We start from the raw sequence: 54,759 nt of genomic DNA on the forward strand, positions 1-54,759 counted from the left end.
GACGCCCCGCCGCCGCCCGCCGCCCCCGCGGCCCCCGCGGCCCCCGCGGCCCCGGCGCCGCCTCCGCCGCCTCCGGTCAAGCCCGGCCCGCCGCCGGAGCCGATGACCGAGGAGCTGCCCCGGGTCCCGACCTACCCGTCGATGGACCCGGTCGGCCCGCGCCACCCCGGCCAGGACAGCCGCACCCGGATCACCCCGCCCGTGCCGCCGCACGACCAGTTCCCGTCCGGCCCGCAGCCCCGGGTCGACCGCGACTTCGACCCGGACTTCGACCCCGACTTCGAGCGCGACGGCGACTACCGCGACACCGGGTACGACAACTTCGGCGGTGGCGGCGACTACCGGGACAACAACTTCGGCGGCGACTTCGACCGGGGTGACCTGGACCGGAACCTGGACCGTGACTACCCCCCCGGCCCCGACACCGGCTTCGAACGCGGCCTCGACCTCGACGACCGCGACCCGCGCCGCGAGCCACACCGGGACCCGCGCCGGGACCTCGACGGCGACCTCGACGAGGAACTCGCCCGGGAGCTCGACGACCTCGACGGCGACCGCGAGCCCCGGTCGGCCGCCCGCGAATGGCTGGTCATGGCCGGCCAGCTCGCCGTCGGCGTGCTCGGCGGCGCGGCCGTGTGGCTGGGCTTCAACTGGCTGTGGGGCGCGCTCCCGCAGGCCGCGCTGGTCCTGGCGCTCGCGGTGATCGCCGGCATGGTGTTCATCGTGCGCAAGATCCGCAAGGCCGAGGACCTGCAGACCACGGTCTACGCGGTGCTCGTCGGCCTGCTCGCCACGGTCTCCCCGGCGGCCCTGCTGCTGCTCAACCGCTGATCACGCCGTGCCAGGGCGGATCATGGTCGGCCTGTCGACCGCGTCGGTGTGGCCGCAGACCGCCACCTCCGCCTTCCACCTGGCCGCCGACCTCGGCTACGACGGCGTCGAGGTGATGGTCTGGGCCGACGCCATCAGCCAGGACCCGGTCGCGCTGCGCCGCCGCTCCCGGCAGGCCGGCGTGCCGGTGCTCGCCGTGCACGCGCCCTGCCTGCTGATCACCCAGCGGGTCTGGTCGCCCAAACCGGAGGAACGGCTGCGCCGCTCGGTCGGCGCCGCCCAGGACCTCGGCGCGCGGACGGTCGTCGTGCACCCGCCGTTCCGCTGGCAGAAGCGCTACGCCGACGGCTTCGCCGAGCTCGTCGCCACCCTGGAGGAGACCAGCGGGGTGGCCATCGCCGTGGAGAACATGTTCCCCGTGCGGCGCTTCGGCGGCGCCGTGTCCGCCTTCCAGCCCTCCATCGACCCCACCGACGTCGGCCACCGCAACTACACCCTCGACCTGTCGCACACCGCCGCCGCCGGCACCGACGCGCTCGCCCTCGCCGCCAGGATGGGCCGCCACCTCAGCCACCTGCACCTCGCCGACGGCACCGGCGCGCCACGTGACGAACACCTCGTTCCCGGCCGGGGGAGCCAACCGTGCGCGGAGGTCTGCGAGCTGGTCGCGCGCACCGGCACCGCCCAGGTCGTGGTGGAGATCAACACCAGGCGGGCGCGTGGCCGGGCCGAACGGGTCAAGGACCTGGCTGAGGCGCTGCTGTTCGCCAGGCTGCGTCTCGGTCAACAGCCGGACCACCAGCCGGACCAATAGCCGGCGAGGGCGGACGACCGCGCCCGGCGCAACGTAGAGTCACGCGACAAGGCACCCGTCGGATGGGGCGGGTGGCCCCCGTGTGCGTGGAATGGGAGCTTCCGTGAACCCGCTGCGTAGCTTGATCCTTGCCGCGGCCGGCAACGACGTGATCCGTCGTGCCGTCGCGGCCGCACCCGTTAGCCGTGACGTGGTCCGCCGGTTCGTCGCCGGTGAGAGCACGGCAGAGGCGATCGGAGTCACCCGAAGGCTGGTCGACAGCGGCCTGACGGTGACGCTCGACTATCTGGGCGAGGACACCACCGACGAGGACCTCGCCGATCAGACCGTGTTGGCCTACCTGGAGCTGCTTGAGGCGCTGCGCGCCGAGGGCCTCGCCGGACGGGCCGAGGTCAGCGTGAAGCTGACCGCGGTCGGCCAACTGCTCGACGAGCGGCTGGCGCTGACCAACGTGTCGCGGATCTGCGCCGCGGCACAGGAGAGCGGCACCACGGTGACGCTCGACATGGAGGACCACACCACCACCGACTCGACCCTGCGGGTGCTGGCCGAACTGCGCGGCACCTGGCCCACGGTGGGCGCGGTGGTGCAGGCCTACCTGCGCCGCACGGTCGAGGACTGTGCCCGGCTGGCCGGGGAGGGCTCGCGGGTGCGCCTGTGCAAGGGCGCGTACGCCGAGCCCGGTGAGGTGGCCTACCAGGACAAGCACGAGGTCAACCTGAGCTACGTGCGGTGCCTGAACGTGCTGCTCGCCGGCGACGGTTATCCGATGTTCGCCACCCACGACCCGCGCCTGGTGCCGATCGTGGACGCCAGGGCGGCCCACCACGGCCGCAAGCCGGGCAGCTTCGAGTTCCAGATGCTGTACGGCATCCGGCCCGACGAGCAACGGCGGCTGGCCGAACTGGGACACACGGTGCGGGTGTACGTGCCCTACGGGGTGCGGTGGTACGGCTACCTCATGCGACGGTTGGCCGAACGCCCGGCGAACACGGCGTTCTTCTTGCGCGCCTTGGCATCCCGCTCCTGACGGGTACGCCCCAACGCGATCTGATCAAGCTCAACCTCACGTGGCAGGCTAATAATCATGAGCAGTCTTGCGGGCGATGCCCGCGGCGGGCCAGGTTCGACCGTCGGCCCGTTCACCGCGTCCACGAGGGTCCGCTCGCTCGGAGACGGAACCTTCACCGCGGACCTCGGAAGCGCGTGGACAGTCGGCGGCAAGCCGCACGGCGGGTACCTGCTCGCGCTGCTGGCCAGAGCGGCGGTCGGGACGGCGGGCGCCGGCGTCCCGGGCACCGACCCGCTGTCGGTCAGCGCCCAGTACCTGCGTGCCCCCGAGGTCGGACCGGTGCTGCTGCGTACCGACGTGCGCAAGTCCGGCCGGCAGGCGACCGTCGTGTCCGTGTACCTGGAGCAACGCGGCCAGTCGTGCGTCGAGGGGGTGGTGACCACCGGCCGGCTGCCCCGGGAGCGGGCGGCGTGGTCGGACCTGCCCAACCAGCCGGCCGAGCCGCCGGGCAACGCGGTCGACCTGGCCACGCTGCCGATGGCGTCGGTGTTCAAGCTGACCGCCGGCTGTGACGTGCGGCTGGACCCCAACGGGGCCGGCTTCCTGCACGGCCACGTCGGCGACCCGCCCCGGCTGCGGCTGTGGGTGCGTCCGCGCGGGGACCAGGTGGACACCATGTTCGCGTTGCTGGCCGGGGACATCTCGATGCCGGTGACGTTCAACCTCGGCCGCTTCGGCTGGTCGCCGACGGTGCAGCTGACCGCGTTGCTGCGCTCGCGGCCGGCACCGGGGTGGCTGCGGGTGCAGATGGACTGCCGGGCGGTGCACGGGGCGTGGTTCGACTCCGACGCCACCGTCGTGGACTCCACCGGCCGGCTGATCTGCCAGGCCCGCCAGCTGGCGTTGTCCGCGAAGGCCTGAGCCGGCCTGAGCCGGGCCCGCCGGGGGGCCTCATGGAAGGCTGGGCGGCATGACTGACGCCACCACCGCCGACCGGCCGGCCATCGCCGTACTGGGTGCCGGCAAGATCGGCGAGGCGCTGCTGTCCGGCCTGCTCACCGGCGGACGGCGCGCGGACGAGCTCATGTTCACCGAGCGGCACCGGGAGCGCTCCGGTGAGCTGACGACCCGTTACGGCATCCGCGGTGTGGACGTCGCCACCGCCGCCAAGGAGGCGGGGGTGCTGATCGTCGCGGTCAAGCCGCAGGACATCGACCCGGTGCTGGACGAGCTGGCCCCCGCGGTCGGCCGGGACACCCTCGTGGTGTCGCTGTGCGCCGGGCTGCCGACCTCGCTCTACGAGCGTCGGCTGCCCGAGGGCGTCCCGGTCGTGCGGGTCATGCCGAACACGCCGATGGTCGTCGGTGAGGCGATGAGCGCGATCTCCCCTGGCCGGCACGCCTCGGCCGCGCACCTGGAGACCGTGGAGCAGGTGCTGGGGACCGTCGGGCTGGTGGTGCGGGTGCCGGAGTCGCAGCAGGACGCGGTGACCGCGCTGTCCGGCTCCGGGCCCGCGTACTTCTTCTACCTGGTCGAGGCCATGATCGACGCCGGGATCCTGCTGGGTCTGCCGCGCGCTGTGGCCGAGAAGCTGATCATCCAGTCGGCGGTCGGCGCGGCGGCGATGCTGGCGCGTACCGGTGAGCACCCGGTGACCCTGCGCGAGGCGGTGACCTCGCCGGCCGGCACGACGATCATGGCGATCCGCGAGCTGGAGAACCACGGCGTGCGGGCGGCGTTGCTGGCGGCGATCGAGGCGGCGCGCGACCGGTCAGAGGAACTGGGCAACGCACACAAAACCGGCTAGCCGGGAAAAAACCGCACGCGGCGTCGCATCTGTCACACCAGTCCCGCTACCCTCGGGTGAAGCACGTGCGTGTCGATACCGCCGGTGGGGAAGCCGAGCGGCGCGACGCGTGTCGAAGGGCTGGTGATCATGCCGGCGAACAATGCGAACGACCCCGAACATCCCGGGCTCGCGCAGGTGAAGTTCCTGACCGTCGCCGAGGTGGCGACGGTCATGCGGGTGTCGAAGATGACCGTGTACCGCTTGGTGCACAACGGAGAGCTGCCCGCGGTGCGGGTCGGCAAGTCCTTCCGGGTTCCCGAGAAGGCCGTCGACTCGTACCTGCGCAGCGCGTACTTCGACGCTGGGTAGACGCCCAGCGGAGAGCCGGTCGCCAGGTGCCCGCACCCGCCGGGTAATCTTGGCGACCGTTGTGCCTGGTTTCCTGAGCACGTCCGTGACCTGATGGTCGAGTGGTCGTTGCCGCCCCAGGCAAGATCGATCACCGACTACAGCGAAGGATCCGCATGGGCTCGGTCATCAAGAAGCGCCGCAAGCGCATGTCGAAGAAGAAGCACCGCAAGCTGCTTCGCAAGACGCGGGTGCAGCGTAGGAAGCTCAAGAAGTAACTCACGGCACGTTCGCGGATGCCGCCGTTCGAGTGACATCCGCGAGCGGGCCTGTGAGCTGCGTTAACTACTCGTTGCCAGCGACGATTCGATCACGATCGGCCGGTAGAGTCGCGGGTGGTCCGCCACCGTGGTAGCCGGACCTCCCTCTTCCTGATCGATTCAACGGAGTCGCATGGCGCCCGAAGTCGTTCTCGTGACCGGCGTCGCCGGTCAACTCGGTGGCCGCCTGGCCGCCACCCTCACCGCCGAACCCGGCATCACCCGGATCATCGGCGTGGACACCCGCCGGCCCCGCGCCGCCCTGCCCGACCGGGTGGAGCTGGTCACCGGCGGGACCGACCTCCACGACCTGCTGCGCACCGAGGACGTCGACACCGTCGTGCACGCCGCGCCCCGGCCGGCCGGGCACGGTGACCGTGACCGCGACCTGGTCGCCACGATGCGGCTGCTCGCCGCCTGCCAGCGCGCCGAGAACGTGCGCAAGCTGGTGTTCCGCTCCACCGCCGAGGTCTACGGCGCGTCCCCCACCTCCCCGGCGGTGTTCACCGAGACCGACCGGTCCGCTCGCGGCCGGGCCGTCGAGCTGGAGGGCTACGTCGACGGCCTCGCCCGCCGCCGCCCCGACCTCACGGTCACCACCGTGCGGCTGGCCGAACTGCTCGGCGCCGGCGTGCACACCGCCTTCGCCAACTACCTGCGCCTGCCGGTCGTGCCCACCGCGCTGGGCTTCGACGCCCGCGTCCAGGTGCTGCACCCGGCCGACGCGGTCGCCGTGCTGCGCCGGGCCACCACCCACGACCTGCCCGGCGTGTTCAACGCGGGCGGCGACGGGGTACTGCTGCTCTCGCAGGCGATCCGCCGGGCGGGTCGGGTGGCGCTGCCGGTGCCGAGGGCCGCGGTGCCGGCCGCCGCGCGGCTGGCCCGTGCCGAGCTGTCGCCGGGGCTGAGCCGCCTGCTCAGCTACGGCCGGGTGATCGACACGACCCGGCTCAAGACCGCGTTCGGCTACACCCCCGGGTGGTCGACCGCCGCCGCCTTCGACGACTACCTGCATGAGAGGACGGGGATCACGAGTGGCTGAGGCCCAGGTCATCCCGCTGCCGCGACGGGAGACCGCGACGCGCAGGGTCAGCCCCACCGGCCCGTCCCGCCCGCCGACCCCGCTGCGCCCGCGCCGCCGCCCGCCGGGCCTGCGCACGTTTCTGCGCCACCGGCTCACCGGCGACTACCCGGTCGACGAGTTCGGCTTCGACCCCGAGCTGACCGACACCCTGCTGCTGCCGCCGCTGCGCGCGGTCTACGAGAACTGGTTCCGGGTCACCGTGACCGGCACGCTGCCCGCCGGCACCGGTGCCCTGGTCGTCGCCAACCACTCCGGCACCCTGCCGTGGGACGCGCTGATGACCGCGATCGCCGTGCACGACCACCACCCCGAGGGCCGGCACCTGCGGATGCTCGGTGCCGACCTGGTGTTCCGCCTCCCGGTCGTGGGCAACCTGGCCCGCAAGTCCGGCCAGACCCTGGCCTGCGGCGCGGACGCGGTGCGGCTGCTGCGCGCCGGCGAGACCGTCGGCGTGTGGCCGGAGGGCTTCAAGGGCATCGGCAAGTCCTTCCACGACCGCTACCGGTTGCAGCGCTTCGGCCGGGGCGGCTTCGCGACCACCGCGCTGCGCGCCGGGGTGCCGATCGTGCCGTGCTCGATCGTCGGCGCCGAGGAGATCTACCCCAAGATCGGCGACCTCAAGCCGCTGGCCACACTGCTCGGCCTGCCCTACTTCCCGGTGACGCCGCTGTTCCCGCTGCTCGGCCCGCTGGGCGCGATCCCGCTGCCGACCAAGTGGCACATCCACTTCGGCGAGCCGGTGCGCACCGACCTTGCCCCGCCGGACGCCGCCGACGACCAGGCACTGGTGATGGACGTCGCGGGTGGGGTGCGGGACACGATCCAGGAGACCCTCGACCACCTGGTGGCCGGCCGGACCTCGATCTTCCGATAGTGATCTTCCGATAGAGCCGGGAGCTCAGGCGAGGCGGTCGCGGCGCCGGTAGGCCAGGCCCGCGGCCACCGCCCCGGCCACCGCGCCCGCGCCCAGCACCGACGGGACGCCGATCTTGGCGGCCTTGCGCCCGGTGCGGAAGTCGCGGATCTCCCAGCCGCGCTTGCGGGCGGTCTCGCGCAGCGTGCCGTCCGGGTTGATCGCCACGGCCGTGCCGACGACCGAGAGCATCGGCACGTCGTTGGCCGAGTCCGAGTACGCGGTGCAGCGGCGCAGGTTCAGGCCCTCGCGGGCGGCCAGGGCCCGCACGGCGTGCGCCTTGGCCGGGCCGTGCAGCATCTCGCCGACCAGCCGGCCGGTGTACACGCCGTTCTCGCTCTCCAGCACGGTGCCCAGCGCGCCGGTCAGCCCTAGGCGGCGGGCGATGATCGTCGCCAGGTCGACCGGGGTGGCGGTGACCAGCCAGACCCGCTGGCCGGCGTCGAGGTGCATCTGGGCGAGGCCGCGGGTGCCGGGCCAGATCTTGTCGGCCATCAGCTCGTCGTAGATCTCCTCGCCCAGCGCGGTCAGCTCGGTGACCGAGTGGCCGGCGATGAACGAGAGCCCCGACTCGCGCGCGTTGCGGATGCCGTCGCTGGTCTCCCGCCCGCCGACCCGGAACATCACCTGCTGGAGCGCGAAGCGGGCCAGGTCGGAGCTGGTGAAGAACTTGCGCGCGGCCATTCCCCTGGCGAAGTGGAAGATCGACGCGCCCATCATCATCGTGTTGTCCACGTCGAAGAACGCGGCCGCGGTCAGGTCGACCGGGGGACGGCCATCGGCCGCCTCGGGCGTCGCGCGTTCGATCGCGACCGCGGCCTCGGCCGAGGCCTCACCGGCAAGCGTCGCGAGCTGCTCGAGCTCCGGCTGCTTGTCACGGCCACGCCACAGGGACACGCGCCCGCCCTCCTGGTGGATCTGGGGTGTTTCGACCACTTGTACTCACCGACAGCCTAACGATGTCGCATGAACGCGTCGTGTTCGTGGTCTTTCCCGCGATTCACCTCCGAGCGGCACGCCGTTCAGCGACCGATGACGATCCCCGGCAGTCCCGGCAGCAGCGGCGGCAGCTCGATCCCGGGCAGCGGCAGCGGCAACTCGATGTCCGGCGACCCGCCACCGTCGGCCGGCGGCTGCTCGGAGCGGCCGGTGCCGGGCAGCACACTGCCCACCCCGGGCAGCGGCAGCAGCGGCGGGTCCTCGTCCTCGGGCAGGTCAGTGGCCGGTGGCGTCGTCGGCGTGGTGGATCGCGCGGCCGGCGGGGCCGGCTGGTCATCGTGGCGCGGCCCGCCCTCCTGCTCGTTCGACGAGGCCGGCACGTCGCGCGGCGGTCCACCGGCGGCCACCTTTTCGCAGCGCCCCGACGCCGGCAGCGCGCCCACCTCGTCGAACGAGCCGGAGGTGATCTGGTAGCAGTCCATCCGCGCGAGCAGCGCGTCCGCCCGCCCGGCGATCGTGCCGAGCAGCGCCACCGAGGCCGCCTCGCTGGCGCGGACCGACGCCGGCAGCTCGATCCCGTTCAGCCGGTCGCGGTGCTGGCGGGCCCACGCGCCGAGCAGCTCCAGCTGGCTGCCGTCGGCGCGGGTGGCCAGGGCGATCAGCTGGCGGGAGCCGGCGGCGGCGTCGGTGTCGAAGTCGGTGAGCGCGGTCAGGTAGGAGCCGGTCGGCGCGGTGGCCGGCTCCGGGTAGCGGTGGGCGAGGGTCTCGATCTCGCTGACCCTGGCGCTGGCGAAGTCCAGGTGCTTGAGCGCCTTGGACTCGTCGCCGAAGGTGAGGCCGAGCGACGCGGCCTCCGCGGTTCGCTTGAACCCGTAGAGCGCGTCGCCCGGCAGCGCGTCCCGCGCCAGCAACAGGCTCATGCCCGTCAGCGACCCGACGAGCGCGAGCACCGCGACGGCGGCGATGGCGAAGCGGGCCCGCGCACCGGACACCGGTCTGGCCGGGCGGTCGTCCCGTCCTCCACCGCGCGTCGCGTCGCGACGGCCGCGCGGCCCCCGACGTGCCCGCGCGACTCGTCCGGCCACGGCCCGGTGACGCCTGGGCCGGACCCGGTCGGTGGAGGTGGTGACGTCGTCGGCCACCACCGTGGTGCCGGCCGCCGACGCGGCCGGTTCGGTGTCCTCCGCCACGGCGACCTGGTGCGTGGTCCCCGGCTCGGCGGTGTCGGTCAGGCCGGCGAGGACGCGTTCGCGGATGCGGTCGCGTTCGCCGGCCGTCGGTCCGGTCAGTGGGGCCAGTGCCGCGAGTACCGACATGACCTCGCGGTCCTGCCCGGTGTGCTCGCCGCCCGTGTCCACATCGTGCTCCGGTCCTGCTCCTGGAACCGAATCCAGGATCTCGTGTTGTGAACGAGCCGGGCGGACCCTGGTTACGGCTCTACGTCTGGATTTCCGGGTCACCGCAACTCCGTTGGCAACAGTTGGGCCAGGCGGCGCACGGCCCGGTGCTGCAGTGCCTTCACCGCGCCCTCGTTGCGGGCCATGATCCGCGCCGTCTCGGCCACCGACAGTCCTTGCAGGAAACGCAACACGATGCACTCACGCTGGTCGTCGCCGAGCTTGCTGACGCATTCCAGCAGCGTCGCGCGGGTGAGCGTGGAGAGCACCTGCTGCTCGGGCCCGACCTCGACCCGCTGGGAGTCGTCGACCTCGGCGGTGGCGACCTCCAGCCGGAACCGGCTCGACTTCACGTGGTCGAGCACCAGGTTACGGGCGATCGTGACGAACCAGGCGCCGACGTCGCGGCCCTGGTAGCTGATGGAGGTGATCCGCCGCAGCGCGCGCAGGAACGTCTCGCTGGTGACGTCCTCGGCCAGCTCCCGGTCGCCGACCCGGAACAGCACGTACCGGAACACGACGTCGACGTAGCGGTCGTAGAGCGCGGCGAACGCGGACTTGTCGCCGCCCTGGGCGGCGTGCACCAGGTCCCAGGAACCACCGGGCTCCTGGCGTGGAATGTCCGGTTTCTGGTCGGGGACCGCCCCGGCCGCGTCCCGTGGAACTGGGCGCACGGACGGCATGGATGTCTCCCTCGTCGGTTCCCGGTCAGCCGCACCGCCGACCGGAGCCTTGAGCAGCATACGTGCGGCTACTTAGTAGTAGGTACGGTTCGTGGTCGAGACTTGTCAGGTGGTCAACCATGACGCGGGTGAGTCGTGCCACACTGCGGGGAAGTTACGGGATGGGGTCAGTCGAGGGTGGAGGGGTCCCATGGTCGACTCACGGACCGGCAGCGTCGCCGATCTGGTCACGCGGGCCGCGACCAGGGTTCCTGACGAACCCGCCCTCGTCGACCTGGCGTCCGGGCGCACGCTCACCTGGCAGCGGGTCGACGAGGCCGCCTCGGCCTTCGCGGCCATTCTCTGGCAGCGGGGCATCGTGCCCGGCGACCGGGTCGCCATCGCGCTGCCCACCAGCGCGGAGTTCGCGGTGGCGCTGTTCGGGGTGCTGCGGGCCGGCGGGATCGCCGTGCCGGTCAGCGCCCAGTCACCGGAGCCCGAGCTGGCCAGGGTCCTGGCCGACAGCGGCGCCGCCTACCTGACCGGCCTGGAGTCCACCGGTGGCGTCGCCGCGCTGCCCCGGCCCGACCTGGACGCCCCCGCGCCCGAGGTCGACCTGGACCGGGACGGCCGGCGCGGCGGCGAGGACATCGCGCTGCTCTGCTACACCTCCGGTACCGCCGGGCTGCCGCGCGGCGTGATGCTGTCCCACCGCGCGCTGCTGGCCAACGTCGAGCAGTGCGCGTCGCTGGACCCGTCGCCGGTGACCGCGTCGGACCGGGTGCTGCTGGCGGTCCCGCTGTTCCACGCCTACGGCCTTGGCCCTGGGTTGTTGCAGGTCGCGGCGGCCGGGGCGAGCGCGGTGCTGCTGGAGTCCTTCGGTGTCGAGCGCGCGCTGGCCGCCTGCGCCGAGCACCGGGTCACCGCGCTGGTCGGCGTGCCGGCGATGTACCAGGCGCTGGCCACCGCCCCCGCCGCGCGGCTGGCGCAGGCCATGGCCTCGGTGCGCCTGCTGACCTCGGGCGCCGCGCCGCTGCCGCCGCCGGTGCTCGCCGCGATCACGGACGCGACCGGTCTGCCGGTCTACGAGGGCTACGGCCTGACCGAGACCGGCCCGGTGCTGACCTCCACGCTGGTCGGCGGGGTCGCCAAGCCCGGCTCGGTGGGCCGCCCGCTGCCCGGCGTGGAGCTGGCGCTGGTCGACTCCGACGGCCGGCCGGTCGGCGAGGTCCCGGACGCCGACGAGCAGATCTGGTTCGACGACCACGAGCCGGAGACCGGGCGGGTGGCGGCCAGGGGCCCGAACCTGTTCAGCGGCTACTGGCCCGACGGCGCGCACGGCCCCGACGAGGACGGCTGGTTCCGCACCGGCGACGTCGGCTACCTCGACGCCGACGGCGACCTGCGGCTGGTCGACCGGGCCAACGACCTGATCATCGTCAACGGCTTCAACGTCTACCCCAACGAGGTCGAGCGGGTGATCGCGGAGCTGGCCGGGGTGGCCGAGTGCGCGGCCGTCGGCATGGCCGACGACCGGACCGGCGAGCGGGTGCGGGCGGTGATCGTGCCGGCCGAGGGCGCCGAGCTGACCGAGGACGCGGTCCGCGAGCACTGCGCGCGGCGGCTGGCCCGGTTCAAGGTCCCGCGCACGGTCGAGTTCGTCGACGCGCTGCCCCACGGCGTGACCGGCAAGGTCCGGCGGGCGAGCCTGCGGGGTAACGTCGCGTAGATGGTGACCGTGGTGTCGCGGCAGGGCTGCCACCTGTGCGAGGTGGCCGAGGCCGACGTGGCGCGCATCTGCGCCGACCTGGGTGTCGAGTGGACCACCGTCGACGTCGACGCCGACCCGGACCTGCGTGCCGAGTACGGCGACTTCGTCCCGGTGATCCTGGTCGACGGCACCGAGCACGGCTACTGGCGCGTCGAGGAGGACCGCCTGCGGGCGGCCCTCACCTAAGAACTCCGTAACCTCGTTGGGGTTGCCGGTCCGGTCGCGGTGGCGGGACTGTGGTCGGCGTGGATTCCGAACCCGAGTTGAGTCGTGGGCGGTCGGTCGCCGTGGCGGTGATCGCGGTGGGGGCGGCGCTCGCGGCCGGGCACCTGGTCGCCGGGTTCGTCGGGCCGCCGGCCTCGCCGTTCCTGGCGGTCGGGAACTGGGTGCGCGACCTGAGCCCGCACCCGGTCACCGAGTGGGCCAAGCAGACCTTCGGCACGGCCGACAAACTCGTGCTGTTCCTCGGCGTGACGCTGGTGCTGCTGGCGGTCGTGGTCGCCGGCGCGCTGGCCTCCCGGCGCCGCGCCTGGCCGGGTCTGCTGGTCGCCGTCGGGCTCGGGATCGTCGGGTTCGTGGCCGTGACCAGCCGGCCCGACCTCGGCCAGCTCGGCTTCCTGGCCCCCATCGCCAGCCTGCTGGCCGGCGTGTTCACCTTCCGCCTGCTGCACACCAGGGCACTGACGACCACCACCAGCGGCGACCGGCGCGCGTTCCTGCGGCTGTCCGGCGGGGTCGCGCTCGGCGCCGGGCTGCTCGGCGGCCTGGGCGCGGTGCTCTCCTCCCGGGTGGACGTCGAGGCGTCCCGGCGCGAGGTCGGCCGGCTGCGCGTGGCCGACCCGGCGCCGCCGGTCCCGGCGGGGGCGGACTTCCCGGGCACCGCCTCGTTCATCACCGCCAACCGCGACTTCTACCGGATCGACACGGCGCTGACCGTCCCCCAGGTCAGCGCCCAGGACTGGCGGCTGCGGGTGCACGGCCTGGTCGAGCGCGAACTCGACCTGGACTTCGCCGCCCTGAGCGGGCGCCGGCTGGTGGAGCGGCCGGTCACCCTGGCCTGTGTGTCCAACGAGGTCGGCGGCTCGCTGGTGTCCACGGCCGAGTTCATCGGCGTCCCGCTGCGTGAGCTGCTCGACGAGGCCGGGGTGCGCCCCGACGCCGACCAGCTGCTGTCCACCAGCGTCGACGGGTTCACCGCCGGCAGCCCGGTCGACGCCGTGCTCGACCCCGCCCGGGGCGCGCTGCTGGCGATCGGCATGAACGGCGAGCCGCTGCCGGTCGAGCACGGTTTCCCCGCGCGGCTGGTCGTGCCCGGCCTCTACGGCTACGTCTCGGCCACCAAGTGGGTCACCGACCTGGAGCTGACCACCTTCGCCGCCAAGCAGGGGTACTGGATCCCGCGCGGCTGGTCGGCTCGCGGACCGGTGAAGACCCAGTCGAGGATCGACACCCCGCACGACGGCTCGGCCACCGGCGGCGAGCTGACCGTCGCGGGGGTCGCGTGGGCCCCGGCCGTCGGGATCGACCGGGTCGAGGTCGGTGTCGACGGCCGGTGGCGCGACGCCGAGCTGGCGACCGAGGTGAGCGTCAACACGTGGCGGATGTGGCGGGTCCGGCTGGACCTGGCGCCCGGGGACCACCGGATCGCCGTGCGGGCCACCGACCGCACCGGCGCGACCCAGACCGACCGCCTGGCCCCACCCGCACCCGACGGGGCCACGGGGTGGCACACGGTCACCGTGACGGTCTCCTGACCACCAGCGGACACCGTCGCGAAAGGCCGCGAAAACGGCCCTGGCCGGCGACTTTGTGCCCGCGTTCACAAGCAGCTACCGTAAGCACATCCCAGGGGCCGGTATTCGAGGAGTAGCAGCGTGGCGCAGCGTGGCCAGTCCGACGCAGCCGGTAGATCCCGCCGCGCGCCCGCCGAGAACGCGGCCGAGATCACCACACCGATGCCCGCCATCGGCGGCAACGGCCTGCGTGACCGGGCCAGGGCGATCCCCGAGGCCGCCGTCGCCCGCCTGGCCGTGTACCTGCGGGTGCTGTCCGGGATGCGCGAGCAGGGCGTCGGTTCGGTGTCCAGCGAGGAACTGTCGGTGGCGGCCGGCGTCAACTCGGCGAAGCTGCGCAAGGACCTGTCCTACATCGGCTCGTACGGCACCCGGGGCGTTGGCTACGAGGTCGAGGTGCTCGTCGACCAGATCGAACGTGTGCTCGGCCTCACGCGCGAGCAAAGCGTCGCTGTAGTCGGCATCGGTAACCTCGGACACGCACTCGCCAACTACGGCGGATTTCCAGGCAGAGGCTTCCCGGTGACCGCACTGTTCGACGTCGACCCCGACCTGATGGGTGTGCCCGTCGGGGGTATTCCGGTCGCCCACATCGACGACATCCCGTCCGTGTGTGCCGCCCGCGAGGTCACCATCGGCGTGATCGCCACCCCGCCGCCGGCCGCCCAGGCCGTGTGCGACCGGCTGGTCGAGGCCGGTGTCGAGTGCATCCTGAACTTCGCGCCCGTCGTGCTCCAGGTCCCGGAGACGGTCGAGGTGCGCAAGGTCGACCTCGCGGTCGAGTTGCAGATCCTGTCCTTCCACGTCGCCCGCCGGGCCGACCACGCCCCGGCCGAGGACGCGACGCCGGCCCAGCGGGTCAACGGGGTGGCCAACCCCAACGGCGTGGCGGTGCGTCGGTGATCGAGGGGGCGTCGTGAGCGAGCGTGCGAGCGAACCAATGTCACAGGGCGACCGCGAGCGGCGCGACCGAGCCTGCGAGGGGGCGTCGTGAGTCTTCTGGCGGTTGGGCTGTCTCATCGGTCCGCTGACCTGCGGGTGCTGGAGCGTGCGACGGTGCCGGCCGGTGAGGTCGGCAAGGTCCTCGACGAGCTGCTGCGCTGCGAGAACGTCGTCGAGGCGACGATGGTGACCACCTGCAACCGGGTCGAGGTCTACGCGGTCGTCCAGGCCTTCCACGGTGGGCTCGCCGACATCGTCGGGGTCCTGGGCCGGCACTCCGGGCTCGACGCCGCCGAACTCTACGAGCACCTCTACGTCCACTACGCGGCCGCCGCCGTCGAGCACCTGTTCACCGTCGTCGCCGGGCTGGACTCGATGGTCGTCGGCGAGTCGCAGATCCTCGGCCAGGTCCGCAACGCCTACGGCACGGCCCGCGAGGCCGGCACCGTCGGCCGCACGCTGCACGAGCTGGTGCAGCGGGCGCTGCGGGTCGGCAAGCGGGTGCACTCCGAGACCGGTCTGGACCGGGCCGGCGGCTCGGTGGTGTCCGAGGCGCTGGCCGACGCCGACCGGCTGCTCGACGGGCTCGCGGGGCGCCGCGCGCTGATCGTCGGCGCCGGGTCGATGGGCGGGCTGGCCGCCGCGGCGCTGCGCCGCGAGGGCATCGGCGAGATCGTCGTCGCCAACCGGACCGAGAGCGCCGGGGCGCGGCTGGCCGAGTTGCAACGCGAGCACGGCGTGCCGGCCACGGCCGTCGGTCTCGGTGATCTGGCCGCCCAGCTGGCCGCCGCCGACGTCGTGGTCTCCTGCACCGGCGCGTCCGGCTCGGTGATCGACGCCGGCACCGCCGAGGTGGCGCTCGCCGGCCGTGACCGCGCGCTGGTGATCTGCGACCTGGGTCTGCCCCGCGACGTGGACGCCCAGATCGCCGATCTCGACCACGTCACCATCGTCGACCTGGAGAGCCTGCAGCGCCGGCTGGCCACCGCGCCCAGCGGCCTGGACACCCAGCGGGCCAGCGCGATCGTCGCCGAGGAGGTGCGCGGCTACTTCGCCACCCAGCGCTCGGCCGAGGTCACTCCCACGGTCACCGCGTTGCGCCGCCGCGCCGCCGAGGTGGTGGACGCCGAGCTGCTGCGGTTGGACTCGCGGCTGCCCGAGCTGGACGCGGGGGTGCGCGGCGAGGTCGCGCAGACCGTGCGCCGGGTCGTGGACAAGCTGCTGCACACGCCGACCGTGCGGGTCAAGGAGCTGGCCTCGGCTCCCGGCGGCGCCGAGTACGCCGAGGCGCTGCGCGAGCTGTTCGGGCTCGACCCGACCGCACCGGTGGCGATCGCCAAGGGTGCCGTGAAGACGGATGGTGAACGCCGGTGACCCGCACGATCCGGATCGGTACCCGGGGCAGCGCGTTGGCGCTCGCCCAGACCGGGACCGTGGCCGACCAGCTGTCCAGCGCCGGTGCCAAGGTCGAGATCGTGACCGTGGTGACCCCCGGCGACCGCTCGTCGGCGCCGATCGCCGAGATCGGTGTCGGCGTGTTCACCTCGGCGTTGCGCGACGCGCTCGCCGACGGCACGGTCGACGTCGCCGTGCACTCCTACAAGGATCTGCCGACCAAGCCCGATCCGAGGCTTTCGTTGGCCGCCGTTCCGCCACGGGCCGACCCCCGGGACGCGCTGGTGGCCAGGGACGGGTTGACGCTCGGCGAGCTGCCGCCCGGCTCGCGCGTCGGTACCGGTTCCCCGCGCCGGGCGGCCCAGTTGGCCGCGCTCGGTCTCGGGCTGACCATCGTGGCGATCCGCGGCAACGTGGACACCCGTATTCGCAAGGTCTCCGACGGCGAGCTGGATGCCGTCGTGTTGGCCAGGGCCGGGCTCGCCCGGCTCGGCCGGCTGGGCGAGGTCACCGAGGTGCTCGACCCGATCCAGGTGCTGCCGGCTCCCGCGCAGGGGGCGCTCGCGGTGGAGTGCCGGGTGAGCGACGTCGACACCGAACACCTCCTTCAGTCCATTGTGGACGACCAGTCGACGAGGGTGGCGGTGGCCGCGGAACGCGCCATGCTGGCCACCCTCGAGGCAGGTTGCAGCGCGCCGGTCGGTGCGTTGGCCGACGTCGTCGAGGACCTCGACGCCGACGACCAGGTGGTTCACCGCCTGTCGCTGCGCGGGGTCGCGGCGGTCAACTGGACCATCGACAGTGGGCTGGAGGGAACCGCCGTCGAGTTGCTGCGCGCCTCGGCCACCGGTGACCTGACCGCAGGGGAGCAGTTGGGGCGCGCGTTGGCCGCCGAACTGCTCGAACTCGGAGCCGGCGTGCTGTCCGGCCCCGAGTCGTAGTTGACGACCACAGACTGTGCTGATGAAAGAAAGTGGCCGAGAAATGACCACCCGTACCCGAAAGAGCTCGGGTCGCATCGCGTTCGTCGGTTCCGGCCCGGGCGACCCCGGGCTCCTCACCGTCCGCGCCAAGGAGCTCCTCGCCAGGGCCGAGCTCGTCGTGACCGACCCCGACGTGCCGGCCGGCGTGCTGGCCATCGCCGGCAGTGAACTCTCCGGCGACCCCGCCGGCGACCCCGCCGGTGCGGAGGAGGCCGGCGAGCAGGCCAGGGCCGAGGTCCGCCCGGCCGTCGGCGACCCGACCGACGTCGCGAAGGACCTGGTGACCGAGGCCAAGGCCGGTCGGCTGGTGATCCGCCTGGTCTCCGGCGACCCGCTGACCAACTCCGCCCTCGTCGCCGAGGCGCAGGCCGTGGCCCGCACCAGCGCCGCGTTCGACGTGGTGCCCGGCGTGCCGCCCGGCACCGCGGTCCCGGCCTACGCCGGCATCGCCCTGGGCGCCGCGCACACCGAGGTCGACGTGCGCGGTGAGGTCGACTGGGCTGGCCTGGCGGCCACGCCCGGCCCGATCGTGCTGCTCGCCAGCTCCAGCCACCTCGCCGAGGCGGCCGGCGCGCTCGCCGAGCACGGCCTCGCGCCGCAGACCCCGGTCGCGGTGACCGCCGACGGCACCGGCTCCGGCCAGCGCACCCTGGACACCACGCTGGCCTCGCTGGCCGCCGACGCCGGCGAGATCGCCGGCAACCTGGTGGTCACCGTCGGCCAGGCGGTCGCCGGGCGCACCAAGCTGTCCTGGTGGGAGTCCCGCGCGCTCTACGGCTGGCGCGTGCTGGTCCCCCGGACCAAGGACCAGGCGGGGGAGATGAGCGAGCGGCTGCGGCTGCACGGCGCCATCCCCTCGGAGGTCCCGACGATCTCGGTCGAGCCACCGCGCAGCCCCGCGCAGATGGAGCGCTCGGTCAAGGGCCTGGTCGACGGCCGCTACCAGTGGCTGGTGTTCACCTCCACCAACGCGGTGCGCGCGGTGTGGGAGAAGTTCGCCGAGTTCGGCCTGGACGCCCGCGCGTTCTCCGGCGTGAAGATCGCCTGTGTCGGCGAGGCCACGGCCGAGCGGGTGCGTAGCTTCGGCATCATCCCCGAGCTGGTCCCCTCCGGTGAGCAGTCCTCGGAGGGCCTGTTGGAGGAGTTCCCGCCCTACGACGACATCCTCGACCCGGTGGACCGGGTGCTGCTGCCCCGCGCCGACATCGCGACCGAGACTCTCGCCGCCGGCCTGCGCGACCGTGGCTGGGAGATCGACGACGTGACCGCGTACCGCACGGTGCGGGCCGCGCCGCCGCCCGCCGAGACCCGCGAGATGATCAAGACCGGTGGGTTCGACGCGGTGTGCTTCACCTCGTCCTCGACCGTGCGCAACCTCGTCGGTATCGCCGGCAAGCCGCACACCCGCACGCTGGTCGCCTGCATCGGCCCGAAGACCGCCGAGACGGCCCGGGAGTTCGGCCTGCGCGTGGACGTGCAGCCCGAGCACGCCCAGGTGCCCTCGCTGGTGGACGCGCTGGCCGAGCACGCCGCCCGCCTGCGCGCCGAAGGCGCGTTGCCCCCGCCCCGCAAGACCAAGCGAGCCCGCCGCTAGGGAGTGGCCATGTTCCCGAGTCACCGGCCCCGCCGGCTGCGTGGCACCGCCGCGCTGCGGCGGCTGGTCGCCGAGACGACCGTGCGGCCCAACCAGTTGGTGCTGCCCATGTTCGTCCGCGAGGGGGCGACCGAGCCGCAGCCGATCGCGACCATGCCCGGCGTCGTCCAGCACACGCGGGACTCGCTGCGCAAGGCCGCGGTCGAGGCGGTGGCCGCCGGCGTCGGCGGGCTGATGCTGTTCGGCGTGCCGCAGCGGCGCGACGCGACCGGCTCCGGCGGGCTGGACCCCGACGGCGTGCTCAACGTCGCCCTGCGCGACCTGCGCGCCGAACTCGGCGACGACACGGTGCTGATGTCGGACCTGTGTCTCGACGAGTTCACCGACCACGGCCACTGCGGGGTGCTCGACGCCGACGGCAACGTCGACAACGACGCCACGCTGCGGATCTACGGGGACATGGCCCTGGCCCAGGCCGAGGCCGGCGCGCACCTGCTGGGGCCAAGCGGGATGATGGACGGCCAGGTCGGCGCGATCCGCGAGGCGCTGGACCGCGCCGGGCGAGGCGACGTCGGCGTGCTGGCCTACTCGGCGAAGTACAACTCGGCGTTCTACGGCCCGTTCCGCGACGCCGTCGAGTCGCAGCTGGTCGGGGACCGCAAGACCTACCAGCAGGACCCCGGCAACGTCCGGGAGGCGCTGCGCGAGGTGCGGCTGGACCTCGACGAGGGCGCCGACCTGGTGATGGTCAAGCCCGGCATGCTCTACCTGGACGTGCTGCGCGCGGTGTCGGAGATCAGCGACGTGCCGGTCGCGGCCTACCAGATCTCCGGCGAGTACGGCATGGTCGAGGCCGCCGTGGCCGCCGGCTGGCTGGACCGGCGGGCGGCCGTGCTGGAGACGCTGACGGCGTTCCGCCGGGCCGGCGCGGACGTCGTGCTGACCTACTGGGCGGTCGAAGCCGCGGGCTGGCTCCGCTGAGACCCACGGTCGCGGGTAACCTCCCGGCCGTGACCAAGCCAGACAACTCGGACGCGGACGACGCGGCCGACCGGGACACCACGGCCGAACCGGCGAAGAAGCCGGCCGCGCGGTCGGCGCAGCAGCCGGCGAAGCCGCCCGTGAGGAACAAGCCGCGTCCGGTCATGCCGACCGCGCGGGAGGCGGCCGCGGCCGCCGGCGACAAGCCGCCACCGGCGGTGGTCAACTGGGGCTTCTACGTGATCGCGCTGGCCGTCGTGGTCGGTGTCGTCGGGGCGATCTACCTGATGCTCAACAAGGACACGCTGGTGAACAACCAGCTCACCCTGGAGGGCGCGGAGAAGATCACCCGCGAGGAGGCCGAGCGGGTGGTGTCCAACGCGCTGTGGACGCTGATCGTCATCAACGTGGTGTTCGGCGCGTTCCAGGGCCTGTTCGCCTACAAGGCCCGCGAGGGCCAGCGCAAGGCGCGGATGCTGGTCACCATCGCGACGGTGATCGTCGTGGTCTTCCACTACCTGGCGGTGCCGACGCTGTTCGGCCAGCTCGCCGGCCTGCTCGCGGCCATCGGCTGCGCGCTGCTGTACCTGCCGGGGGCCAGGGACTTCTACCCGCCACGGCAGCCGGTGAAGTGACCCAGCCGGCGTCCGACGAACCGGTGCTGTTCGCCGAGGACGGCTCGACCTGGTGGCCGGCGCTGTGGGGGCCGCTGTTCGCGGTGATCGGCGCGGTGGTCGAACTGGTGACCGGTGGCCCGGTGCACTGGTCGCAGTGGCTGGTGGTGGCCGTCGCGCTGGGCGGCGGCGCGCTGGTGTGGGTGCAGGCCAGGCGCAAGGTCTACCTGGTGCGGCTGACCACCGCCACCCTCACCCAGGGTCGCGAAGTGATCCCGGTGGACACGATCGCCCAGGTCAGCGAGGTGGGCGTGCCGGTGGGGGCGAAGGTCCTGGGCGGCGGCTGGACCGTGCCGCGCAAGACCAACGCCGTGCCGCTGCGGCTGTCCGGCGGCTCGGTCGTGCTGGCCTGGGCCCGCGACGACGACACCCTGCGGGAGGCGCTGCGCCGGCTGGTCGAACCCGACCCGAACTGAGCGTGGCGGCGTCATGTTCAATGGAGGGGTGTCGACCCCCCACGACGATGGCCGGAACTGGGAGCCGATGCCGCCCGTCCAGGACGGCGGCAGCGGCGAGATCCCCCGGCCCAAGGCCGTGGACACCGCGTTCCAGGCGAGCCTGGCCGGGGCGGTGGTCGGCGCGCTGGCCACCGTGGTGACCGTGCTGCTCGACCGTGAGCAGATGCTCACCCTGGCCCGCGAGGCGCTCGCCGGCGCCGGCCTGCCCGACGGTGACGCGGAGGTCACCCAGGCACTGAGTACCTTCCGGGTCGCCATGGGCTTCGGCATCGCGCTGTTCCTGGGGCTGTGGCTGCTGTTCGCGACGAAGATGCGCGCCGGCCGCAACTGGGCCCGGATGCTGATCACGATCTTCGCGGTGGTCGGCTCGATGAGCTTCCTGTCCGCGATGGCCAGCACCGGCGCCGAGCTGGGGCTGATGTGGAACCTGGCCGAGGTCGCGTTCATGATCACGGCGGTGATCTACATGTTCCGGCCGGAGTCGACCCGGTACTTCGCCGAGCACCGCCAGCGCCGCCTCGCCCGGCGCGGCGGCCATCCACGATGAGTACATGAGAGGGTTGCCGTCGTGACCGCTCCGCAGGCAGCCGCCCCGCTGGTGGCGCCCCCGCCGACCGAACCGGCGGCGCTGCACCGGCCGTGGCGCGCGCTCGTCGCGGTCGTCGAACTGGCGTTGGCCGGCGGCCTGGTGTTCGCCGCGTTCTGGGCGTGGCCCCGGGGTTTCTCCACGATCCTCACGGTGACCTCCGAGGGGCGTGAGGTGGTCGCCGACCGGATCCACGGCAACTGGCTCGCCACGGCGATCGGGTTCGGCGCGCTGGGCGCGCTGCTGGTGGTGGACGCGGTGCGTCAGGCGGCGCTGGCCGTGCGGACCCGGCCAAGGCAGGCCAAACGATCGACGAAGGTGGCACGTGAGGACTGAGGTGGGTACCGCGCGGCGTTCGGCGGAGCTGTTCGAGCGGGCGCGGGCGGTCACGCCCGGCGGGGTGAACTCCCCGGTACGCGCGTTCCAGGCGGTCGGCGGCACGCCCAGGTTCATGGTCCGGGGCCAGGGCCCGTACCTGTGGGACGCCGACGGCACCCGCTACGTCGACCTGGTGGCCTCCTGGGGCCCGATGATCCACGGCCACGCCCACGAGCCGGTGGTCGAGGCCGTGCGCGCGGCGGCGACCTCCGGCCTGTCGTTCGGCACCCCGACCGAGGGCGAGATCGACCTGGCGGCGGAGATCATCGGCCGGGTCGGCCCGGTCGAGCAGGTCCGCCTGGTCAACTCGGGCACCGAGGCCACGATGAGCGCGATCCGCCTGGCCAGGGGTTTCACCGGCCGGCGGGTGATCGTCAAGTTCGCCGGCTGCTACCACGGCCACGTGGACGCGCTGCTCGCCGAGGCCGGTTCCGGCGTGGCCACCCTCGGCCTGCCGACCACCCCGGGCGTGACCGGCGCGTCGGCCGCCGACACGGTCGTGCTGCCCTACAACGACCTCGACGCGGTGCGGGCGGCGTTCGCCGAGCGCGGCGCCGAGATCGCGGCGGTGATCACCGAGGCGGCGGCCGGCAACATGGGTGCGATCGCCCCGGACCCCGGCTTCAACGAGGGCCTGCGTGACCTGTGCACCGAGCACGGCGCGCTGCTGGTGATGGACGAGGTGATGACCGGCTTCCGGGTGTCGGCCGCCGGCTGGTTCGGCATCGACTCGGTCGCCGGCGACCTGTACACCTTCGGCAAGGTCATGTCCGGCGGCCTGCCGGCGGCGGCGTTCGGCGGCCGCGCCGACGTGATGGCCGCGCTGGCCCCGGCCGGCCCGGTGTACCAGGCGGGCACGCTGTCCGGGAACCCGGTGGCCGTGGCCGCCGGCCTGGCGTCGCTGCGCGCGGCGACCCCCGAGGTCTACACGACGCTGAACACCAACGCGACCCGCCTGGGCACCCTGCTGGACACCGCGCTGACCGAGGCCGGTGTCGAGCACACCGTCCAGTTCGCCGGCAACCTGCTGTCGGTGTTCTTCACCGGCGAACCGGTCCGCGACTACGCCGGCGCGAAGGCCACCGCGACCGGCCGCTACCCCGCGTTATTCCACGCGCTGCTGGCCAGGGGCGTGTACGCGCCGCCCAGCGCGTTCGAGGCGTGGTTCGTCAACGCCGCGATGGACGAGGAGGCGTTCGGGATCATCGCCTCGGCGCTGCCCGAGGCGGCGAGAGCGGCGGCGGCATGAGCACCAGGACGACCGTGCACCTGCTGCGCCACGGCGAGGTGCACAACCCCACCGGGATCCTCTACGGCCGCCTGCCCGGCTTCAACCTCTCGGAGTTGGGCCGCCGCCAGGCGCTGATCGTCGCCGAACACCTGGCGGGCAACGACATCACCCACGTGGTGGCCTCGCCGCTGGACCGGGCCCAGCAGACCGCCGCCCCGATCGCCGACTCCCACCAGCTGACCCTGGCCACGGACGGGAACCTCATCGAGGCCGACAACGTGTTCGAGGGCAAGCGCGTGTCGGTCGGTGACGGCGCGCTGCGCCAGCCGAGGAACTGGCCCAAGCTGTACAACCCGTTCCTGCCGTCGTGGGGCGAGCCGTACCTGGTGATCGCCCGCCGGATGCTGGCCGCGGTGTACCGGGCGCGCCGGCAGGCCGAGGGTCACGAGGCGGTGTGCGTGTCCCACCAGCTGCCGATCTGGACGCTGCGGCGCTTCCTGGACGGCAAGCGCCTCTGGCACGACCCCCGCCGCCGCGAATGCTCCCTGGCGTCGCTGACCAGCCTGGTCTTCGACGACGAACGGCTGGTCCGGATCGCCTACGGGGAGCCGGTCGGCGCTTCGAGCCCGAAGGTCACCGGCGCATGAGAACACTGGTTCTGCTGCTGGCCGCGGCCCTGACCGCCACCGCCTGCACCACCGGCACCGACGCCGTGGTCCGGGGCGCGGAGTTCCGGTTCGTCTCCCCGGGCGGCCAGACCACGATCCTCTACGACGTCGAGGACCGCCAGGAGGTCCCGGAGATCTCCGGCGACGACCTGATGAACGAGGGCGAGGAGATCGCCGTCTCGGACTTCGTTGGCGACGTCGTCGTGATCAACATCTGGGGCCAGTGGTGCGGCCCGTGCCGCGCCGAGGCCCCCGAGTTGGAGGAGATCTACGAGTCCCGCAAGGACGAGGGCCTCACCGTGCTGGGCATCGACGTGCGTGACCCCAACCGCACCACCGCCCAGGACTTCGTGCGCGACACCGGCCTGACCTACCCGTCGATCTACGACCCGCCCGGCCGTTGTCTGCTGGGCCTCAAGGGCTACCCGCGCTCGATCGTCCCGTCCACGATCGTCCTGGACAACAAGCACCGGGTGGCCGCGGTCTTCCTCCGCGCCGTGATGGCGCAGGACCTCACACCCACCCTGGACGCCCTGCTCGACGAACGCTGAGCACGAAGGCCGGAGAACCAGGACACAGCAACAAGACCCTGGACAACTCACAGGAATCCCACTGCTTACCCTGACCCCGTGGACCCCACAGCAATAGCGTTCGACGGCCCGCTACTGCTGGCCGCCGCCGTCTCCCTGCTGGCCGGCCTGATCTCCTTCGCCTCCCCCTGCGTGGTCCCGCTGGTCCCCGGTTACCTGGCCTACCTCGCCGCCCTCGTCGGCGCCGACGCCCCCCCGGTCAAGGTGGGCGCCGGTGCCCCCGCGCCGGAGGAGGAACGGCCGAGGAAGCAGGCGCGCGTCCTCACCGCGGTGGGCCTGTTCGTCCTTGGCTTCACGGTCGTGTTCACCGTGGCGGTCGGCAGCCTCGTCTGGCTGGCCGACGCCCTGCTGCTCAACGAGGACCTGCTCCAGCGCATCGGCGGCGTGATCACCATCGCCATGGCCCTGGTCTTCGTCGGCCTCATCCCGGGCCTGCAACGCGACGTGCGCCTCCATCACACGCCCCGCATCGGCCTGGCCGGCGCGCCGGTCCTGGGTGCGATCTTCGGCCTGGGCTGGACCCCGTGCCTTGGCCCCACGCTCTCCGCGGTGATGGTGATGGCCAGCAGCACCGGCGGCACCGCCGCCCGGGGCTTCACGCTGGTCCTGTTCTACTGCCTCGGCCTGGGCGTCCCGTTCCTGGTGATCGCCCTGGGGGCCCGCTGGACGGTCCGCACCAACGGCTGGCTGCGCCGCCACAGCCGCACCATCCAACTCGTCGGCGGTGGGCTGCTGTTCGTCGTCGGTGTGCTGCTGGTCACCGGGCTCTGGGCCGACCTGACCTCCTGGCTGCGCGACGCCGTGGTCACCACCACGGAGCTGCCGTTGTGATCGCGTTCCTGCGTAACACCTGGCGTGGCCTCACCTCCATGCGCACGGCGCTGTTCCTGCTGTTCCTGCTGGCGCTGGCGGCGATGCCGGGCGCGCTGCTGCCCCAGGTGGACCTCAACCCCGTCAAGGTCGAGGAGTTCGTCGCGGCCAACGGCTGGTGGGGCCGGCTGCTGAACAGCCTCGGGTTCTTCGACGTGTACGCCAGCGTCTGGTTCTCGGCGATCTACGTCCTGCTGTTCGTCTCGCTGGTCGGCTGTCTCACGCCGCGCACGTTCGAGTACCTGCGGTCGCTGCGGGCCCGGCCGGTCATCACCCCGCGCAACCTGTCGCGGCTGCCGCACCACCGCGAGGGCACCACCGACGGGGACGTCGACGAGGTGATGCGCGCGGCCCGCGAGCGGTTGCGCGGCTGGCGGATCGAGGAGCGCGAGGAGGCCGACGGCGCCCGCAGCATCTCCGCCGAGCGCGGCTACCTGCGCGAGACCGGCAACCTGGTGTTCCACTTCGCGATGCTCGGGCTGATCATCGCGCTGGCCATCGGCAAGATGTTCAACTACGAGGGCCAGGTCGTGGTGATGGCCGACGGGTCGGAGTTCTGCAACTCCGGCACGTTCGCCTACGACTCGTTCAGCCCCGGGCTGCGCGTGGACGGCACCGAGCTCAACGAGTTCTGCGTGCGGGTCAACGACTTCAACGCCCACTACCTGCCGACGGGCCAGGCCGACTTCTTCCGCGCCGACATCGAGTACCAGGTCGGCGAGGACCTGGCGACCAACACCTGGCGGCCCTACCCGCTGGAGGTCAACGACCCGCTGCGGATCGCCGGGGACCGGATCTACCTGCTCGGCAACGGTTATGCGCCGACGTTCACCGTCACCTTCCCCGACGGGCAGCAGCGCACCCTGACGACCCAGTGGCGCCCGGCCGACCAGATCACCCTGCTCTCGGAGGGCGCGACGAAGTTCGACCCGCCGGGCGTGACCGACCCGGCGCAGCGGCGTGAGCAGCAGATCGCGGTGACCGGCCTGTTCGCGCCGACCGCGACGTTGCAGGGCAAGCTGCTCGCCTCGTCGTTCCCCGACCTGCGGGACCCGGCGGTCGCGATCGACGTGATGCGCGGGGATCTCGGCACGAACGCCGGGCGCGGCCAGTCGATCTTCGAGATCGACCAGTCGATGGTCGACAGTGGCCGGCTGGAGCGGGTGGCGCGGGCGAACCTGCGGCCGGGGGAGGACGTCCGGCTCGACGACGGCACGGTGGTGTCCTTCGACGGCGTCGAGCGTTTCGCGTACCTGCAGGTCTCGCACGACCCGGCGCAGACCTGGGTGCTGGTGTTCTCGGTGTTCATGACGTTGGGCCTGAGCACCTCGTTGCTGATCAAGCGCCGGCGGGTGTGGGTGCGGGCCACCCCGGGAGCCGGGGATGACGGTGATCGCCGTACGGTGGTCCTGCTCGGTGGTCTCGCCCGCACCGACCAGGCCGGGTACGGCGAGGAGTTCGGCAGGATCGCCGACGACCTGCTGCCGGAGCGCGAACCTGAGGACGCCCCCCAGCAGGACGTCACCGCGGGAAGGGAAGTCTGACCTGATGCCGGTGAACGAGACGCTCTCCACCTACAGCGACTGGTGCTACGGCGCGGCCGTGGGTGTGTACGTGCTCGCGATGTTGTTCTCCCTGATCGACCAGGCCTTCGGCCGCCGGGTGCCCAAGGCGGTACGCCGGGCGCGCGAGCGGGAGCTGGTCGGGGCCGGTGGGCCGGTCCTGACCGAGGACGTCCCGGTCACCGACGACACCGACGTCAGGACCGACGGGCCGGAGCCGGGCGAGCGTGCCCGCCGGTTGGGCCGGATGTCGGTCGCGCTGACGGTGCTCGGGGCCACGCTGCACCTGGTCGCGCTGGTGATGCGCGGGGTGGCGACCGAGCGGGTGCCGTGGGGCAACATGTACGAGTTCGGCGCGACGCTGTGCCTGGTGGCGGTGATCACCTGGCTGGTGGTGTTGCGCAGGTTCCCGATCCAGCACCTGTCGGTGTGGGTGCTGCTGCCGGTGATCGCGCTGATGTTCCTCGGCGGCGTGGTGCTCTACAGCGACGCGGCCCCGGTGCAGCCGGCGTTGCAGTCCTACTGGCTGGTCATCCACGTGTTCTCGATCGCGTTGGGCAGCGGGATGGTGCTGGTGCCGGGCGTGGTGTCGGTGCTGTACCTGGTGAAGAACAGCCGGCTGCGGGTGGCCGACAGGCTGCCTTCGGCCGACGTGCTGGACCGGGTGGCCTACCGCACGACGGTGTTGGCCTTCCCGATCTTCACGGCGGGCGTGATCTTCGGTGCGATCTGGGCGGAGTCGGCGTGGGGCCGGTTCTGGGACTGGGACCCGAAGGAGACGGTTTCGTTCGTCGCCTGGATCGTCTACGCCGCGTACCTGCACGCGCGGGCGGTCGCCGGGTGGCGCGGGAAGCCGGCCGCGATGATCAACATCGCCGGGATGGCGACCATGATCTTCAATCTTTTCTTCATCAATCTGGTTGTCGCGGGCCTGCACTCGTACGCGGGTGGCTGACCAGGCTTGGTGGACAACCAGCCAAGAGATCAGTACTCTCCGCCACCGGGGTTCGTCCGCTCACCCGTACGGGTGAGATATCAGGGCCAGGAGGGTGCAAGTGAGCTACGCGGCTACCTACGGCGGTCACGAACGAGTACCAGCTGAGCGGCAGTTACGTCGCGACCATCCGCTGGGACTGCGCAAGACCTACGACGATCCCGAGGACTCCGACGACCGTGGCAACGCCCGCCGCTGGAGCTTCGGTGTCGCCGCCGGCGCCCTGATCGTCGCCGGCACCTTCGCCGCCGGCGCCCTCGGCCTCAACGACGGCGCCGCCCCGCTGGCCACCGGCTCCGCCCCTGAACACGCCCCGGCCGCGCCGGGCAACAGCACCGGCAACGGCGGCGGCGACATCGGCGGCCCGGCCGTCGCCCCACCGCCCGGCAAGGACGCCAACCACAACGCCGACAAGGACCAGGCGAGATCGGTCCCGAAAGCCCCGGTGACCGTGGCCCCGGCCGGTGACCACCGCCCGGCCCCGCCCGTCGGCGGTTCCGCCAGCGGCTCGGCCGACGCCGCCGTGCCCACCCCCGCGCCGGCCCCCGCTCCGGCGCCGGCCCCCGCGCCGCAACCCGCGCCCGCCCAGCCCCCGGCGCCCGCCGAGCAGTCCCGTCCCGGCCTGGTCGAGGGCGTGACCGACACCGTCGGCGGTGTGGTCGGCGGCGTCGGCGACACCGTGGGCGGCGTGCTCGCCCCGGTGACCGGGCTCCTCGGCGCCAACGAGCAGCCCGCCCTGACGATGATCAACCCGGGCGGGGACCTGTTCGCCGGGTGACGATTCGGCCCGGACCTCACTGAAACCCCTGTCCGGGTGCCGCCTGAACTGTCACGGTTGCTGGTGCGAAGACCGGCAGGACCCGTGTCGACGTTCGCCCGATGCTGCGACTACCGTCGGCCTCGGAGCGGTCCCGGGGGCAGTTTTCAGGGAGGAACCCAGCGGTGAGTGGGCGCGAGCACGAGCCGGACACGGCTGGAGCCGGCCAGGATTTCTCCTGGCTGCCCTCCGGCCAGCAGCGGCCACAGACCGACGCTGACGCGGCCGAGGACTTCGGCCCCCAGTCCCTGGTGTCGACCGAGGCGGTGCCGCCGGGGGCGCACCCCCAGCCGCACTACACCGAACCGAACGCGTCCGGCCCGCACCAGTACGTCGACCCGGCCACGGTGAGCAACCACCCGGTCGTCGACCCGTACCCGCAGCAGCCGCCCGCCGAAGGGGCGGTGACCTCCGGGACGGCAGGGACCTCCGGCCCGCACCCGCCCGTCGACCAGCAGTACGCCAACCCCAACACCTCGGGTCCGCACCAGTACGTCGAGGCGACCCCGTCGGGGCCCCAGCAGTACGCCAACCCGAACACGTCGGGTCCGCACCAGTACGTCGAGGCGACGCCGTCCGGACCCCAGCAGTACGCCAACCCGAACACCTCCGGCCCGCACGCCACGCCGCCCGGCGGCTACCCCCAGGGCGGCTTCCCGCCCGGCTACCCGGCCCAGGCCCAGCAGCAACAGCAGCCGCCCCGGCGGGCCGACGAGCTGTCCTCGGCCAAGCTCATCAAGCAGGCCAAGCGGCGCCCGCAGTCCGGCTGGCGCAAGGCCGTCTACGTGGCGACCGGTCATCTGGTCAACGTCGGCGAGAGCCCGTCGGACGTGCACCGGCGCGAGTTGATAGCGCGGGTCAACCAGCCGCTGCGCGGCTGCTACAAGATCGCGATGCTCAGTCTCAAGGGCGGCGTCGGCAAGACCACCACCACGACCACGCTCGGTTCGACGTTCGCGTCGCTGCGTGGCGACCGGGTGATCGCCGTGGACGCCAACCCCGACCGGGGCACGTTGAGCCAGAAGATCCCGCTGGAGACCACGGCCACCGTGCGTCACCTGCTGCGCGACGCCGACCGGATCCACCGCTACAGCGACATCCGCGCCTACACCTCGCAGGGCCCCAGCCGCCTGGAGGTGCTGGCCAGCGAGCAGGACCCGGCGGTCTCCGAGGCGTTCAGCGAGGACGACTACCGGCGCACGGTCGCGCTGCTGGAGCACTTCTACAACATCGTGCTCACCGACTGCGGCACCGGCCTGATGCACTCGGCGATGAAGGGTGTCCTGGACATCGCCGACGCGCTGGTCATCGTGTCCTCCGGTTCGGTCGACGGCGCCCGCAGCGCGTCGGCGACGCTGGACTGGCTGGACGTGCACGGCTACCGCGACCTGGTCTCCCGCTCGGTCGCCGTGATCAACTCGGTGCGGCCGAGGGCCGGGTCGGTGGACCTGGACAAGCTGGGCCAGCACTTCGGTTCACGCTGCCGCGCGGTGTGCCGGATCCCGTTCGACCCGCACCTGGAGGAGGGTGCGGAGATCGAGCTCGACCGGCTGGGCGCGCCGACCAGGCTCGCGCTGCTGGACCTGGCCGCGACCGTGGCCGACGGGTTCCCCAGCGAGTTCTACTACATGCGCTGACGCCCGCGCGGGCGTCAGGCGGGGGGCTGCTGCTTGCCGTCAGGGTCGGCCGGCGGCTTCCGCTCGCTGAGCGACCGGAGGAACTCCGGGTCGTCGTCCGGTGCGAGGGGCGCCGGCCGGCTCGGACGGGTGGGGCGCAGGGGACGGCGTTCGCCCTGTTCAGGGCGGTTGGTCTCGGTGGCGTTCGACACGAACGCCCGCCACAACAGCACGGCGATGCAGATGGCGCCGATCGCGGCGAGCAGGTACGGCATCGTGCCACCTCCCGAAGGTCTTGCCAACGAGATTAGCCCGTTTGTTCCGTTTCCGGGGGCTCGGGGGGTGCTCGATGTGTCACGCCGACCCGTTGGGCTTGGTCGCCTCCGTGGTCAGCTCCGCGAGCAGGGTCTTCACCTCGGACTCGCGGAAGCGACGGTGGCCGCCCGGGGTCCGGATCGAGCCGATGCGGCCGGCTGTCGCCCAGCGGGTGACCGTTTTCGGGTCGACCCGGAACAGCGCGGCGACCTCGCCCGGAGTCAGCAGGCGCTCACCGACGTGTGCTGTTGTCACGTGTCCTCCTCGGGATGCAGGGAATCGGACACGCCAATCGTGGCATCTCGCCCGTCGGGTACTCGAACGGTTGTCTGATGGTAAAGAGGTAGTAAGGGACAAATCGGCTGGTTCGGGCGTCAAGCCCTGCCGCTAGAGTCCCAGGACGTGGACACCCTCGACCGGCGGATCATCGCCGCGCTGCGCGAGAACGGCCGCGCCACCTACGCCGAGCTCGGGCGCCAGGTCGGCCTGTCGGCCTCGGCCGTGCACGAGCGGGTCGGCAAGCTGGAGTCGACCGGTGTGATCACCGGCTACCACGCCATGGTCGACCCGTCGTCGGTCGGCCTCGGCGTCACCGCGTTGATCGGCATCCACTCGACCGACACCGCCGACGACGAGGACGTGGCCGCGTCGCTCGCGCTGCTGACCGAGGTGGAGTCGTGCTACCGGGTCGCCGGCGAGGAGTCGTTCGTGGTGAAGGTCCGGGTGGCGACGGTCGACGAGCTGGAGCAGACCCTGGGCCGGCTGCGGCGCATCGCCGGCATCGCCCGCACCCGCACCACCCTGGTGCTCTCGACGAGGTTCGAGGGCCGGCCGAACACCTCGGAGGTCGATACCCGTGACGAGTAGGCCGGCCCTGGGCCGCGACCTGGCCCTGTACACGCTGGCCAGGCTGGCCCTGGTCGCCGTGGTGACCGTGGTGCTGGTGCTGTTCAACGTGCCGCTGCTGGTGTCGCTGGCGGTCGCGGTGATCGTCGGTTTCCCGCTGGGCCTGCTGGTCTTCCGTGGCCTCAACCGCCGGGTCACCAGCGGCCTGGCCGAACGCGGCGCCTCCCGGGACGCCGAACGTGACCGCCTGCGCGCGCAGCTGCGCGGCGAGGAACAGGAGGAGGACTAGCGGTGTCGGCCATCGACCGGTGCAGCGAGAAGACGAGGACCTGGGTCTGTGAGGCGGTGCGCCTGATCGAGGCGGACGCCAACCGCAGCGCCGACACGCACCTGATCCCGTTCCCGCTGCCGGTGGAGTGGGACGTGCAGCTCTACCTCAAGGACGAGTCGACCCATCCGACGGGCTCGCTCAAGCACCGGCTGGCGCGGTCGCTGTTCCTGTACGCGCTGTGCAACGGCTGGATCGTCGAGGGCACCCCGGTGATCGAGGCGTCGTCGGGGTCGACGGCGGTGTCTGAGGCGTACTTCGCCCGGATGCTGGGGCTGCCGTTCATCGCCGTGATGCCCCGCACGACCAGCGCGGAGAAGGTCGAGCTGATCGAGCGCCAGGGCGGCCGGTGCCACTTCATCGACGAGCCGGGCGCGCTGTACGCCGAGTCCCACCGGCTGGCCGGCGAGCTGGGCGGGCACTTCATGGACCAGTTCACCCACGCCGAGCGGGCCACCGACTGGCGGGGGAACAACAACATCGCCGAGTCGATCTTCGACCAGATGGCGCTGGAGCCCCACCCCGAGCCGGAGTGGGTCGTCGTCGGCGCCGGCACCGGCGGCACCAGTGCCACGGTCGGCCGCTACATCCGCTACCGCCAGCTGCGCACCCGGCTGGCCGTGGTCGACCCGGAACACTCGGTGTTCTTCGACGCCTGGCGCGACTCGGACCCGGCCCTGACGGCGGGACGCGGGTCGCGCATCGAGGGCATCGGGCGCCCGAGGGTGGAGCCGTCGTTCATCGGCCAGGTCATCGACCGGATGATCAAGGTCCCGGACGCGGCGTCCCTGGCCGCGATCCACGCCGTCGAACCTCTCCTCGGCCGGCGTGTCGGCGGTTCCACCGGCACGAACCTGTGGGGCGCGTTCCAGCTGGTCGCCGAGCTGCGGGCGGCGGGGAAGCCGGGCAGCGTCGTGACCCTGCTCTGCGACGCGGGCGACCGGTACACCAACACCTACTACGACCAGTCGTGGCTCAACTCCAACGCGCTGGACCTGACCTACCACTCGTCGGCCGTGACCGAGTTCCTCACGTCGGGCACCTGGTCACTCAGCTGAGCGCCATCGCGACGCTGGCCAGCAGCGCCCAGGCCAGCATCGCCAGGCCGGTGTCGCGCAGGACCGGGATCAACGCGAGTCCTTCCCGCCCCCCGGTGACCGTCCTCACCGACGGCACCACCAGCGCCCCGGCGGCGAGCGCGAGCAGCATCCACGGCGTCCCCAGCGCCGCCACGACGGTCACCACGAACGGGACACCGACCAGCACCACGTAGAGCGTGCGCGTGCGCCGCTCCCCGAGCCGAACGGCGAGCGTGCGTTTGCCGCTGGTGCGGTCGGTCGGCACGTCCCGCAGGTTGTTCGCCACCAGCACCGCCGCCGAGAACGCCCCCAACGCCACGGCCCCGCCGGCCCCCAGCCACGTGATCCGCTCGGCCTGCACGTACTCGGTCCCCAACACGGCGACCAGCCCGAAGAAGACGAAGACCGCGGCCTCACCCCACCCCGAGTACCCGTAGGGCCGCGACCCGCCCGTGTAGAACCAGGCGGCCGCGACACTCACCGCACCGATGGCGACCATCCACCACAACCCGGTCAGCGCCACCAGCACCAGCCCCGCCAGACACGCCACCCCGAAACACCCGAACGCCGCCAGCCGCACCGCCTTCGGCGTGGCCAACCCCGACCCCACCAACCGCACCGGCCCGACCCGCTCGCTGTCGGTGCCCCGGATGCCGTCGGAGTAGTCGTTGGCGTAGTTCACCCCGACCTGTAACGCCACCGACACCACCAGCGCGAGTGCCGTCGCCCACCAGCTGAACCGGTCGACGACACTGGCGGCCGCGGCCCCCACGATCACCGGCGCGACCGAGTTGGGCAGGGTGCGAACCCGTGCGCCTTCGACCCATTTCGTGGCCATCACCCCATCCTCGTCCCCGCCCGACCCGGCGCCGGGCGCGGGTGACCCTGTGACCGTGGCCACGCGCGCCTCCCCGAGCGCGAGCTCAACGGCGGTCGGGTTCGGCGCGGCTGGCCGCCACGAGGTCGGTGTAGCTGTCGGTGATGAGTTCCTGGTCGGTGACACCCAGTTCGCCGAGCACGGCCCGCAGGGCGGTCAGCGCGTCGGACAGGTCGTCGGGCTCGGTGATCGTCTCGAGTTCGAGGAAGGTGCGGCCGGCGAGTTCCGGGATCCGCACGACGCTGGCCAGCAGGTCGTGCCCGTGGGCGGTGAAGCGGAAGTTGTCGCAGTGCTTGCGGTAGGAGATGTGCTCGACCAGCCCGAGGCCGAGGAACATCGTGTGCGGGACGGCGCGTTCGGCCACCTCGGTCTCGTGCTCCGGTTTCGACCCGAACTCGTCGACCGCGGGCTCCTTGTACGTCAGGACAACACGATCACCGGAGCTGGTGGTGATCGTGCGCAGGCGCAGCTCGTAGCCTCTCGCGACCATCGACAGGTCGGGGCGGTCGTAGTAGGCGTCGGCGTACACGCTCGCTTCGCCGACGGCACGGCCCGCGAGGGCGGCACGCACCTGCTCCGGGTGGGCGAGCAGGGCGGTCAACTCGGCTTCGATGGACACCGACCCTCCGTTCGGACCGCGTGACGGCAGTCCCCGCCACACCTGTCCGACGAACCTACGCAACCCGCGACGCGACACCCATGGCGTGGGCCGGCGTGCCGGAATGTTCGTCCCGCCCGCCCCATACCGGGCGCGGGTAACCTTGTGACCATGGCCACGCCGGATCCCGAGCTGCCCACGGGCGGGCGAATCCAGTGGTACCGCGAGAACCTGGGCATGTCCCGGCCGGTGCTCGCCGGGCGGGTCGGCAAGTCGGTGTCCTGGGTGAAGTCCGTGGAGAACGGCCGCCTGCGGACACCGAAACTGTCGGTGCTGCTGCGGATAGCGCAGGTTCTCGAACTCGCGGATCTCGCGGAGCTGACCGGCGCCGGCGAAGCGGTCCCGGTGCGGGTGTTCGCCGGCGAGCGACACAGCGCACTGACGGCCGTCCAGTCCGCGCTCACCGACTACCAGGTGACGCCGGCGGGTCGACCGCCGAGGATCGCCCACCTGGCGTTGCGTCTGGACCAGGCGTGGCGGGTGCGGCACGCCAGCCCGGACCACCGGACCCAACTCGGCGCACTGCTGCCCGACCTGATCCGCGACGCCCAGCACGCCGCGCGCACCGCGCCGGCGCAGGATCGGCGGACGGCCCGCCGAACCCTCGCCGGCGTGTACCAGCTGGCGGACTTCTATGTCGCCTACCAACCGGCCCAGGAGCTGGTGTGGCTGGTCGCGGACCGGGCGCTCACCGAGGGCCGCGAGGCCGACGATCCGTACGTGGTCGCCGGCGGCGCGTGGGCCATGGTGCAGGCACTGCGCGACGCCGACCGTTGGGACGAGGCCGTGACTCTCGCCACCGACGCCGCCCGCCAGCTGGAACCCCACCTCGACACAGCCCCGGACGACTGGCGCGGAATGGTCGGCGCGCTCGAGGCGGAGCTGGCGTACGTGCACGCGCGGCGCGGTCGCCCAGGCCGGGCCTGGGCCCACCTGGAACGCGCGGACACGATCGCCCGCCAACTGGGCCCCGGCTACCGGCACGTGCAGTCCAGCTTCTCGGTCCCGGTGATGGCCGCCCACGCCACCACGGTCGGTGTGGAACTGCGCCGTGCCGGCGAGGCACTGCGAGCGGCCGATTCCGTGGACGCCGACCAGATCGCCTCCGTCCCACGCCGCAGCCGACACCTGATCGAAGTGGCCCGAGCCCACCACCAGCGCGACGAACGCGCGGCCGTCTGGGCCCTGCTGTACAAGGCAGAGCGCGTGGCTCCCGAAACGATCCGCTACAACGGCTTCGCCCGGGACATGCTCATCGACCTCAGCGCCCACCCCCCGGCCGGCTTCCGCAACGACGTCCTCGACCTCTGCCACCGAGTGGGCATCGCCGCGTAGCCCGACGGAGTGGGGGCACAAACTGTGCCCTCCGCCGGTGCCGGACCGGCCGATACTCACGCCATGGCAGAGCAGAACGGTGCGTGGCACGACACCCTGACGCTGATCAGCGATCTGTCGTCGGTGAACAAGCGCATCGCCACGTTCGTCCTGCGGGTCCTGGACGCGGACGCGGGTGGTGGGAGCCACCGTCGCCGGCCGCTGGGCAGGCGTTGGGAGCCCGACTGATCGACCTGGGACACGTCCTGCGGGACCGGGCGCTCGAAGCCGGCGGCGTGCCCGCCCCTCAGGGCGGGCCGTGCGGCCACCGGCGGGAACCGCACACCCCGTGGACCGGCGGGCGAAGCGCCATCTACGTCGCTGGCAACTGACGATCCTCGAACCAGAAAGTCGAATCACACATGCATGCCTCGTTGTTCAGTCTCGTCACCGTCGATGACCCCGGGGTCGTTTTCGCCTGGGGAATGGAGATCGTCGGTGATCGTGATGGTGAAGAGTGCCGGAAGACGGTCGTTCACGTCGGCGGGCCGGGTGGGCAGGGGTCCATCTCCACCCACGAGTCGGCGGAGAAGGCGTGTGCCCGGTGGAGTGCGGTGGTGCCGCTGGATCTCCGGTGGGACGTCGACGACTGGATCGACGCCACGCGTCTGGTCGCGGGCTGGTCAGCCGGTGAGCAAGGTGCGGACCGCTGAGTGGTCGATCTTGCCCGGTCCGCGCAGGGGCAGGTCCGGGACGAACCGGACCAGCCGGGGCACGGCCTGCCCGCCCAGCACCGTCCGCACGGTCTCCTGCAGGGCCTCCACGCGGGGCGGGTGTCCTGGGTCGGCCGGGACGACCGCCGCCGCCACCAGGTCGCCCCATTCCTCGTCCGGCACGGCCACCACGCACACCTCGGCCACGTCCTCCCGTGCGGTGAGCGCGTTCTCGACGGCCGCCGGGGCGATCTTCACGCCGCCGGTGTTGATCACCGTGTCGGCGCGGCCGTGGACGGTCAGGGTGCCGTCGGGGTGCACGGTCCCCAGGTCGCCGGTGCGGAACCAGGGGCCGAACCGGGCCCCGCGCCGGTAGCCGTTGGCCAGGGTCGGTCCGGCGATCCGGATCTCGCCGCCGACCACCCGCACGGACACGCCGTCGAGCGGGCGGCCGTCGTACACGCAGCCGCCGGCCGTCTCGGACATGCCGTAGGTCGTCACGACGCGGATGCCGGCGGCGCGTGCCCTGGCGACCAGCGCGGGTGACGCGGCCGCGCCGCCGACCAGGACCGCGTCGAAGCCCAGCAGGGTCGGCTCGTCGAGCAGGCGGAGCAGTTGGGTCGGGACCAGCGACGTGTAGTACGGGCCCGGGTTCTCGAACAGCCGCGCGGCGGCCGTGGCGAACGATCCCTCGCGCACGACCGGGTCGTGGCCCGCCAGCAGGGAACGGACGATCACCTGTGCGCCGGCGACGTGGTGGGCCGGCAGGGTCAGCAGCCAGCGGCCGGGCCCGCCCAGGCGCGTGTGGGTCGCGGTGGCCGAGGCCACCAGCGCGCTGGCCGACAGCAGCACGCCCTTGGGCTCACCGGTCGAGCCGGAGGTGGCGATGATCAACGCCGTGTCGGGTTCGACCGGGTGGTCGGGGGCCAGGTGGGCGACCAGGGCCGCCCGCCGGGGGTCGGTGGCCGACACCGGCAGGACCGCCGGGCCGCCGGTCAGCGCCGCGCGCAGCGCCGTGGCCAGGTCGGTCACCGAGTCTGGGCCGTCCACCGGGATCACACGCACGTCGCCCATTGTGGCCGGCCGCGGCTCAGAAGTAGTCGGTCAGGTCCTCGCCCCGGTCACGGGCCCGCAGGAACTCCCGCCTGGCCGCCGTCACGCCCTGCCGCCGGCCCAGGCTGAAGCCGAACACCAGCCCGACCAGCAGCGACACCAGCACGGCGATCGTGATGCCCATGGCGAACCCCTTCGGGTCAGTAGTGGTACGGGTACGGCGTCCAGTCCGGGTCGCGCTTGTCGAGGAACGCGTCGCGCCCCTCGACGGCCTCGTCGGTCATGTACGCCAGCCGGGTCGTCTCGCCGGCGAAGATCTGCTGGCCGACCAGGCCGTCGTCGATCAGGTTGAACGCGTACTTGAGCATGCGCTGGGCCGTGGGCGACTTGCCGTTGATCTCCCGCGCCCACTCCAGCGCGGTCGCCTCCAACTCGGCGTGCGGGACGACCTCGTTCACCGCGCCCATCCGGTGCATGTCGGCCGCCGAGTACGTCCGGCCGAGGAAGAACACCTCGCGGGCGAACTTCTGGCCCATCTGCCGCGCCAGGTACGCCGAGCCGTAGCCGGCGTCGAAGCTGCCGACGTCGGCGTCGGTCTGCTTGAACCGGGCGTGCTCCTCGCTGGCCAGCGTCAGGTCGCACACCACGTGCAGGCTGTGGCCGCCGCCGGCCGCCCAGCCGGGCACCACCGCGATCACCACCTTGGGCATGAACCGGATCAGCCGCTGGCACTCCAGGATGTGCAGCCGGCCCGCGCGCGCCGGGTCGACCGTCTCGGCGGTCTCGCCGGCCGCGTACTGGTACCCGGTTCGCCCCCGGATCCGCTGGTCGCCGCCCGAGCAGAACGCCCAGCCGCCGTCACGTGGTGACGGTCCGTTGCCGGTGAGCAGCACACAGCCGACGTCGGGGCTCATCCGCGCGTGGTCCAGCGCGCGGTACAGCTCGTCGACGGTGTGCGGGCGGAACGCGTTGCGGACCTCCGGCCGGTCGAACGCGATCCGCACCGCCCCGGTGTCCACCGCGCGGTGGTAGGTGATGTCGGTGAAGTCGAAGCCGTCGACCTGCCGCCACGCGGAGTGATCGAACAGCTCGGACACGGGTTGGGTCGCCACGCGGCGAAGCATATGGGCAGCGAATCGCTTGAGGTAGCGCCCGGTGAATCGCGGTACGGCGGGCCGGCGTGTCAAGCTGATCTGGTGCACGACGTCGACTCCGCGCTCGACCTGCTGTGCGACCGGGACCTCGCGTCCGGTCGCCGGGTCAGCGAGGCCTGGCGAGGGTTGTCCGGCGGCGACGCCAGGTACCGCGCCTCACAGTTCGACGTGCAGCGCTACCTGTGGCTGATCCTGCCCCGGCTGGTCCGCGCCGGTGACCCGGTCGACTGGCGCCCGGTGGTGGAGGCGTTCGGCGCGTTCTTCGAGCTGACCGGCGAGCCCCGCTACGCCGAGATCTGCCGGGGGCGCTGGACCGAGCGGGTGCTGGCCGCCGCCGACGACCTGGACCGCTGCGCCGAGCTGGCGATCAACGCGATGGACGACTCGGGCGTGCTGCCCCCCGAGGACCTCGACATCGCCTGGCTGTCCGAGCCGGGCCCGTACGAGGCGGCCGCGTTCGACGCGATCGCCCGCGCCCTGGAGTCGGCGATCGAGGACGGGCAGATCCCGCTGGCCACCCCGGCCACCGACGCGATGCGCCTGGTGCTGGCCGTTGACCTGCTCAACAGCACGCTCGCCGACGAGGGCCGGCGCACGGTCGCGCAGGCCATGACCACCGAGCGGATGCGTTACTGGTCGCGCCAGACCCCCAGCTCGGCGCTGCGTGAGCTGCTGGTCCGCACCGAACCGGACATCGCCGCGCCGCCCCGGCGGGACCTGCGGCTGGACACGCTGGCCCCGCTGCGGCTGCTGCTGGAGGCGTGCGGCGGGCCGGGCGCCCGGCTGACCCGCGCCGGCTACCTGCCGACCGAGTTGGTCGCGCGGCTGGTCGAGGCGCTGCCCGACGAGCTGGCCTCGGCCGGCGGCGGGCGCAGCGAGGCCGGCTGGCCGCCGGTCATGCGGCTGCGTGACCTGGCCGAACGCTGCGAGCTGCTGGAGCCCGACGGCGGCCGGCTGCGGCTGACCTACCTCGGTGAGGACGCCCTGATCGACGAGCTGGCGCTGTTCGGGGCGTTGATCAGCCGGCTGATCGGCATGGCCGACCCCACCCACCGCCAGCACGTGCTGGAGACCGTGTTCACCATGATGCTGCTGGAGGCCAGGGTCGACCGCGCCGCGCTGGACCGGCGGATCACCGTGGTGCTCGCCGAGTACGGCTGGGAACGCGTCAGCGACCCCGACAGCGACCCCGACAGCGACCCGGTTGGCGATCTGGCGGACGAGGTGCCGGCGCTGCGCGCCGAGACGCTGGCGGACCTGCGGATCCTCGGCGCGCTGGCCGACGGGGCCGACGCGGCCGACGACGACGGTCGCCCGGTGGGTGTGAACGACTTCGGCCGGGAGCTGGTGGTGGCCTCGATGCGGGCGCGGGTCATGCAGGGGTGGTGGTGGGGATGAATCCGGCGACCGCGCAGGCCTGGGTGATCGTCGACGAGCTGGTGCGCTGCGGCGTGACCCAGGTCGTGCTGTGCCCGGGGTCGCGCAACGCGCCACTGTCGATGGCACTGTTCGAGGCCGCCGAGACCGGCCGGCTGACCCTGCACGTGCGGATCGACGAGCGCTCCGCCGGCTACCTGGCGCTGGGCCTGACCCGGGGCTCCGGCCGCCCCGCGGCCGTGGCCTGCACGTCCGGGACCGCCGCGGCCAACCTGCACCCGGCCGTGCTGGAGGCCGCGCACGCCGGCGTCGGGTTCCTGGCGCTGACCGCCGACCGCCCGCCGGAGCTGCTGGGCATCGGCGCCAACCAGACCGTCGACCAGCGCGACCTGTACGGCCCGGCCGCCGCGACCGTCGCCTTCCCGGTCGCCCAGCGGCTCGACGGGCAGGGCCGGGTGTGGCGGGCGCTGGTGTGCCGCGCGGTCGCCGAGGCGGAACACGGCCGGCCGGTGCAGGTCAACGTGCCGTTCCGGGAACCGCTGGTGCCGACGTTCGAGCCGCCGTGGCCGGACTCGCTCGACGGGCGGCCCGACGGCCGGCGGTGGACGGTGTCCGCGCCGCCGCCGCTGCCCCGGGGCGGGATGGACTTCACGCTGCCGGCGCGCACGCTCATGGTGCTGGGCAGCGGCCGGGCCGACCGGGCGGTCGCGGCGGCGTCGGTCGCGCAGAGCGCCCGGTGGCCGGTGCTGGCCGAGCCGACCGCGCGGGCGGCGGCGCTGTCCGGCGGGGCGGTGGTGCTGCGCCACGGCACGCTGCTGGTCAGCGGTGAGCTGCCGGAGGCGCTGCGCCCCGACGCGGTCGTGGTCGTCGGCCGGCCGACGCTGTCCCGTGGCGTGTCGCGGCTGCTGGCGGGCACGACGGTCTACGCCATCGACGACGTGCCAGGCTGGGCGGACGCGCAGCACGCGGCGGCGCAGGTGCGGTGCTGGCTCGACCTGGGGGACCTCGGGCTGATCGAGGGCATCGAGACCGAGTGGCTGCCGTCGTGGCGCCAGGCCGACGTGAGCGCGCAGACCGCGGTCGACAAGCTGCTCGCCGAACAGGAGTGGCCCACCGGGCTGCAGGTGGCGGCCGAGCTGGTGGCGGCGCTGCCCAGCGGCGGCCAGCTGTTCGTCGGCTCCTCGAACCCGATCCGCGACGTGGACCTGGTGGCCGAGCCCCGGTCGGACATCGCGGTGTACGCGAACCGGGGCGTGTCCGGGATCGACGGCAACGTGTCGACCGCCGCCGGGCTCGCCCTGTCCTCGACCGGGCCGACCTACGCGCTGGTCGGTGACCTCACCTTTCTGCACGACCTCAACGCGTTGGTCGTCGGCCCGCCCGAGCAGCGCCCGGACCTGACGGTCGTGGTGGTCAACGACAACGGCGGCGGGATCTTCTCGCTGCTGGAGCAGGGCGCCGCCGAGCACCGGCCCAGCTTCGAGCGGGTCTTCGGCACCCCGCACTCGGTCGACCTGACGACGCTGTGCACGGCGCTGAACGTCCCGCACACGCTGGTCACCGACCGGGCCACGCTGCGGTCGGCCGTGGTGCCCCAGCCGGGCCTTCGGGTGGTCGAGGTCCGCACCGACCGGGCCGCGCTGCGGGAACTGCACGCGCGGCTGCGCACCACCGCCACCGAAGCCAGCCACACCTGACACAGAAGCGGGCCCCCTGCCGGAGGCCCGCTTCCTGTTTATCAGTGCACCGCTACCGCGAGCCGATGCGGATCTTCATGCTCGTGCCGGTCTCCGCCTGGACGCGGATGGTGGTGCCGGTCGCGGGGAGCTTGACCCCGGAGAACGGCTCCTCCTCGTACCAGTACTTCTTCCGGTCGTCGAACAGCGGAACACCCGCCTGGCCACGGACGTAGCTCGGCTTGCCGTTCACGTGCAGCGTGAACGAGGACGCCTTCTGGAGGGAGAACGGGGCGTCGTAGCCCGAGATCCGCTCCCGCCAGCGGTTGCCCTCGATGTTGTAGAGCGGCGCCGGGTGGGCGTCGACGGGCAGCGCGATGCCCTCACCGGGGTGCTGGCTGGTGTTGTTGTCCGACTGGGACGTGTCCCAGTACCAGACGTGCAGCCCGGTCTCGTACGGGAAGTGCTCCACCCAGTCCGGGCGGTCCGGGAAACCGGCGTTGTACGGGCCGTGCTCCATGTACTGGTCGTAGGACTCGTAGGTGCGGTTCGACGCGATGTAGAAGTTGTCGAACAGCTCGGTCTCCACGGCCTGGGTGGTGCGGAAACCGTTGAGGGTCCAGCCGTTCGCACCGTCCTCGGCGCCGTCGGTGAACACCGGCTCGCCGTCGGCGGTCACGCTGATCTCGTCGGCGAAGAAGCCGTTCTCGACCCACGCGCCGTCGGTGATGTACCGGAACCGCAGCTGGACCGGGGAGCCGGCGTAGGCGTCGAGCGGCACGCTCAGGTCCACCCAGGCGTCCTCGGACGTGCCGGTCAGCGCGGGCTGGCCGTTGGCGTCACGCGGGAACGCGGCGCCGCCGACGGTGCCGTCGAGCGTGGTCCAGGTGGTGCCGTCGGTGGACGCCTGCACGTACAGGTAGTCGAAGTCCTGCTCGATCTGGTAGCGCGCGGACAGATCGAGCGAGGCCGTGGTGGCGCCGGTGAGGTCGACGGTCCTGGTCATGGTGGTGTCCAGGTCGTCGCCCTTGGTGGACCACCACTGGTTCTCGCCGGCGGCGGGCGAGCCGTACTCGAACTCGACCTCCTTGTCCGGCAGCACGACGACCACGCCCTGCGGCTTGGCCGAGTTGTACTCGTGCGGTCCGAGTTCCAGGGTCCTGTTCTGGCCGGCGACCACGATCTCGTAGTCCAGCCACCCCATCTGCAGCTTGGACCACGGGTCCATGTCGTTGACCCGGCTGCCGAGCACCTCGCCCGGACCGGACACCCGCTGCTGGGCCATCAGCGACCACCAGTTGATGTGGTTGGCGCCGCCGCCGGAGTAGTCGTAGAGGTCCGGCAGGCCGAGGTCGTGGCCGTACTCGTGGGCGAACACGCCGATGCCGCCGTTCTCCGGCTGCATGGTGTAGTCGCCGACCCACAGGCCGGTGTCACCGATCTCGGTGCCGCCCTGGAGGTTGCCGTCGGGGCCGGTGGTGGTGTTGCTGAAGGCGAACGCGCGGTGGCTCCACAGCGCGTCCTCGCCGTACACCGGGTCACCGTCGGCCTGGTCGCCGCCCGCGTGGACGATCTGGAAGTGGTCCAGGTAGCCGTCGGGCTCGTCGAAGTTCCCGTCGCCGTCGTGGTCGGTGCGGTCCCACACGTCGTAGCGCGCGAGTTCCTGCTTGACCTGCTCGGGGGTCTTGCCGGCGGCGATCTGGTCGGCGTACCAGGTGTTCACGCCGTCCTGGACCAGGTTGTAGGCGTTGTTGCAGACGTTGCCCGAGCACGGGTAGCCGTTGGACCGGCCGTAGCGGGCCTGGTTGTAGTTGACCCGGACCCAGTCGGAGACGGTGCCCTGCACCGAGTAGCGGCCAGAGGACTGCTTCTCGTAGTAGTTGGCGACCGAGTCGACGTTCGGGTCGTCGGAGAAGTACAGGTCCTGGAAGTGCTGGCGGTCGTAGTTGGGCTGCCAGATCGTCGAGTTGTCGACGCTGCGGTCGGGCTCGGGGATCTCGTTGTAGCGCGGGCCGTCGAAGGTCACCGGGCCGGGAACGGTGGGCGCGGTGTCCTGGTCGGGGTAGTTGGGGTGCCGTTCGTCGCCGAACTCGACGAGCACGACGAAGATGTTGTCGGTCTTCTCCCGCGACAGCTCGACGTACTGGTCGACCTTGCCGGCCTTGGCGCCGCGCGCGGAGGCGCTGGTGTTGGGTCCTGGCTTGCTGCCCATGTTGACCACGGTGCTCGAGCCGCGCTTCTCGGCCTTGCGGTCGCCGGTGAGCACGTCGGCGATGGCCGCCTCACGCAGTGCCCGGCGCTTCTGCTCGGCGGCGCTGGGCAGGTCGTCGACACCGGGGGTGGTGACCTGCGGGGCCGGGGCGGGTGCCGCCTGGGCGACGGGTCCCAGTGCCGCCAGCCCGGACGTCGCCAGGGCGACACTCGTCAGGCCGACGAGAATTCTTCGTTGCAACGCGTCCTCCATGGATCGCTCCGAAAGCATGGGTCACCCGAAAGAGGGACCTCAACGCGAGCGAGATCCTACGTAAGGACACCTCTTCTGGGACCCGGCGAAAGGTGTAATCCAACCGGGTTAACTCAACGGTGTTGCTCCAGTTGGGCGTGCGGAACGGGCCTTTGGGGGCCACCGGCTACGCTCACCGCGTGGCGGGGCAGGGGACACAGGCGCGGCGCCGGCTGATCCGGCGGATCGCCGTGCGCTCGCTGCTCGCCCTCGGTGGGATCATCACGTTCTGTGGCGTGGTGCTGGTGGTCGCCGCCTGGACCGAGGACATCGCCATCGACGGCGACCTCGGCAAGGCCAACGCCGAGGTGCTCGACGACACCTTCTCCCGCACGCTGGTGCGCTTCTACACCCTCGACGGCGCCGAGTACATCCCGCAGGTCGGCGTGCTCTACCCGGCCGGCCTGGAGGTCGGCGACGTGGTCGAGGTGGAGTTCCGCAAGGAGGATCCGGAGCTGGTGCGGGTCGCCGGGCGCGGGGCCGTGGTCACGTTGTTGCCGGTGGGACTGACGGTGCTGTCGGTGTGGGTGGTGCTGGTTCCGGCGGTCTGGGTACTGCGCCGACAGCTCCGGTCGCCCGATGTAACACCTGTCTGAATTTGGGCCTTTCAGATGTAACATCGGGGCGTGGACGCTGAACTGGAGCGCGAGTTCGACCGCGTCGTCGACGCGGAGCAGCGCATCGAGCCGAGGGACTGGATGCCCGACGGCTACCGCAAGACGCTCATCCGTCAGATCGCCCAGCACGCGCACTCCGAGATCATCGGCATGCAGCCCGAGGCGAACTGGATCAGCCGCGCGCCCTCGCTGCGGCGCAAGGCGATCCTGCTGGCGAAGGTGCAGGACGAGGCCGGCCACGGCCTGTACCTGTACGCGGCGACCGAGACCCTCGGCGCCGACCGCGAGGACCTCACCACCAAGCTCATCGAGGGCCGGCAGAAGTACTCCTCGATCTTCAACTACCCCACGCTGAACTTCGCCGACGTCGGCGTGATCGGCTGGCTGGTCGACGGCGCGGCCATCGTCAACCAGGTCCCGCTGTGCCGGACCTCCTACGGGCCGTACGCGCGGGCGATGATCCGCATCTGCAAGGAGGAGTCCTTCCACCAGCGGCAGGGCTTCGAGCTGCTGATGACCATGATGCGCGGCACCGACGCGCAGCGGCGGATGGTCCAGGACTCGGTCGACCGCTGGTGGTGGCCGTCGCTGATGATGTTCGGCCCGCCGGATGAGAAGTCCGCCAACACCGAGCAGTCGATGGCCTGGCGGATCAAGCGGCACACCAACGACGAGCTGCGGCAGAAGTTCGTCGACATGACCGTGCCGCAGGCGCGGGCGCTGGGCGTGACGCTGCCCGACCCGGACCTGCGGTGGAACGACGACCGAGGCCACCACGACTTCGGCGAGCTGGACTGGGAGGAGTTCTGGCAGGTCGTCGGGGGTGACGGCCCGTGCAACAGGCAGCGGGTCGCCCACCGCCGCGCGGCGCACGAGAACGGGGCGTGGGTACGGGACGCGGCGGCCGCCTACGCGGCCCGGCGCGCGGGATCGGACGCGGAGGAGGTCGCATGAGCTGGCCGCTCTACGAGGTGTTCGTGCGGGGCAAGCGCGGGCTCAACCACGTCCACGTCGGTTCGCTGCACGCGCCGGACGACGAGATGGCGCTGCGCAACGCCCGCGACCTGTACACCCGGCGCAACGAGGGCGTGAGCATCTGGGTCGTGCGCGCCTCGGCGATCACCGCGTCCTCCCCGGACGAGAAGGACCCGTTCTTCGCCCCGGCCGGCGACAAGGTCTACCGCCATCCCACGTTCTACTCGATCCCGGAGGACGTGCCGCACCTGTGAACGAGCCTGCGAGTGAACCGATGTCACAGGGCGACCGCGAGCGGCGGCACCGAGCCCGCGAGGGGGCGTCGTGAGTTTCGACAACGCGTATGACGCGATCACCGAGGATTCCGGGGACGACCGGCAGTGGGCGTTCGGCACCGGGTTCGACGATCCGCTGTCCGGTGTGGACCGTGCGGTGCCCGGCGAGGTGTCCACCTCGGACCTGTCGGTGTACTGCCTGATGCTGGCCGACGACGCGCTGATCCTGTCCCAGCGGCTGACCGAGTGGTGCTCGCGCGCCCCCGAGTTGGAGGAGGACGTCGCCCTGGCGAACATCGCCCTGGACCTGCTAGGCCAGGCGCGGCTGCTGCTGGCCCGCGCCGGCGAGGTCGAGGGCGCCGGGCGGGACGAGGACGCCCTGGCCTACCTGCGCGACGAGCACGAGTTCCGCAATGTGCGGCTGGTCGAGATCGACTGTGGGCCGGGCCCGGGCGGCGACTTCGCGACCACGATCGCCCGGCTGCTGGTGTTCTCCACGTGGCGGCTGGCGGTGCTGGGCCAGCTCGCCCACTCCGGTGACCCGGTGCTGGCGGCGGTCGCCGCCAAGGGTGTCAAGGAGCTGGCCTACCACCGCGACCACGCCGCCCAGTGGACGCTGCGCCTGGCCGGGGGCACCGACTTCTCGCGCGAGCGGATGGTCGCCGGGCTGGCGACGGTGTGGCCGTTGCACGACGAGCTGTTCACCCCGCACCCGGTCGAGCTGGCGTTGCCGGCGGTGGCGGTCGATCCGTCGACGGTGCGCCCGGAGGTCGACGAGGTCCTCGACACGGTGCTGGCCGAGGCGGACCTGTCCCGGCCGCGGGTGTCGCCGTTGGCGATGGTCGGCGGGCGGGCGGGGCGCGACGGCGTGCACACCGAGGCCCTGGGCTACCTGCTGGCGCCGATGCAGCACCTGGCCCGCGCGCTGCCGGGAGCCCGGTGGTGACCGCCCGCGAGGTCGCCGAGGGTGTGCTCGATCCGGAGCTGCCCGTGTTGACGCTGGCCGATCTCGGGGTGTTGCGCGAGGTCACCGAGACCGCCGGCCGGGTCGTGGTGACGATCACGCCGACCTACTCCGGCTGCCCGGCCATCGACCAGATGCGCAGCGACCTGCGGGCGAGTCTGGCCGGTGCCGGCTACCGCGACGTCGAGGTGCGCACGGTGCTGGCGCCGGCGTGGACCACCGACTGGATCACCGACGCGGGCCGGCGCAAGCTGGCCGAGTACGGGATCGCGCCGCCGGCCAGGATCGGCCCGCGTCCGGCGGGCCCGGTGCCGCTGAACCTGACGCCGCCGCCCAGCCGGGTGCGGTGCCCGCGTTGCGGCAGCGCGGAGACCGTCGAGCTGTCCCGGTTCTCGGCGACGGCGTGCCGGGCGTTGCGCCGGTGTGAGTCGTGCCGTGAGCCGTTCGAGCACGTCAAGGAGCTGTAGATGAGCAGCCGGACGTTCCACCAGTTGCCGGTCGCGCGGGTCGACCGGCTGTGCGAGGACGCGGTCGCGGTGACGTTCGCCGTGCCGGCCGAGCTCCGCCGCACCTTCGCCTTCCGCGCCGGGCAGTACCTGACGTTGCGCCAGGAGGTCGACGGGGTGGAGGAGCGGCGGTCGTACTCGATCTGCGCGGCGCCGTCGGCGGCGCCGAGGATCGGGGTGCGGCGGGTGGCGGGCGGGTTGTTCTCCAGCCGGCTGGTCGACGCGCTGCGGCCGGGTGACCTGCTGGAGGTGTTGGCGCCGCAGGGCAGGTTCACTCCCGACCCGAGCGCGACCGGTGCCCGGCACGCGTTCGTCGCCGCCGGGTCGGGGATCACGCCGGTGCTGTCGATCGTGACCTCGCTCCTGGAGTCCGATGTGGACAGCCAGGTGACGTTGCTCTACGGCAACCGCCGCTCGGACACGGTGATGTTCGCCGACGAGCTGGCCGATCTCAAGGACCGGTTCACCGACCGGTTCCAGCTGGTGCACGTGCTGTCCCGGGAGCCGAGGGACGTCGAGCTGTTCTCCGGGCGGCTGGACGGCGAGCGCCTCACCCGGCTGCTCTCGACGGTGGTGCCCTCCGCCGAGGTGGACCACTGGTGGCTGTGCGGCCCGTTCGGCATGCTCACCGACGCCGAGGCGGCGCTCAAGGCCCTGGACGTCCCGGCGGAGCGGATCCACCGCGAGCTGTTCTACGTGGACGAGCCGCCGCCGGCGGTGACGCGCGCCGACGAGTCCACTGTGGAGGGACCGGTGGCCGAGGTGACGCTGGTCCTCGACGGCCGCGAGACCACGGTGAGCCTGCCGGCCGACACGCCGATCCTGGACGCCGCGCAGCGGGTGCGGGCCGATCTTCCGTTCGCCTGCAAGGGCGGTGTGTGCGGCACCTGCCGCGCCAGGCTGGTGACCGGCGAGGTCGAGATGCGCCGCAACTACGCCCTCGAACAGCACGAGCTGGACGCCGGGTTCGTGCTGACCTGCCAGTCCCTGCCCCGCTCGCCGACCCTCACCGTCGACTACGACGCCTGATCCGCGCGCCTAGAAGGTCAGCAGGACCACGCTGATCGCGACCACCACCACGGCCGTCGCGCCGTGGACGCCGAAGGCGATGGCGCGGGGTCCCTTGGCGCGCAACACGATCGCCATGTCGCCGAACGGGATGCCGCTGCAGGCGAGCAGGTACCAGCCGAGCACGGCCGGGGTCGCGGCGAGCATCAGCACGAAGACGAAGACCCCGGTCCCGATGTCGCGCACGGCCTTGACCGTCAGCCAGGCCCGGAAGGTCGGGTCGTCGACCGGTGAGTTCGGGATGCCGAAGCCGGCCGCCCGTTCGGGGCGGAAGAACGCCTGGATGCCGATGGCGATGATGCCGACCCCGACGAGTCCGGCGAGCACGGTGGCGGTGGTGATCATGTCGTTCCCTTCGTTGTGCTAGCGCCGCTAGCGATGAGAGCAACGATAGATCTATCGACGGCAGATTGTCTAGCACTGCTAGCATGTGGTCATGGCCACCATCAACGAGCGCCGGGAACGCGAACGCGCCCAACGCCACCAGCTGATCGTCACGGCCGCCCGCGAACTCGCCGAGGAGCAGGGCTGGGACGCGGTGACCACGCGCCGGCTCGCCGAACGCGTCGAGTACAGCCAACCCGTGCTCTACAGCCACTTCGACGGCAAGAGCGCCATCATGGGCGCGGTCGCCCTCGACGGGTTCGCCGACCTCGCGCGGCGGCTGGGCCGCGCCCGCCGGGCCGCCCCACGCACCGCCCTGCGCTCGGTGTGCCGCGCCTACCTCGACTACGCGACCGAACGGCCGGCCATGTACCAGGCCATGTTCGTGCTGCCGACCGACCTGCGCTTCGCCCACGCCGACACGCCCGCGCCGATGCGCGCGGCCTTCGACGCGTTCGTCGCCTGCTTCGGCGAGGACAACCCGCGACGCGAGGCACTCGCCGAGATCGTCTGGAGCGCGCTGCACGGCCTGGTCGTGTTGGCCGACAGCGGCCGCATCCCCCCGGCCGGCCAGCGGGAACGGGTCGACCTGCTGGTCAGCCGGTTCACCGACTGAGGTTCCGGCGGAGATTCCGACTGGGATTCCGGTGGAGGGTTTCGACAACGTTCGCGTGGCGGCCATGTCGCCGTCCTTGGCGCGGCAGGCGAGGTTGTCACCGTGGGCGGGTGCGTGTCGCCATCGTCACCGAGAGTTTTCTGCCGCGGGTGAACGGCGTGACCAACTCCGTGCTGCGCGTCGTGGAGCACCTGCGCGACCGTGGGCACGACGCCATGGTCGTGGCCCCCGGCGCCAGCGGCCCGACCCGGTACCTGCACGCCCCGGTGCACCGGGTGCGGGCCATCGACCTGCCGAGGATCACCAACTTCCCGATCGGCGTCCCGTCGCCGAAGGTCCACTCGGCACTCGCGGCCTTCGCGCCCGACGTCGTGCACCTGGCGTCGCCGTTCGTGCTGGGGGCGGCCGGGCTGCGTTCGGCCCGCCGGCTGGGGATCCCGACCGTCGCGGTGTACCAGACCGACGTCGCCGGGTTCGCCGCCGCGTACGGGCTGCGCCACGGCGCCCGCGCGGCCTGGCGGTGGATCCGCCGGCTGCACGCCGCCGCCGACCGGACCCTGGCGCCCTCGCTGGCATCCGTGCACGACCTGGCCACCCACGGCGTGCCGCGCGTGCACCGCTGGGCGCGCGGTGTGGACATCGAACGCTTCGCGCCCTGGCACGCCGACCTGCGGCTGCGCCAACGGCTGGCCCCGCACGGGGAACTGCTCGTTGGCTACGTCGGCCGGCTCGCGCCGGAGAAGCACCTGCACCGGCTGGCCACCCTGCACGGGCTGCCCGGCGTCCGGGTGGTGGTGGTCGGCGAGGGCCCGGTCGAGCCGACGCTGCGCCGGCTGCTGCCGAACGCGGCGTTCCTGGGGTTTCGCACCGGCGACGAACTGGCCACCGCCTACGCCAGCCTGGACGTGTTCGTCCATCCCGGACCGCACGAGACGTTCTGCCAGGCCGTGCAGGAGGCGATGGCCTCCGGTCTGCCGGTGGTCGCGCCGGACTCGGGCGGGCCACGTGACCTGATCGAGACGAACCGAACCGGCTTCCTCATCGAACCGCACGACGACCTCCGCTTCGCCGGCGAACTCTGGTCCACTGTGGAGCAACTGCGGAACCCGGCGCCACGACGGCGGATCGGTCTCGCCGCGCGGGACTCCGTCCTGTCCAGGACCTGGCCGGCGGTCTGCGACGAACTGCTGGGCCACTACCACCAGGTGAGCGCCGCGATGCTCGCCGCCTGAGCGGTTGCCGTAGGGTCTGACACATGTCTCGTGCTGGGTTGGACAAGGACCCTCGCGACGTGGCCGTGATGTTCGACGGCGTGGCCAAGGGCTATGACCGGACGAACTCGGTCATGACGCTGGGCTTCGACCGGCGCTGGCGGTGGCTGACCCGTCGTGTCCTTGAGGCCACGCCGCGTGACCGCATTCTCGACCTCGCCGCCGGCACCGCCGTGTCGACCGCCGAGTACGCCAGGTCCGGCGCCTGGTGCGTCGCGGCCGACTTCTCGCTCGGCATGCTGCGCAGCGGCGGGCACCGCGACGTCCCGAAGGTCGCCGCCGACGCCTTCCACCTGCCCTTCGCCGACGGCGCGTTCGACGCGGTCACCGTGTCGTTCGGCCTGCGCAACATGGCACCGACCGTCGACGCGCTGCGCGAGATGTGCCGGGTGACCCGCCCCGGCGGGCGGCTGGTCATCTGCGAGGTCTCCCAGCCGACGTGGCGGTTGATCCGCTGGCTGCACCACCACGTGGTGCTGCGGATGCTGCCCCTGATCACCCGGCCGTTCTCCTCCAACAAGGACGCCTACACCTACCTCGCCGAGTCCATGCGCGACTGGCACGACCAGCGCGCGCTCGCCGAGCTGATCGCCGAGGCGGGCTGGCAGGACGTCGAGTGGCTCAACCTGACCTTCGGTGTGGTCGCCCTGCACCGCGCGACCAAGCCGGCCCCCGAACCGGCCCCCGGGTCGACCGACTGATCACGCCGGGCGAGGGGTCTCCTGCCAGGCGGTGATCTGCCGGATCGTCAGCACCACGAACACACCGGCCACGCACAGGATGAGCTGGTAAGTGGTCCAGCCCAGCCAGGTCGCGGCCACGTTCAACACGCAGACGACCGCGACCAGCACGGACGCGGCGATCGCCAGCCCACGGACCGGCCGGAAGTCCGGCGCCTCCGGGGGGAGGACGGGTAACAGGGGGTCGTTCATGGACATGCGGAAACTCCTGGTCATGCGAGGGGGTCACCCTCGCATCGTCCGACCGGGTTGGTTCGTTTCCGTCGTGATCCGATTGGTGGTTCGGCGGATGACCACAACAAGGGCGGCGCCGGCCAGGCACTGCGCGGTGGCGAGGGCCGAGTCGAGCCGGGCCAGCTGGGAGAGATGGTCGACGGTGGCGTCCAGGTCGTGGAACAGGGTCAACGCCACCCCGGCGGCGGCCGTCGCCAGCCAGCCGCCGGCGGCCAGCGTCCTGGGTAACCGGCGCGGGACCTGGCCCCGGGTGTTGGCCCGGACCCGGGCGAGCCAGACCAGCACGGCCACCACCGCCGCGATCACCGCGAACACGTAGAGGGCGTCGGCGGTGCGACCGGTGGCCGACGCGCTGGTGAGGTCCGCCACGCCGACCCCGGGGGCGGAGGCGACGTAGTCGGCGGTCACGCCGTGGCGGAACCAGGAGGACCACGCGTCGAGCAGTGCCGCCAGGCAGGCGGCGGCGACCAGCACCGACGAGGTCGCGGTCGGCCCCGCCAACGGCACCGGTCGGGCCGCCTCCGCACTCGCCATGTCGCCCCCAGGCACAGCTAGTTCGTAGATAACTGGGTGTCGCCCGAGGCCGGCTGTCCGTTTCGTCACGCGCTGGTGGTTCCCCGGTGCGGATAGAATGACCCCAGTTCGTGAACGATTTCACAAGCCCTGTGTCAAGGAGTCGCCGGATGGGAACCCCGACGCGCCGTACCGCCGCGGAGGACGCCGAGGTCATCGTCGTCGGGGCGGGCCCAGCCGGCTCGACCGCCGCCACCTACCTGGCCAGGGCCGGGCTGGATGTGCTGCTGCTGGAGAAGAGCACCTTCCCCCGGGAGAAGGTCTGTGGCGACGGCCTGACCCCCCGAGGGGTCAAGCAGCTGATCGACCTGGGCATCGACACCCGCCAGGAGGCGGGCTGGCTGCACAACCGTGGCCTGCGGGTGGTCGGCGGCGGCGTCACGATGGAACTCGACTGGCCCGACCTGGCGACCTTCCCGCCCTACGGTGTGGTCCGCCCCCGCCAGGACTTCGACGAGCTGCTGGCCAAGACAGCCCAGAGCGCCGGCGCCCGCCTCCAGGAACAGACCACGGTCACCGGAGCGATCACCGACGACCGTGACGGCCGGGTCGTCGGCGTCACCGCCAAGGCGGGCCCGGACCGAACCCCGGTCTCCTACCGCGCCCCCATCGTGATCGCCTGCGACGGCGTGTCGGCCCGGTTGGCCCTGTCGGTGGGCCTGGAGAAGATCGAAACCCGCCCGATGGGCGTGGCCGTTCGCCGGTACTACGCGTCACCCAGGAGCAAGGACGACTATCTGGAGTCGCACCTGGAACTGTGGGACCGCTCGGACCCCGCGGCGCCGAACCTGCTCCCCGGCTACGGCTGGATCTTCGGCATGGGCGACGGCACGGTCAACGTGGGCCTGGGAATCCTGTCGACGTCCAAGGCCTTCGGCAAGACCGACTACCGGGCGCTGCTGAAGGCCTGGCTGGACGGAACCCCCGAGGAGTGGGGTTTCCGCGAACACAACGCCACCGGAAAGATCGGCGGCGCGGCCCTGCCGATGGGCTTCAACCGGGTCCCGCACTACTCCCGGGGCCTGCTGCTGGTCGGCGACGCCGGCGGCATGGTCAACCCGTTCAACGGCGAAGGCATCGGCTACGCGATGGAGTCGGCCAAACTGGCCGCCGAATGCGTGGTCCAGGCCCTGGCCCGGGCGCAGGGCCCGTCCCGCGAACGCGCCCTGGCGGGCTACCCACTGGCCATGAAGGACGCCCTGGGCAGCTACTACCGCCTGGGCAACATCTTCAGCCGCCTGATCGGCAACCCCCTGATCATGCGCACCGCCACGAAGTACGGCCTCCCGCGAACGACCCTGATGAAACTGGTCCTCAAACTCCTCGCCGGCCTCTACGACCCCCGGGACGGCGACGCCTACGACAAGATCATCACCACGGTCACGAAAATGGCCCCCAGCGTCTGATCACGGGCTTGTCAGTCGCGTTTCCGCTCGCGGTGGTCGGCGGCGGGCAGGATCACCTCGACATCGCGCACGGCGGGTACGTCGGCCCCGGTACCTCCGCGGGGAGAGCACCGGTGGCCGACGCGATGTCCTACCCGACCTGATCCCGCTTCACAGCGGAGATCAACCCGGAAATGTCGGCGTTCAGGCGCGGTCCGTCGGGGTTCTTGCTGTCGCGCACCGCGCCGACGTTGGCCAGTTCAACGCACTGGCCTCCTTCGCCGCCGCTCGCGCTGGCCTTCCGCCAGCGCGCGCCCGTCAGGTCCGGGAGCATCCCGCACCCCTTCCAGTTGTCCCTCATAGGTCATCTACCAGGGTACTTAGCAGATCGATGGAGTTCGCCGGCGGCAGAGCCAGCGTCGTGAGCCGGTCGAACATCCACCGGTACCGGTCGAGATCGCTCGGTGCGTCCAGGTAGACCGCGCCGCGCCCGTTCTCCAGGTAGACCGTCGCCATCTCGTCGATGTCGAACCCGAGCAATGTGAACGGGCTGGTCATGGCCGGGTGCGCACCCGCGTTGAACGGCAACACCTGGATCGTGACGTGCGGTTGGTCAGCGACTTCGGCCAGCCGGCGCAGCTGGTCGCGCATGACCTCCGGACCGCCCACGAGGGTGCGGAGCGACGCCTCGTTCAGCACCGCATGCAACATCGGCGGGTCGTCGCCGTCCACCCTCGCCTGTCGGGCGCGTCGCAGGGCGACGTACGCGTCGAGGTCCCGGCCGCTCGCATCGGGCTGGTTCGCGAGGCCGACGGCACGCGCGTACTCCTCGGTCTGGAGCAGCCCGTCGATCAGCTCGACGCTGTAGGTGCTGATCATCGCCGCCGCGCCCTCGTAGCCGAGGTACTGGCGGAACCACTTCGGCACCTGGCTGGCCAGCGCGACGTACCACTCGGGCTGGTTCGCCTCGGCGGCCGCCTGGAGTAGCTCGTTGTTGGCGTCGTCGGGAACGCCGTACAGGGAGGCGAGCAGCTTCACGTACAGCGGTTTGATCTGCTGCTTCCCGCTTTCGATCTTGGACAGGGTGGCCTGGCTGACCTCCAGGTATCGCGCCGCCTCGGTCGGCGTCACGCCGGCCTGCTCACGGAGGCGGCGCAGCTCTTGGCCGAGTTGCCATCGGCGGATCGTCGGCGTGGGTCGTCGTGCCATGCCGGCCAGTCTGCACTGCTGGCGGAGCGCGTCACGA

At 72.2% G+C, this 54,759-nt stretch carries 63 protein-coding genes; 47 read left to right on the forward strand and 16 right to left on the reverse strand.

Features of this window, described 5'->3' with window-relative positions; translation table 11 throughout:
* The 9 genes from BLA60_RS45760 to BLA60_RS28120 all read left to right on the forward strand — a co-directional run.
* Positions 1-831, forward strand: an 831-nt coding sequence (locus tag BLA60_RS45760) for an NfeD family protein (protein WP_425427098.1), incomplete at its 5' end; no start/stop codon positions are given.
* 22 nt (positions 832-853) lie between these two features.
* Entirely contained in the window at positions 854-1,645 is a 792-nt protein-coding gene (locus tag BLA60_RS28085; protein WP_075136028.1) for a sugar phosphate isomerase/epimerase family protein, read from the forward strand.
* 103 nt (positions 1,646-1,748) lie between these two features.
* On the forward strand, positions 1,749-2,675 hold the full coding sequence (locus BLA60_RS28090; RefSeq protein ID WP_075136029.1) for a proline dehydrogenase family protein: 927 nt from the start codon (positions 1,749-1,751) through the stop codon (positions 2,673-2,675).
* A gap of 57 nt (positions 2,676-2,732) precedes the next feature.
* Positions 2,733-3,578, forward strand: coding sequence for a thioesterase family protein (locus BLA60_RS28095; protein WP_075136030.1), 846 nt, complete (start codon positions 2,733-2,735; stop codon positions 3,576-3,578).
* A 49-nt stretch (positions 3,579-3,627) separates the two neighbouring features.
* The gene (proC, locus tag BLA60_RS28100; RefSeq protein WP_075136031.1) at positions 3,628-4,464 is read left to right on the forward strand and encodes a pyrroline-5-carboxylate reductase; all 837 of its coding nucleotides are present in this window, start codon (positions 3,628-3,630) and stop codon (positions 4,462-4,464) included.
* 129 nt (positions 4,465-4,593) lie between these two features.
* Positions 4,594-4,815 carry a helix-turn-helix domain-containing protein gene (locus tag BLA60_RS28105; RefSeq protein ID WP_075136201.1) on the forward strand — a complete coding sequence of 74 codons (222 nt, stop codon included), beginning with the start codon at positions 4,594-4,596 and terminating at the stop codon, positions 4,813-4,815.
* A 155-nt stretch (positions 4,816-4,970) separates the two neighbouring features.
* Positions 4,971-5,072 carry a 30S ribosomal protein bS22 gene (locus BLA60_RS28110; protein WP_018684825.1) on the forward strand — a complete coding sequence of 34 codons (102 nt, stop codon included), beginning with the start codon at positions 4,971-4,973 and terminating at the stop codon, positions 5,070-5,072.
* Positions 5,073-5,247: 175 nt separating this feature from the next.
* Positions 5,248-6,156: an NAD-dependent epimerase/dehydratase family protein gene (locus tag BLA60_RS28115; protein ID WP_075136032.1), complete on the forward strand. Its 909-nt coding sequence runs from the start codon at positions 5,248-5,250 to the stop codon at positions 6,154-6,156.
* Positions 6,128-7,072, forward strand: coding sequence for a lysophospholipid acyltransferase family protein (locus BLA60_RS28120; RefSeq protein WP_075136033.1), 945 nt, complete (start codon positions 6,128-6,130; stop codon positions 7,070-7,072). The genes BLA60_RS28115 and BLA60_RS28120 overlap by 29 nt, the downstream gene beginning before the upstream one ends.
* A 24-nt stretch (positions 7,073-7,096) precedes the next feature.
* Here BLA60_RS28120 and BLA60_RS28125 read toward each other — a convergent pair whose 3' ends face one another.
* The 3 genes from BLA60_RS28125 to BLA60_RS28135 form a co-directional block, all read right to left on the reverse strand.
* Positions 7,097-8,008: an HAD family hydrolase gene (locus BLA60_RS28125; protein WP_075136202.1), complete on the reverse strand. Its 912-nt coding sequence runs from the start codon at positions 8,006-8,008 to the stop codon at positions 7,097-7,099.
* Between the two features lie 125 nt (positions 8,009-8,133).
* Complete coding sequence (locus BLA60_RS28130) at positions 8,134-9,408, reverse strand: DUF5667 domain-containing protein (RefSeq protein ID WP_075136034.1); 1,275 nt, start codon at positions 9,406-9,408, stop codon at positions 8,134-8,136.
* Between the two features lie 98 nt (positions 9,409-9,506).
* Positions 9,507-10,130 (reverse strand): sigma-70 family RNA polymerase sigma factor, encoded by a 624-nt coding sequence (locus BLA60_RS28135; RefSeq protein WP_154814672.1) that lies wholly within the window; start codon positions 10,128-10,130, stop codon positions 9,507-9,509.
* Between the two features lie 190 nt (positions 10,131-10,320).
* Here BLA60_RS28135 and BLA60_RS28140 point away from each other — a divergent pair, with 190 nt between their 5' ends.
* The 20 genes from BLA60_RS28140 (at position 10,321) to BLA60_RS45765 (ending at position 30,033) form a co-directional block, all read left to right on the forward strand.
* Positions 10,321-11,838, forward strand: coding sequence for an AMP-binding protein (locus BLA60_RS28140; protein ID WP_075136036.1), 1,518 nt, complete (start codon positions 10,321-10,323; stop codon positions 11,836-11,838).
* Positions 11,839-12,066, forward strand: a complete 228-nt coding sequence (locus BLA60_RS28145; RefSeq protein ID WP_075136037.1) for a glutaredoxin family protein — start codon at positions 11,839-11,841, stop codon at positions 12,064-12,066.
* Positions 12,067-12,125: 59 nt separating this feature from the next.
* Positions 12,126-13,634: a molybdopterin-dependent oxidoreductase gene (locus BLA60_RS28150; RefSeq protein ID WP_245812190.1), complete on the forward strand. Its 1,509-nt coding sequence runs from the start codon at positions 12,126-12,128 to the stop codon at positions 13,632-13,634.
* A gap of 201 nt (positions 13,635-13,835) precedes the next feature.
* Positions 13,836-14,576: a redox-sensing transcriptional repressor Rex gene (locus tag BLA60_RS28155; protein ID WP_154814684.1), complete on the forward strand. Its 741-nt coding sequence runs from the start codon at positions 13,836-13,838 to the stop codon at positions 14,574-14,576.
* A gap of 87 nt (positions 14,577-14,663) precedes the next feature.
* Positions 14,664-15,989 carry a glutamyl-tRNA reductase gene (locus BLA60_RS28160; protein ID WP_075136039.1) on the forward strand — a complete coding sequence of 442 codons (1,326 nt, stop codon included), beginning with the start codon at positions 14,664-14,666 and terminating at the stop codon, positions 15,987-15,989.
* Positions 15,986-16,951: a hydroxymethylbilane synthase gene (hemC, locus tag BLA60_RS28165; RefSeq protein WP_075136040.1), complete on the forward strand. Its 966-nt coding sequence runs from the start codon at positions 15,986-15,988 to the stop codon at positions 16,949-16,951. The genes BLA60_RS28160 and hemC overlap by 4 nt, the downstream gene beginning before the upstream one ends.
* Before the next feature lie 43 nt (positions 16,952-16,994).
* A complete protein-coding gene (locus BLA60_RS28170) occupies positions 16,995-18,587 on the forward strand; it encodes a bifunctional uroporphyrinogen-III C-methyltransferase/uroporphyrinogen-III synthase (protein WP_075136041.1) in 1,593 nt (530 codons plus the stop codon).
* Positions 18,588-18,596: 9 nt separating this feature from the next.
* Positions 18,597-19,568, forward strand: a complete 972-nt coding sequence (gene hemB, locus BLA60_RS28175) for a porphobilinogen synthase (protein ID WP_075136042.1) — start codon at positions 18,597-18,599, stop codon at positions 19,566-19,568.
* Positions 19,569-19,597: 29 nt separating this feature from the next.
* Positions 19,598-20,203 (forward strand): hypothetical protein, encoded by a 606-nt coding sequence (locus tag BLA60_RS28180; protein WP_075136043.1) that lies wholly within the window; start codon positions 19,598-19,600, stop codon positions 20,201-20,203.
* Positions 20,200-20,658: a hypothetical protein gene (locus tag BLA60_RS28185; RefSeq protein ID WP_075136044.1), complete on the forward strand. Its 459-nt coding sequence runs from the start codon at positions 20,200-20,202 to the stop codon at positions 20,656-20,658. The genes BLA60_RS28180 and BLA60_RS28185 overlap by 4 nt, the downstream gene beginning before the upstream one ends.
* Positions 20,659-20,686: 28 nt before the next feature.
* Positions 20,687-21,247 carry a hypothetical protein gene (locus tag BLA60_RS28190; protein ID WP_075136045.1) on the forward strand — a complete coding sequence of 187 codons (561 nt, stop codon included), beginning with the start codon at positions 20,687-20,689 and terminating at the stop codon, positions 21,245-21,247.
* 21 nt (positions 21,248-21,268) lie between these two features.
* Positions 21,269-21,622 (forward strand): hypothetical protein, encoded by a 354-nt coding sequence (locus tag BLA60_RS28195; RefSeq protein ID WP_075136046.1) that lies wholly within the window; start codon positions 21,269-21,271, stop codon positions 21,620-21,622.
* Entirely contained in the window at positions 21,612-22,913 is a 1,302-nt protein-coding gene (hemL, locus tag BLA60_RS28200) for a glutamate-1-semialdehyde 2,1-aminomutase (RefSeq protein ID WP_084735332.1), read from the forward strand. The genes BLA60_RS28195 and hemL overlap by 11 nt, the downstream gene beginning before the upstream one ends.
* Positions 22,910-23,542, forward strand: coding sequence for a histidine phosphatase family protein (locus tag BLA60_RS28205; protein WP_075136048.1), 633 nt, complete (start codon positions 22,910-22,912; stop codon positions 23,540-23,542). The genes hemL and BLA60_RS28205 overlap by 4 nt, the downstream gene beginning before the upstream one ends.
* Positions 23,539-24,114, forward strand: coding sequence for a TlpA family protein disulfide reductase (locus BLA60_RS28210; protein ID WP_075136049.1), 576 nt, complete (start codon positions 23,539-23,541; stop codon positions 24,112-24,114). Before BLA60_RS28205 ends, BLA60_RS28210 begins: the two co-directional genes overlap by 4 nt.
* 78 nt (positions 24,115-24,192) lie before the next feature.
* On the forward strand, positions 24,193-24,984 hold the full coding sequence (locus BLA60_RS28215; RefSeq protein ID WP_075136050.1) for a cytochrome c biogenesis CcdA family protein: 792 nt from the start codon (positions 24,193-24,195) through the stop codon (positions 24,982-24,984).
* A gap of 38 nt (positions 24,985-25,022) precedes the next feature.
* The gene (resB, locus tag BLA60_RS28220) at positions 25,023-26,567 is read left to right on the forward strand and encodes a cytochrome c biogenesis protein ResB (RefSeq protein WP_084735344.1); all 1,545 of its coding nucleotides are present in this window, start codon (positions 25,023-25,025) and stop codon (positions 26,565-26,567) included.
* Between the two features lie 4 nt (positions 26,568-26,571).
* A complete protein-coding gene (gene ccsB, locus BLA60_RS28225; protein WP_075136051.1) occupies positions 26,572-27,540 on the forward strand; it encodes a c-type cytochrome biogenesis protein CcsB in 969 nt (322 codons plus the stop codon).
* Positions 27,541-27,640: 100 nt separating this feature from the next.
* Positions 27,641-28,357 (forward strand): hypothetical protein, encoded by a 717-nt coding sequence (locus BLA60_RS44935; protein ID WP_075136052.1) that lies wholly within the window; start codon positions 27,641-27,643, stop codon positions 28,355-28,357.
* A 164-nt stretch (positions 28,358-28,521) separates the two neighbouring features.
* A complete protein-coding gene (locus BLA60_RS45765; protein WP_245812191.1) occupies positions 28,522-30,033 on the forward strand; it encodes a MinD/ParA family ATP-binding protein in 1,512 nt (503 codons plus the stop codon).
* Positions 30,034-30,047: 14 nt separating this feature from the next.
* On the opposite strand, the gene BLA60_RS28240 is transcribed toward BLA60_RS45765, so the two are convergent.
* Entirely contained in the window at positions 30,048-30,287 is a 240-nt protein-coding gene (locus BLA60_RS28240) for a hypothetical protein (protein WP_075136053.1), read from the reverse strand.
* A gap of 79 nt (positions 30,288-30,366) precedes the next feature.
* Positions 30,367-30,582 carry a BldC family transcriptional regulator gene (locus BLA60_RS28245; RefSeq protein WP_075136054.1) on the reverse strand — a complete coding sequence of 72 codons (216 nt, stop codon included), beginning with the start codon at positions 30,580-30,582 and terminating at the stop codon, positions 30,367-30,369.
* Between the two features lie 147 nt (positions 30,583-30,729).
* Here BLA60_RS28245 and BLA60_RS28250 point away from each other — a divergent pair, with 147 nt between their 5' ends.
* The 3 genes from BLA60_RS28250 to cds1 are packed head-to-tail and all read left to right on the forward strand — an operon-like array spanning position 30,730 to position 32,559.
* Complete coding sequence (locus BLA60_RS28250) at positions 30,730-31,194, forward strand: Lrp/AsnC family transcriptional regulator (RefSeq protein ID WP_075136055.1); 465 nt, start codon at positions 30,730-30,732, stop codon at positions 31,192-31,194.
* Complete coding sequence (locus BLA60_RS28255; protein WP_075136056.1) at positions 31,184-31,462, forward strand: DUF4229 domain-containing protein; 279 nt, start codon at positions 31,184-31,186, stop codon at positions 31,460-31,462. The genes BLA60_RS28250 and BLA60_RS28255 overlap by 11 nt, the downstream gene beginning before the upstream one ends.
* Positions 31,463-31,464: 2 nt before the next feature.
* The gene (gene cds1 / locus BLA60_RS28260) at positions 31,465-32,559 is read left to right on the forward strand and encodes an L-cysteine desulfhydrase Cds1 (RefSeq protein WP_075136057.1); all 1,095 of its coding nucleotides are present in this window, start codon (positions 31,465-31,467) and stop codon (positions 32,557-32,559) included.
* On the opposite strand, the gene BLA60_RS28265 is transcribed toward cds1, so the two are convergent.
* Together BLA60_RS28265 and BLA60_RS28270 are read right to left on the reverse strand one after the other, a co-directional pair.
* On the reverse strand, positions 32,552-33,418 hold the full coding sequence (locus tag BLA60_RS28265; RefSeq protein WP_075136058.1) for a 1,4-dihydroxy-2-naphthoate polyprenyltransferase: 867 nt from the start codon (positions 33,416-33,418) through the stop codon (positions 32,552-32,554). The genes cds1 and BLA60_RS28265 overlap by 8 nt on opposite strands.
* An 85-nt stretch (positions 33,419-33,503) precedes the next feature.
* Positions 33,504-34,076: a class IV adenylate cyclase gene (locus tag BLA60_RS28270; protein WP_075136059.1), complete on the reverse strand. Its 573-nt coding sequence runs from the start codon at positions 34,074-34,076 to the stop codon at positions 33,504-33,506.
* 150 nt (positions 34,077-34,226) lie between these two features.
* Here BLA60_RS28270 and BLA60_RS28275 point away from each other — a divergent pair, with 150 nt between their 5' ends.
* Positions 34,227-35,450: a helix-turn-helix domain-containing protein gene (locus BLA60_RS28275; RefSeq protein ID WP_075136205.1), complete on the forward strand. Its 1,224-nt coding sequence runs from the start codon at positions 34,227-34,229 to the stop codon at positions 35,448-35,450.
* Positions 35,451-35,513: 63 nt separating this feature from the next.
* Positions 35,514-35,678, forward strand: coding sequence for a hypothetical protein (locus BLA60_RS43705; protein WP_154814673.1), 165 nt, complete (start codon positions 35,514-35,516; stop codon positions 35,676-35,678).
* 434 nt (positions 35,679-36,112) lie between these two features.
* Here BLA60_RS43705 and menE read toward each other — a convergent pair whose 3' ends face one another.
* Genes menE through BLA60_RS28290 form a run of 3 tightly spaced genes read right to left on the reverse strand, consistent with a single transcriptional unit; the run spans position 36,113 to position 38,319 of the window.
* Positions 36,113-37,207 (reverse strand): o-succinylbenzoate--CoA ligase, encoded by a 1,095-nt coding sequence (gene menE / locus BLA60_RS28285; RefSeq protein ID WP_075136206.1) that lies wholly within the window; start codon positions 37,205-37,207, stop codon positions 36,113-36,115.
* A 25-nt stretch (positions 37,208-37,232) separates the two neighbouring features.
* Positions 37,233-37,379 carry a hypothetical protein gene (locus BLA60_RS43710; protein WP_154814674.1) on the reverse strand — a complete coding sequence of 49 codons (147 nt, stop codon included), beginning with the start codon at positions 37,377-37,379 and terminating at the stop codon, positions 37,233-37,235.
* A gap of 16 nt (positions 37,380-37,395) precedes the next feature.
* On the reverse strand, positions 37,396-38,319 hold the full coding sequence (locus BLA60_RS28290; protein ID WP_075136061.1) for a 1,4-dihydroxy-2-naphthoyl-CoA synthase: 924 nt from the start codon (positions 38,317-38,319) through the stop codon (positions 37,396-37,398).
* A 72-nt stretch (positions 38,320-38,391) separates the two neighbouring features.
* Between BLA60_RS28290 and BLA60_RS28295 the strand changes: the two genes are divergently transcribed.
* Together BLA60_RS28295 and menD are read left to right on the forward strand one after the other, a co-directional pair.
* The gene (locus BLA60_RS28295; protein ID WP_075136062.1) at positions 38,392-39,747 is read left to right on the forward strand and encodes a hypothetical protein; all 1,356 of its coding nucleotides are present in this window, start codon (positions 38,392-38,394) and stop codon (positions 39,745-39,747) included.
* Positions 39,744-41,423: a 2-succinyl-5-enolpyruvyl-6-hydroxy-3-cyclohexene-1-carboxylic-acid synthase gene (gene menD / locus BLA60_RS28300; protein ID WP_075136207.1), complete on the forward strand. Its 1,680-nt coding sequence runs from the start codon at positions 39,744-39,746 to the stop codon at positions 41,421-41,423. Before BLA60_RS28295 ends, menD begins: the two co-directional genes overlap by 4 nt.
* Positions 41,424-41,475: 52 nt before the next feature.
* On the opposite strand, the gene BLA60_RS28305 is transcribed toward menD, so the two are convergent.
* On the reverse strand, positions 41,476-43,866 hold the full coding sequence (locus BLA60_RS28305; RefSeq protein WP_075136063.1) for an immune inhibitor A domain-containing protein: 2,391 nt from the start codon (positions 43,864-43,866) through the stop codon (positions 41,476-41,478).
* 179 nt (positions 43,867-44,045) lie between these two features.
* Here BLA60_RS28305 and BLA60_RS28310 point away from each other — a divergent pair, with 179 nt between their 5' ends.
* The 6 genes from BLA60_RS28310 to paaE all read left to right on the forward strand — a co-directional run bounded on the left by BLA60_RS28310 (position 44,046) and on the right by paaE (position 48,271).
* Positions 44,046-44,501, forward strand: a complete 456-nt coding sequence (locus BLA60_RS28310) for a DUF3592 domain-containing protein (protein WP_245812193.1) — start codon at positions 44,046-44,048, stop codon at positions 44,499-44,501.
* 30 nt (positions 44,502-44,531) lie between these two features.
* Positions 44,532-45,476, forward strand: coding sequence for a 1,2-phenylacetyl-CoA epoxidase subunit PaaA (gene paaA / locus BLA60_RS28315; protein WP_154814675.1), 945 nt, complete (start codon positions 44,532-44,534; stop codon positions 45,474-45,476).
* Positions 45,473-45,751, forward strand: a complete 279-nt coding sequence (gene paaB / locus BLA60_RS28320) for a 1,2-phenylacetyl-CoA epoxidase subunit PaaB (RefSeq protein WP_075136064.1) — start codon at positions 45,473-45,475, stop codon at positions 45,749-45,751. Before paaA ends, paaB begins: the two co-directional genes overlap by 4 nt.
* A gap of 70 nt (positions 45,752-45,821) precedes the next feature.
* Entirely contained in the window at positions 45,822-46,718 is an 897-nt protein-coding gene (gene paaC, locus BLA60_RS28325) for a 1,2-phenylacetyl-CoA epoxidase subunit PaaC (RefSeq protein WP_075136065.1), read from the forward strand.
* The gene (gene paaD, locus BLA60_RS28330) at positions 46,712-47,203 is read left to right on the forward strand and encodes a 1,2-phenylacetyl-CoA epoxidase subunit PaaD (RefSeq protein WP_075136066.1); all 492 of its coding nucleotides are present in this window, start codon (positions 46,712-46,714) and stop codon (positions 47,201-47,203) included. The genes paaC and paaD overlap by 7 nt, the downstream gene beginning before the upstream one ends.
* On the forward strand, positions 47,204-48,271 hold the full coding sequence (paaE, locus tag BLA60_RS28335; protein ID WP_075136067.1) for a 1,2-phenylacetyl-CoA epoxidase subunit PaaE: 1,068 nt from the start codon (positions 47,204-47,206) through the stop codon (positions 48,269-48,271). It abuts the gene before it with no gap.
* Positions 48,272-48,280: 9 nt separating this feature from the next.
* Here the strand turns inward: paaE and BLA60_RS28340 are convergent, their stop codons facing one another.
* The gene (locus BLA60_RS28340) at positions 48,281-48,655 is read right to left on the reverse strand and encodes a DUF4267 domain-containing protein (protein ID WP_075136068.1); all 375 of its coding nucleotides are present in this window, start codon (positions 48,653-48,655) and stop codon (positions 48,281-48,283) included.
* Positions 48,656-48,746: 91 nt separating this feature from the next.
* Between BLA60_RS28340 and BLA60_RS28345 the strand changes: the two genes are divergently transcribed.
* The 3 genes from BLA60_RS28345 to BLA60_RS28355 all read left to right on the forward strand — a co-directional run bounded on the left by BLA60_RS28345 (position 48,747) and on the right by BLA60_RS28355 (position 51,282).
* Positions 48,747-49,310, forward strand: a complete 564-nt coding sequence (locus BLA60_RS28345) for a TetR/AcrR family transcriptional regulator (RefSeq protein ID WP_075136210.1) — start codon at positions 48,747-48,749, stop codon at positions 49,308-49,310.
* Between the two features lie 110 nt (positions 49,311-49,420).
* Entirely contained in the window at positions 49,421-50,542 is a 1,122-nt protein-coding gene (locus BLA60_RS28350; protein ID WP_211288872.1) for a glycosyltransferase family 4 protein, read from the forward strand.
* A gap of 23 nt (positions 50,543-50,565) precedes the next feature.
* Positions 50,566-51,282, forward strand: a complete 717-nt coding sequence (locus BLA60_RS28355; RefSeq protein ID WP_075136069.1) for a demethylmenaquinone methyltransferase — start codon at positions 50,566-50,568, stop codon at positions 51,280-51,282.
* Here BLA60_RS28355 and BLA60_RS28360 read toward each other — a convergent pair whose 3' ends face one another.
* Both BLA60_RS28360 and BLA60_RS28365 read right to left on the reverse strand, forming a co-directional pair.
* On the reverse strand, positions 51,283-51,519 hold the full coding sequence (locus tag BLA60_RS28360) for a hypothetical protein (protein ID WP_075136070.1): 237 nt from the start codon (positions 51,517-51,519) through the stop codon (positions 51,283-51,285).
* 27 nt (positions 51,520-51,546) lie between these two features.
* Entirely contained in the window at positions 51,547-52,089 is a 543-nt protein-coding gene (locus BLA60_RS28365; protein ID WP_154814676.1) for a hypothetical protein, read from the reverse strand.
* Between the two features lie 149 nt (positions 52,090-52,238).
* Between BLA60_RS28365 and BLA60_RS28370 the strand changes: the two genes are divergently transcribed.
* Together BLA60_RS28370 and BLA60_RS46300 are read left to right on the forward strand one after the other, a co-directional pair.
* Positions 52,239-53,534, forward strand: a complete 1,296-nt coding sequence (locus BLA60_RS28370; protein ID WP_075136072.1) for a geranylgeranyl reductase family protein — start codon at positions 52,239-52,241, stop codon at positions 53,532-53,534.
* 8 nt (positions 53,535-53,542) lie between these two features.
* A complete protein-coding gene (locus BLA60_RS46300; protein WP_281257486.1) occupies positions 53,543-53,677 on the forward strand; it encodes a hypothetical protein in 135 nt (44 codons plus the stop codon).
* On the opposite strand, the gene BLA60_RS28375 is transcribed toward BLA60_RS46300, so the two are convergent.
* Both BLA60_RS28375 and BLA60_RS28380 read right to left on the reverse strand, forming a co-directional pair.
* Complete coding sequence (locus tag BLA60_RS28375; RefSeq protein WP_075136073.1) at positions 53,665-53,847, reverse strand: DUF397 domain-containing protein; 183 nt, start codon at positions 53,845-53,847, stop codon at positions 53,665-53,667. The two genes, BLA60_RS46300 and BLA60_RS28375, sit on opposite strands and share 13 nt — an antisense overlap.
* Positions 53,848-53,870: 23 nt before the next feature.
* On the reverse strand, positions 53,871-54,722 hold the full coding sequence (locus BLA60_RS28380) for a helix-turn-helix domain-containing protein (protein ID WP_075136074.1): 852 nt from the start codon (positions 54,720-54,722) through the stop codon (positions 53,871-53,873).
* Positions 54,723-54,759 lie beyond the last annotated feature (37 nt).

The sequence above is a fragment of the Actinophytocola xinjiangensis genome (assembly GCF_001921215.1).
Taxonomy (GTDB): Bacteria; Actinomycetota; Actinomycetes; order Mycobacteriales; family Pseudonocardiaceae; genus Actinophytocola; species Actinophytocola xinjiangensis.

What these genes read in the sequence shown, in the direction of transcription:
- BLA60_RS28085 (WP_075136028.1), top strand. Translation starts at nt 854, where the DNA reads ATGGTCGGCCTGTCGACCGCGTCGGTGTGGCCGCAGACCGCCACCTCC.
- BLA60_RS28095 (WP_075136030.1), top strand. Translation starts at nt 2,733, where the DNA reads ATGAGCAGTCTTGCGGGCGATGCCCGCGGCGGGCCAGGTTCGACCGTC.
- proC (WP_075136031.1), top strand. Translation starts at nt 3,628, where the DNA reads ATGACTGACGCCACCACCGCCGACCGGCCGGCCATCGCCGTACTGGGT.
- BLA60_RS28105 (WP_075136201.1), top strand. Translation starts at nt 4,594, where the DNA reads ATGCCGGCGAACAATGCGAACGACCCCGAACATCCCGGGCTCGCGCAG.
- BLA60_RS28110 (WP_018684825.1), top strand. Translation starts at nt 4,971, where the DNA reads ATGGGCTCGGTCATCAAGAAGCGCCGCAAGCGCATGTCGAAGAAGAAG.
- BLA60_RS28115 (WP_075136032.1), top strand. Translation starts at nt 5,248, where the DNA reads ATGGCGCCCGAAGTCGTTCTCGTGACCGGCGTCGCCGGTCAACTCGGT.
- BLA60_RS28120 (WP_075136033.1), top strand. Translation starts at nt 6,128, where the DNA reads ATGAGAGGACGGGGATCACGAGTGGCTGAGGCCCAGGTCATCCCGCTG.
- BLA60_RS28135 (WP_154814672.1), bottom strand. Translation starts at nt 10,130, where the DNA reads ATGCCGTCCGTGCGCCCAGTTCCACGGGACGCGGCCGGGGCGGTCCCC.
- BLA60_RS28140 (WP_075136036.1), top strand. Translation starts at nt 10,321, where the DNA reads ATGGTCGACTCACGGACCGGCAGCGTCGCCGATCTGGTCACGCGGGCC.
- BLA60_RS28145 (WP_075136037.1), top strand. Translation starts at nt 11,839, where the DNA reads ATGGTGACCGTGGTGTCGCGGCAGGGCTGCCACCTGTGCGAGGTGGCC.
- BLA60_RS28155 (WP_154814684.1), top strand. Translation starts at nt 13,836, where the DNA reads ATGCCCGCCATCGGCGGCAACGGCCTGCGTGACCGGGCCAGGGCGATC.
- BLA60_RS28170 (WP_075136041.1), top strand. Translation starts at nt 16,995, where the DNA reads ATGACCACCCGTACCCGAAAGAGCTCGGGTCGCATCGCGTTCGTCGGT.
- hemB (WP_075136042.1), top strand. Translation starts at nt 18,597, where the DNA reads ATGTTCCCGAGTCACCGGCCCCGCCGGCTGCGTGGCACCGCCGCGCTG.
- BLA60_RS28205 (WP_075136048.1), top strand. Translation starts at nt 22,910, where the DNA reads ATGAGCACCAGGACGACCGTGCACCTGCTGCGCCACGGCGAGGTGCAC.
- BLA60_RS28210 (WP_075136049.1), top strand. Translation starts at nt 23,539, where the DNA reads ATGAGAACACTGGTTCTGCTGCTGGCCGCGGCCCTGACCGCCACCGCC.
- resB (WP_084735344.1), top strand. Translation starts at nt 25,023, where the DNA reads ATGCGCACGGCGCTGTTCCTGCTGTTCCTGCTGGCGCTGGCGGCGATG.
- ccsB (WP_075136051.1), top strand. Translation starts at nt 26,572, where the DNA reads ATGCCGGTGAACGAGACGCTCTCCACCTACAGCGACTGGTGCTACGGC.
- BLA60_RS28240 (WP_075136053.1), bottom strand. Translation starts at nt 30,287, where the DNA reads ATGCCGTACCTGCTCGCCGCGATCGGCGCCATCTGCATCGCCGTGCTG.
- BLA60_RS28265 (WP_075136058.1), bottom strand. Translation starts at nt 33,418, where the DNA reads ATGGCCACGAAATGGGTCGAAGGCGCACGGGTTCGCACCCTGCCCAAC.
- BLA60_RS28275 (WP_075136205.1), top strand. Translation starts at nt 34,227, where the DNA reads ATGGCCACGCCGGATCCCGAGCTGCCCACGGGCGGGCGAATCCAGTGG.
- BLA60_RS43705 (WP_154814673.1), top strand. Translation starts at nt 35,514, where the DNA reads ATGGCAGAGCAGAACGGTGCGTGGCACGACACCCTGACGCTGATCAGC.
- BLA60_RS43710 (WP_154814674.1), bottom strand. Translation starts at nt 37,379, where the DNA reads ATGGGCATCACGATCGCCGTGCTGGTGTCGCTGCTGGTCGGGCTGGTG.
- BLA60_RS28290 (WP_075136061.1), bottom strand. Translation starts at nt 38,319, where the DNA reads ATGCTTCGCCGCGTGGCGACCCAACCCGTGTCCGAGCTGTTCGATCAC.
- menD (WP_075136207.1), top strand. Translation starts at nt 39,744, where the DNA reads ATGAATCCGGCGACCGCGCAGGCCTGGGTGATCGTCGACGAGCTGGTG.
- BLA60_RS28305 (WP_075136063.1), bottom strand. Translation starts at nt 43,866, where the DNA reads ATGGAGGACGCGTTGCAACGAAGAATTCTCGTCGGCCTGACGAGTGTC.
- paaB (WP_075136064.1), top strand. Translation starts at nt 45,473, where the DNA reads ATGAGCTGGCCGCTCTACGAGGTGTTCGTGCGGGGCAAGCGCGGGCTC.
- paaE (WP_075136067.1), top strand. Translation starts at nt 47,204, where the DNA reads ATGAGCAGCCGGACGTTCCACCAGTTGCCGGTCGCGCGGGTCGACCGG.
- BLA60_RS28340 (WP_075136068.1), bottom strand. Translation starts at nt 48,655, where the DNA reads ATGATCACCACCGCCACCGTGCTCGCCGGACTCGTCGGGGTCGGCATC.
- BLA60_RS28345 (WP_075136210.1), top strand. Translation starts at nt 48,747, where the DNA reads ATGGCCACCATCAACGAGCGCCGGGAACGCGAACGCGCCCAACGCCAC.
- BLA60_RS28355 (WP_075136069.1), top strand. Translation starts at nt 50,566, where the DNA reads ATGTCTCGTGCTGGGTTGGACAAGGACCCTCGCGACGTGGCCGTGATG.
- BLA60_RS28360 (WP_075136070.1), bottom strand. Translation starts at nt 51,519, where the DNA reads ATGTCCATGAACGACCCCCTGTTACCCGTCCTCCCCCCGGAGGCGCCG.
- BLA60_RS28365 (WP_154814676.1), bottom strand. Translation starts at nt 52,089, where the DNA reads ATGGCGAGTGCGGAGGCGGCCCGACCGGTGCCGTTGGCGGGGCCGACC.
- BLA60_RS28370 (WP_075136072.1), top strand. Translation starts at nt 52,239, where the DNA reads ATGGGAACCCCGACGCGCCGTACCGCCGCGGAGGACGCCGAGGTCATC.
- BLA60_RS28375 (WP_075136073.1), bottom strand. Translation starts at nt 53,847, where the DNA reads ATGCTCCCGGACCTGACGGGCGCGCGCTGGCGGAAGGCCAGCGCGAGC.
- BLA60_RS28380 (WP_075136074.1), bottom strand. Translation starts at nt 54,722, where the DNA reads ATGGCACGACGACCCACGCCGACGATCCGCCGATGGCAACTCGGCCAA.